The organism is Anabaena sp. WA102, assembly GCF_001277295.1.
Lineage (GTDB): Bacteria > Cyanobacteriota > Cyanobacteriia > Cyanobacteriales > Nostocaceae > Dolichospermum > Dolichospermum heterosporum.
Genome location: NZ_CP011456.1, coordinates 4,003,701 through 4,061,371, shown reverse-complemented (window position 1 = coordinate 4,061,371; position 57,671 = coordinate 4,003,701). Strand labels below are relative to the sequence as shown.

51 protein-coding genes, 1 tRNA gene and 2 pseudogenes (1 of these 54 only partly in view) are annotated in these 57,671 nt (G+C 36.4%); 35 read left to right on the top strand and 19 right to left on the bottom strand.

Annotated elements, in window-relative coordinates; translation table 11 throughout:
• The 13 genes from AA650_RS17695 to AA650_RS17635 all read left to right on the top strand — a co-directional run.
• A protein-coding gene (locus AA650_RS17695; protein ID WP_053540013.1) for a Uma2 family endonuclease crosses the window boundary here: on the top strand, positions 1–626 show its 3' portion. 142 nt of this gene lie to the left of the window's left edge; the window shows 626 of its 768 coding nt (coding positions 143–768); the start codon falls outside the window, past its left edge; the stop codon is at positions 624–626.
• A 397-nt stretch (positions 627–1,023) separates the two neighbouring features.
• Positions 1,024–1,869 (top strand): ABC transporter permease, encoded by an 846-nt coding sequence (locus tag AA650_RS17690; RefSeq protein ID WP_053540012.1) that lies wholly within the window; start codon positions 1,024–1,026, stop codon positions 1,867–1,869.
• A gap of 58 nt (positions 1,870–1,927) precedes the next feature.
• Positions 1,928–3,301, top strand: a complete 1,374-nt coding sequence (locus AA650_RS17685; protein WP_053540011.1) for an ABC transporter ATP-binding protein — start codon at positions 1,928–1,930, stop codon at positions 3,299–3,301.
• Between the two features lie 8 nt (positions 3,302–3,309).
• Complete coding sequence (locus AA650_RS17680) at positions 3,310–4,290, top strand: class I SAM-dependent methyltransferase (RefSeq protein WP_053540010.1); 981 nt, start codon at positions 3,310–3,312, stop codon at positions 4,288–4,290.
• Between the two features lie 65 nt (positions 4,291–4,355).
• On the top strand, positions 4,356–6,590 hold the full coding sequence (locus tag AA650_RS17675) for a glycosyltransferase (RefSeq protein WP_199924286.1): 2,235 nt from the start codon (positions 4,356–4,358) through the stop codon (positions 6,588–6,590).
• A 24-nt stretch (positions 6,591–6,614) separates the two neighbouring features.
• Complete coding sequence (locus tag AA650_RS17670) at positions 6,615–7,457, top strand: class I SAM-dependent methyltransferase (RefSeq protein WP_053540009.1); 843 nt, start codon at positions 6,615–6,617, stop codon at positions 7,455–7,457.
• Positions 7,458–7,793: 336 nt separating this feature from the next.
• Complete coding sequence (locus tag AA650_RS17665; protein WP_053540008.1) at positions 7,794–8,642, top strand: glycosyltransferase; 849 nt, start codon at positions 7,794–7,796, stop codon at positions 8,640–8,642.
• Between the two features lie 146 nt (positions 8,643–8,788).
• Positions 8,789–9,205 carry a XisH family protein gene (locus AA650_RS17660; RefSeq protein ID WP_053540007.1) on the top strand — a complete coding sequence of 139 codons (417 nt, stop codon included), beginning with the start codon at positions 8,789–8,791 and terminating at the stop codon, positions 9,203–9,205.
• Positions 9,193–9,528, top strand: coding sequence for a XisI protein (locus AA650_RS17655; RefSeq protein WP_039201223.1), 336 nt, complete (start codon positions 9,193–9,195; stop codon positions 9,526–9,528). Before AA650_RS17660 ends, AA650_RS17655 begins: the two co-directional genes overlap by 13 nt.
• A 24-nt stretch (positions 9,529–9,552) precedes the next feature.
• Positions 9,553–9,816, top strand: a complete 264-nt coding sequence (locus tag AA650_RS17650; protein ID WP_039201225.1) for a hypothetical protein — start codon at positions 9,553–9,555, stop codon at positions 9,814–9,816.
• Positions 9,813–10,160, top strand: a complete 348-nt coding sequence (locus AA650_RS17645) for a hypothetical protein (protein WP_039201226.1) — start codon at positions 9,813–9,815, stop codon at positions 10,158–10,160. The genes AA650_RS17650 and AA650_RS17645 overlap by 4 nt, the downstream gene beginning before the upstream one ends.
• On the top strand, positions 10,153–10,692 hold the full coding sequence (locus tag AA650_RS17640) for a PIN domain-containing protein (RefSeq protein ID WP_053540006.1): 540 nt from the start codon (positions 10,153–10,155) through the stop codon (positions 10,690–10,692). Before AA650_RS17645 ends, AA650_RS17640 begins: the two co-directional genes overlap by 8 nt.
• A 102-nt stretch (positions 10,693–10,794) precedes the next feature.
• Positions 10,795–11,868 carry a glycosyltransferase family 4 protein gene (locus tag AA650_RS17635; protein WP_053540005.1) on the top strand — a complete coding sequence of 358 codons (1,074 nt, stop codon included), beginning with the start codon at positions 10,795–10,797 and terminating at the stop codon, positions 11,866–11,868.
• A gap of 100 nt (positions 11,869–11,968) precedes the next feature.
• Here the strand turns inward: AA650_RS17635 and AA650_RS17630 are convergent.
• A tRNA-Lys gene (locus AA650_RS17630) sits at positions 11,969–12,040 on the bottom strand.
• Between the two features lie 339 nt (positions 12,041–12,379).
• Positions 12,380–13,768, bottom strand: a complete 1,389-nt coding sequence (locus tag AA650_RS17625) for a GAF domain-containing sensor histidine kinase (protein ID WP_053540004.1) — start codon at positions 13,766–13,768, stop codon at positions 12,380–12,382.
• Between the two features lie 408 nt (positions 13,769–14,176).
• Between AA650_RS17625 and AA650_RS17620 the strand changes: the two genes are divergently transcribed.
• Together AA650_RS17620 and AA650_RS17615 are read left to right on the top strand one after the other, a co-directional pair.
• Positions 14,177–15,382 carry an MFS transporter gene (locus AA650_RS17620; RefSeq protein ID WP_053540003.1) on the top strand — a complete coding sequence of 402 codons (1,206 nt, stop codon included), beginning with the start codon at positions 14,177–14,179 and terminating at the stop codon, positions 15,380–15,382.
• 181 nt (positions 15,383–15,563) lie between these two features.
• On the top strand, positions 15,564–16,973 hold the full coding sequence (locus AA650_RS17615) for an aspartate ammonia-lyase (RefSeq protein WP_053540002.1): 1,410 nt from the start codon (positions 15,564–15,566) through the stop codon (positions 16,971–16,973).
• Between the two features lie 55 nt (positions 16,974–17,028).
• Here AA650_RS17615 and AA650_RS17610 read toward each other — a convergent pair whose 3' ends face one another.
• Both AA650_RS17610 and AA650_RS17605 read right to left on the bottom strand, forming a co-directional pair.
• The gene (locus AA650_RS17610) at positions 17,029–17,445 is read right to left on the bottom strand and encodes a type II toxin-antitoxin system VapC family toxin (RefSeq protein ID WP_053540001.1); all 417 of its coding nucleotides are present in this window, start codon (positions 17,443–17,445) and stop codon (positions 17,029–17,031) included.
• 2 nt (positions 17,446–17,447) lie between these two features.
• The gene (locus AA650_RS17605; RefSeq protein ID WP_053540000.1) at positions 17,448–17,735 is read right to left on the bottom strand and encodes a hypothetical protein; all 288 of its coding nucleotides are present in this window, start codon (positions 17,733–17,735) and stop codon (positions 17,448–17,450) included.
• A gap of 601 nt (positions 17,736–18,336) precedes the next feature.
• On the opposite strand from AA650_RS17605, the gene AA650_RS17600 reads away from it, so the two are divergent.
• From AA650_RS17600 to AA650_RS17550, 11 genes are all read left to right on the top strand, one after another.
• Positions 18,337–19,722 (top strand): nicotinate phosphoribosyltransferase, encoded by a 1,386-nt coding sequence (locus AA650_RS17600; RefSeq protein ID WP_053539999.1) that lies wholly within the window; start codon positions 18,337–18,339, stop codon positions 19,720–19,722.
• An 82-nt stretch (positions 19,723–19,804) separates the two neighbouring features.
• Positions 19,805–20,395 carry a nicotinate-nucleotide adenylyltransferase gene (locus tag AA650_RS17595; protein WP_053539998.1) on the top strand — a complete coding sequence of 197 codons (591 nt, stop codon included), beginning with the start codon at positions 19,805–19,807 and terminating at the stop codon, positions 20,393–20,395.
• Positions 20,365–21,111: an NUDIX hydrolase gene (locus tag AA650_RS17590; protein WP_053539997.1), complete on the top strand. Its 747-nt coding sequence runs from the start codon at positions 20,365–20,367 to the stop codon at positions 21,109–21,111. The genes AA650_RS17595 and AA650_RS17590 overlap by 31 nt, the downstream gene beginning before the upstream one ends.
• A gap of 235 nt (positions 21,112–21,346) precedes the next feature.
• On the top strand, positions 21,347–21,709 hold the full coding sequence (locus tag AA650_RS17585) for a four helix bundle protein (RefSeq protein ID WP_039200180.1): 363 nt from the start codon (positions 21,347–21,349) through the stop codon (positions 21,707–21,709).
• 44 nt (positions 21,710–21,753) lie between these two features.
• Complete coding sequence (locus AA650_RS17580) at positions 21,754–23,436, top strand: NAD+ synthase (protein ID WP_053539996.1); 1,683 nt, start codon at positions 21,754–21,756, stop codon at positions 23,434–23,436.
• 1,068 nt (positions 23,437–24,504) lie between these two features.
• Positions 24,505–24,945, top strand: a complete 441-nt coding sequence (locus AA650_RS17575) for a hypothetical protein (protein WP_053539995.1) — start codon at positions 24,505–24,507, stop codon at positions 24,943–24,945.
• A 114-nt stretch (positions 24,946–25,059) separates the two neighbouring features.
• Complete coding sequence (locus tag AA650_RS17570) at positions 25,060–27,660, top strand: tetratricopeptide repeat protein (protein ID WP_234413219.1); 2,601 nt, start codon at positions 25,060–25,062, stop codon at positions 27,658–27,660.
• 562 nt (positions 27,661–28,222) lie between these two features.
• Complete coding sequence (locus tag AA650_RS17565; RefSeq protein WP_190383779.1) at positions 28,223–28,633, top strand: hypothetical protein; 411 nt, start codon at positions 28,223–28,225, stop codon at positions 28,631–28,633.
• Entirely contained in the window at positions 28,630–28,944 is a 315-nt protein-coding gene (locus tag AA650_RS17560) for a hypothetical protein (RefSeq protein WP_053539993.1), read from the top strand. Before AA650_RS17565 ends, AA650_RS17560 begins: the two co-directional genes overlap by 4 nt.
• Positions 28,945–28,960: 16 nt before the next feature.
• Positions 28,961–29,614 (top strand): phosphoribosyltransferase, encoded by a 654-nt coding sequence (locus tag AA650_RS17555; RefSeq protein WP_053539992.1) that lies wholly within the window; start codon positions 28,961–28,963, stop codon positions 29,612–29,614.
• 152 nt (positions 29,615–29,766) lie between these two features.
• Positions 29,767–30,435 (top strand): dienelactone hydrolase family protein, encoded by a 669-nt coding sequence (locus tag AA650_RS17550; protein WP_053539991.1) that lies wholly within the window; start codon positions 29,767–29,769, stop codon positions 30,433–30,435.
• A gap of 876 nt (positions 30,436–31,311) precedes the next feature.
• Here AA650_RS17550 and AA650_RS17540 read toward each other — a convergent pair.
• The 3 genes from AA650_RS17540 to AA650_RS17525 form a co-directional block, all read right to left on the bottom strand.
• Positions 31,312–32,586, bottom strand: a complete 1,275-nt coding sequence (locus tag AA650_RS17540) for an ABC transporter ATP-binding protein (protein ID WP_039200873.1) — start codon at positions 32,584–32,586, stop codon at positions 31,312–31,314.
• 117 nt (positions 32,587–32,703) lie between these two features.
• Entirely contained in the window at positions 32,704–33,855 is a 1,152-nt protein-coding gene (locus tag AA650_RS17535) for a glycosyltransferase family 4 protein (RefSeq protein WP_053539989.1), read from the bottom strand.
• Positions 33,856–34,180: 325 nt separating this feature from the next.
• Positions 34,181–35,335 (bottom strand): glycosyltransferase family 4 protein, encoded by a 1,155-nt coding sequence (locus AA650_RS17525; RefSeq protein WP_234413218.1) that lies wholly within the window; start codon positions 35,333–35,335, stop codon positions 34,181–34,183.
• 628 nt (positions 35,336–35,963) lie between these two features.
• On the opposite strand from AA650_RS17525, the gene AA650_RS17520 reads away from it, so the two are divergent.
• Entirely contained in the window at positions 35,964–38,180 is a 2,217-nt protein-coding gene (locus AA650_RS17520) for a hypothetical protein (RefSeq protein ID WP_053539986.1), read from the top strand.
• Between the two features lie 65 nt (positions 38,181–38,245).
• On the opposite strand, the gene AA650_RS17515 is transcribed toward AA650_RS17520, so the two are convergent.
• From AA650_RS17515 to AA650_RS17495, 6 genes are all read right to left on the bottom strand, one after another.
• Positions 38,246–40,117 (bottom strand): AIPR family protein, encoded by a 1,872-nt coding sequence (locus AA650_RS17515; protein ID WP_053539985.1) that lies wholly within the window; start codon positions 40,115–40,117, stop codon positions 38,246–38,248.
• 391 nt (positions 40,118–40,508) lie between these two features.
• Positions 40,509–40,940: a hypothetical protein gene (locus tag AA650_RS17510; RefSeq protein WP_199924285.1), complete on the bottom strand. Its 432-nt coding sequence runs from the start codon at positions 40,938–40,940 to the stop codon at positions 40,509–40,511.
• Positions 40,941–40,962: 22 nt separating this feature from the next.
• Positions 40,963–41,235: a hypothetical protein gene (locus tag AA650_RS17505; protein WP_039200884.1), complete on the bottom strand. Its 273-nt coding sequence runs from the start codon at positions 41,233–41,235 to the stop codon at positions 40,963–40,965.
• Between the two features lie 67 nt (positions 41,236–41,302).
• Positions 41,303–42,349: an ABC transporter permease gene (locus AA650_RS17500; RefSeq protein ID WP_053539983.1), complete on the bottom strand. Its 1,047-nt coding sequence runs from the start codon at positions 42,347–42,349 to the stop codon at positions 41,303–41,305.
• On the bottom strand, positions 42,285–42,464 hold the full coding sequence (locus tag AA650_RS28125; protein ID WP_190383830.1) for a hypothetical protein: 180 nt from the start codon (positions 42,462–42,464) through the stop codon (positions 42,285–42,287). The genes AA650_RS17500 and AA650_RS28125 overlap by 65 nt, the downstream gene beginning before the upstream one ends.
• Positions 42,465–42,484: 20 nt before the next feature.
• On the bottom strand, positions 42,485–43,003 hold the full coding sequence (locus AA650_RS17495) for an adenine phosphoribosyltransferase (RefSeq protein ID WP_027404117.1): 519 nt from the start codon (positions 43,001–43,003) through the stop codon (positions 42,485–42,487).
• A 631-nt stretch (positions 43,004–43,634) separates the two neighbouring features.
• Here AA650_RS17495 and AA650_RS17490 point away from each other — a divergent pair.
• The 7 genes and pseudogenes from AA650_RS17490 to AA650_RS28755 form a co-directional block, all read left to right on the top strand.
• On the top strand, positions 43,635–44,261 hold the full coding sequence (locus AA650_RS17490; protein WP_053539982.1) for a DUF3038 domain-containing protein: 627 nt from the start codon (positions 43,635–43,637) through the stop codon (positions 44,259–44,261).
• 160 nt (positions 44,262–44,421) lie between these two features.
• Positions 44,422–45,852: a DUF4335 domain-containing protein gene (locus tag AA650_RS17485; protein WP_053539981.1), complete on the top strand. Its 1,431-nt coding sequence runs from the start codon at positions 44,422–44,424 to the stop codon at positions 45,850–45,852.
• A gap of 112 nt (positions 45,853–45,964) precedes the next feature.
• Positions 45,965–46,240: a lipopolysaccharide assembly protein LapA domain-containing protein gene (locus AA650_RS17480; RefSeq protein ID WP_053539980.1), complete on the top strand. Its 276-nt coding sequence runs from the start codon at positions 45,965–45,967 to the stop codon at positions 46,238–46,240.
• A 144-nt stretch (positions 46,241–46,384) separates the two neighbouring features.
• Positions 46,385–46,600: pseudogene (locus tag AA650_RS28120) on the top strand (hypothetical protein); the annotation flags it as partial.
• Positions 46,601–46,642: 42 nt separating this feature from the next.
• On the top strand, positions 46,643–46,936 hold the full coding sequence (locus AA650_RS17475) for a type II toxin-antitoxin system HigB family toxin (protein ID WP_053541325.1): 294 nt from the start codon (positions 46,643–46,645) through the stop codon (positions 46,934–46,936).
• Positions 46,937–46,950: 14 nt separating this feature from the next.
• Entirely contained in the window at positions 46,951–47,247 is a 297-nt protein-coding gene (locus AA650_RS17470) for a helix-turn-helix domain-containing protein (protein WP_053539979.1), read from the top strand.
• 22 nt (positions 47,248–47,269) lie between these two features.
• A pseudogene (locus AA650_RS28755) lies at positions 47,270–47,383 on the top strand (DUF29 family protein); the annotation flags it as partial.
• Positions 47,384–47,526: 143 nt separating this feature from the next.
• Here AA650_RS28755 and AA650_RS17465 read toward each other — a convergent pair.
• The 3 genes from AA650_RS17465 to aat all read right to left on the bottom strand — a co-directional run bounded on the left by AA650_RS17465 (position 47,527) and on the right by aat (position 50,812).
• A complete protein-coding gene (locus tag AA650_RS17465) occupies positions 47,527–48,573 on the bottom strand; it encodes a cyanophycinase (RefSeq protein WP_190383816.1) in 1,047 nt (348 codons plus the stop codon).
• Between the two features lie 125 nt (positions 48,574–48,698).
• A complete protein-coding gene (locus AA650_RS17460) occupies positions 48,699–49,886 on the bottom strand; it encodes a glycosyltransferase family 4 protein (RefSeq protein ID WP_053539977.1) in 1,188 nt (395 codons plus the stop codon).
• 350 nt (positions 49,887–50,236) lie between these two features.
• Entirely contained in the window at positions 50,237–50,812 is a 576-nt protein-coding gene (gene aat, locus AA650_RS17455) for a leucyl/phenylalanyl-tRNA--protein transferase (RefSeq protein ID WP_053539976.1), read from the bottom strand.
• Between the two features lie 53 nt (positions 50,813–50,865).
• Here aat and AA650_RS17450 point away from each other — a divergent pair, with 53 nt between their 5' ends.
• On the top strand, positions 50,866–51,195 hold the full coding sequence (locus AA650_RS17450; RefSeq protein ID WP_053539975.1) for a hypothetical protein: 330 nt from the start codon (positions 50,866–50,868) through the stop codon (positions 51,193–51,195).
• 227 nt (positions 51,196–51,422) lie between these two features.
• Here the strand turns inward: AA650_RS17450 and rpsN are convergent, their stop codons facing one another.
• The 3 genes from rpsN to ppsA form a co-directional block, all read right to left on the bottom strand.
• Positions 51,423–51,725, bottom strand: a complete 303-nt coding sequence (gene rpsN, locus AA650_RS17445) for a 30S ribosomal protein S14 (protein ID WP_027404105.1) — start codon at positions 51,723–51,725, stop codon at positions 51,423–51,425.
• Between the two features lie 446 nt (positions 51,726–52,171).
• Positions 52,172–53,680 carry a pyruvate kinase gene (locus AA650_RS17440; protein ID WP_053539974.1) on the bottom strand — a complete coding sequence of 503 codons (1,509 nt, stop codon included), beginning with the start codon at positions 53,678–53,680 and terminating at the stop codon, positions 52,172–52,174.
• Between the two features lie 270 nt (positions 53,681–53,950).
• Positions 53,951–57,568 carry a phosphoenolpyruvate synthase gene (ppsA, locus tag AA650_RS17435; RefSeq protein WP_053539973.1) on the bottom strand — a complete coding sequence of 1,206 codons (3,618 nt, stop codon included), beginning with the start codon at positions 57,566–57,568 and terminating at the stop codon, positions 53,951–53,953.
• Between the last annotated feature and the right edge of the window lie 103 nt (positions 57,569–57,671).

The following is a 57,671-nucleotide window of genomic DNA, read 5'->3' as shown; positions in this document are numbered from 1 at the left end:
GAGAAGATTTTTTTATTGGTGCAAATCTTAGCGTTTACTATAGCCGACAACAGTTAAAAAATCGAGACTTTAGAGGACCAGACTTTTTTTTAGTTAAAGATACGGAAAAACGTCCACGTCTTTCTTGGGTAATATGGGAAGAAGATGGTAAATATCCCAATGTAATAATTGAATTACTTTCTGATTCTACAGCGAAGGTAGATAAGGGATTGAAAAAACAGTTGTATCAAAATCAATTCCGCACCCCTGAGTATTTTTGGTTTTCCCCGAATACCTTAGAATTGGTAGGATGGCGATTAACAGACAGTGAGTATAAAACTATTCCAGCATCAGAAAATGCCTGGTATTGGAGTCAGGAGTTAGGTTTATATCTAGGGGTTTGGGAAGATAAGTTAAGATATTTTACTGTTGAAGGAAAATTAGTCCCTACACCAGAAGAAGCTAATTTAGAAGAGATTAAAAAAGCTGAATTTGAACATCAAAGGGCTGAACTTGAACGTCAAAGGGCTGAATCTGAACATCAAAGGGCTGAATCTGAACGTCAAAGGGCTGATGACGCAGAGAATAAAGCAGCTATTCTAGCGCAAAAATTAAGGGAGTTAGGTATTGAAGCCGATATTTTATAACTAATGATCTTTATGATATATTTCAGGACTTACGCACTGTACAAATTTACAATGACGTGAATGAACGAAAATCAGTCGTTTCAGGCTTTTGGCGATTAACTTCCGATTGATAGCGATAGCTTCGCTTGCCGGAGGCATCACTAAAAATCGTGTAGGAACGCCCGAAAACTATAGACCATATTTGGTACTTTCTATCAATGCGTAAGTCCTAAAATTATCAGCTAAATAGGAGATGGTAAAAATGATTACAGCAAAAGAAGCAGTACGTTTGCGATAGCGCAAGCACTGACTTGTCAGTTCGCTCGGTGTAGATCCTGATAGTATAAATTAGGAAAAAACGAATTAGGAAAAAACGAGGTGTATACTAATCACAAGGAATTAAAAATTGTTATCAACTGTGGAGATTATACGTAAGATAGTCAAACTAAGACGGATTCTACCGATAGATGGAAAATGGTGGGGGAAATTCGACTTACTGAGAACTTTAGTCCGTCGGGATTTGGAAGCAAGGTATAAAGGTTCTGTATTAGGTAATTTGTGGCCTTTACTTAATCAGTTATCACAATTACTAATTTACACCTATGTATTTTCCGTAGTGCTGAAGGTGAAACTGCACACTTTAAAGGGTTTACCAGAAAATAATTTTACCTTTGGCTTGTGGCTGTTTGCGGGGTTATTACCCTGGATTGCTTTTACAGGTGGACTTATGCAGTCTGCTGGTTCAGTAATAGGACAGCCGAATTTAGTTAAGAAGGTGGTATTTCCTCTGGCGTTGTTACCTCTAGTGCCAATTTTATCAACGTTTATTGAAAGTTCCTTTGGTTTAATGGCATTGATATTTTTCGTAGCTATCACGACTCATACTTTACATACTACCTTGGCTCTGTTACCCTTAGTTTGGCTGACACAGTTATTATTAACTGCTGGGTTGGGTTATTTGACAGCGGGGCTAACAGTGTTTTTGAGAGATATTCCACAAACAATGGGAGTATTATTAAATGTGTGGATGTACTTGACACCGATTATCTATCCGGCTTCAGCAATTCCTGAAGCCTTCCGAAAATGGGTGTTTTGGTTAAATCCCATGGCAGCTATAGCAGAAGTTTATCGGGATATAGTTTTAGTGGGGGAGGTACAGCATTGGAGTGAGTGGGGTGTAGCTTCGGCGATATCAGTTATGATATTTTATTGTGGGTTTACAGTTTATAAGCGATTGCGTCCAGCATTTGCTGATGTATTGTGAACATTAAGAATGGCACTGTGGTTATTGTTTTTAATTTGTGAGGATTAACAGTAAAAGCATGGGAGAAGAAATTGCAATTTCCCTAAAAAATGTATCAAAGTGCTTTAAGCGTTATGCTCGTCCTGTAGATAGGCTTAAAGAATTGTTGTTACCTGGAAAATCCTATGCACAGGAGTTTTGGGCTTTAAGAGATATTAACTTAGATATTTGTAAAGGCGAAACTTTTGGGATTATCGGACAAAATGGATCTGGTAAAAGTACACTTCTACAAATTATTGCGGGGACACTAACACCAACTACAGGACAAGTATTAGTTAATGGCAGAGTTTCGGCTTTATTAGAATTAGGAAGTGGTTTTAATCCTGAGTTTACTGGGAGGCAAAATGTATTCTTTAATGGACGTATTCTAGGTTTAACTCAGGAAGAGATAGAAAATAAGTTTGATGATATAGCTGCTTTTGCCGATATTGGGGATTTTATCGATCAGCCAGTAAAAAGTTATTCTAGTGGTATGTTTGTTCGTTTAGCATTTGCAGTAGCGGTAAATGTTGAACCAAATATTTTAATTGTTGATGAGGCTTTAGCAGTTGGTGACGGAATTTTTGTACATAAATGTATGGCAAAAATTAAAGATTTTCAAGATTTAGGCGGAACAATTCTATTTGTTTCCCATGATAGTGGTTCAGTTTCAAGACTTTGCTCACAAGCAATCTGGATAAATGAAGGTAAATTTGTAGAAAAGGGAAAACCAGCAGAGGTTTGTAAGCACTATCAGGCTTGGATATATGAAGAAATAAATAACCGTCAAAAGTTACTCATCACAGAAAAAATTCCTATTCATAAATCACATAATCAAAACTTAAATGATGAAGTAAACTCGGAATTTTTAATGAAAAAAATAAACAATCCTTACACAGAAAACCCGTATTACAAATTTCAAACTATTGAACGATTTGGCACAGGAAGGGCGGAGATAATCAACATCGAATTGTTAGACTGTAATAGCCAAACTATAAACTTTATTTATCCAGGAGAAGAAATTTATTTAAAAGTTACTATAATTACTCATGATGAAATTGAAAAACTCATTATAGGTTGTTCACTTTACGATAGATTACGTACACCACTCACAGCTTGGAATACTTACCAATTGGGTACAAAATTGAGTAAGATAAATCAGGGTAGTATTGTTACTACTACATTTAATTTTAAATGGCCAGAAATTAACGGAGGCAGCTATATCATTGAACCAGCGGTGGCTGACGGTACGCAGGATAACCATGAAATGCTAGATTGGCTACAGTGTGGATATGTAATTAATTCTTCGGTAACAGAAATTACGTTTGGTATATTCAAAATACCTAATATAAATACATCTATTAATTATAGGCAAATAACAGAGTTAGAAATCTTAAATTCAATTAGTAGTTGAGTAAAAATATGGAATTTACGGGTGAAAGATACATTCCCTCTGTTGATGGACAAATCAAATATGAGCATCTACATCGGTATGCTTTATGTTTTGAATTTGTAGTTGGTAAAACTGTCTTAGATATTGCTTCAGGTGAAGGATATGGTTCTGCTTTATTGGCTAAATTAGCAAAGTCTGTAGTTGGAGTAGATATTAGTGTTGATACTGTTGAGTACGCATCTAAAGCATATCAAACCTATGAAAACCTTAAGTTTATGGTCGGTTCATGCGAATCTATACCATTACCAGAAAACTCTATTGATGTAGTAGTATCTTTTGAAACTATTGAGCATCATGATCAACATGAAAAGATGATGCAAGAGATTAAAAGGGTTTTAAGACCAGGTGGGATATTAATTATTTCTTCCCCCAATCGTCTAACTTATTCAGATGAAACAAATTATTCAAATCCCTTTCATGTCAAAGAACTTTATTATGATGAATTAGTTAATTTAATAGGTAACCATTTTCAATATAGTAAAATATATGGTCAAAGATTGGGGATAGGGTCTTTTATTTTTCCCTTGGAGGATACGGAAGCAAAAAATATTAAAGCTTATACAGGGGATATAAATAATTTAAGTCAAAAAATTTGCAGTTTGAATTCTCCTCTCTATTTTGTCGCTATATGTTCTGACAAATTAGAGAAAATACAACCTCCTGTGGAATCTTTATATATTTATGAATCTGATGATTTACTCAAAGTATTTGAAATAAATTTACATAAGACGCAAGAAATGCTACAGTATTCGCAGTCTCAAACCTACCAAACTCAGATAGAATTAGAGCGAGCCTATCAGGAATGGCAGAAAACTCAAAGACTTCTCCAACAAGCTCAAACTGAATGGCAAGAAGCTCAAAATATTATTCAAGCAATGGAATCTAGCAAATTTTGGAAAATTCGTCAATTTTGGTTTAAACTGAAACAAATATTTATAACTCGACATTAATGAATGTTAGTTGATTTTCACTTTATTCTTTTCACTTTATTCAATTAAAGGAGCTTATTAAATTCATGAATCAAGAGTATTTGCAAAAATTACTAGGAAAACAAGAAGAATTGAAACAAAGTCAAACTTTACTATTACAAATTCAGCTTGAATTGAAGCAGAAATTTATGGCTCTTGAAATTAAGAAAGTTAGTAAAATTCACAGAGCATGGATGATTTTCAAAGAAGAGGGTATAAGAAGCTTTCTTAAAAAACTAACTAATAAAATTAAACAGAGTTTTAACTTATCAAAATATGGAGCTATTAATGATTTAGAAAAAATAATAAAATATACAGCGCTTGATACTCCTGAAAAAATAAAATTTAACTTTCCTGATTCTCCATATCCCCAAGTATCCATTATTATACCCGTTTACAATAAATTTCTTTATACTTTTAATGCTTTAAAATCTTTACAAAATCAATCATCAAACTTAGTTAGCTTTGAGGTTATTGTCATTGATGATAATTCAACTGACGAAACTAAAGAGTATTTAAGTTATTCGTCAAATATTCAGCTTATAGTTAATGAGCAGAATCTTGGTTTTATTCGTTCTTGTAATCGTGGTGCTGCAACAGCAAAAGGTGAGTTTTTATGTTTTTTAAATAATGATACTCAGGTGTTGCCTGGATGGTTAGAAAATTTAGTTGCAGTAATCACACAAGATCATGAAGTAGGTGCTGTTGGTTCAAAGTTAATTTATGCAAATGGTAGACTTCAAGAAGCGGGAGGAATTATTTGGCAAGATGCCTCTGGCTGGAATTATGGGAGATTAGAATATCCTGATCAGCCTGAGTATAATTATGTAAGACAGGTTGATTATTGTTCAGGGGCAAGTTTACTAGTTAGAGCCGAAATCTTCAACAATTTGGGTGGTTTCTCGGAGGAGTTTCTACCTGCATATTATGAAGATACTGATTTATGTTTTGCTATTCGAGAATTGGGATACAAGGTTATATACCAGCCGAAATCCCAATTAATTCATTATGAAGGAATTACTTCTGGTACTAGCTTAGAAAGTGGTATTAAGAGCTATCAAAAAGCTAATCGTTATAAATTTTTGCTTAAATGGCAAGATCAATTACAGCATTATCTTACTCCTGAAGCAGAAAACGCGGAGTTGGCAGCTAGAAGATTACAAGGAAACAAAACTATTTTGATAATAGATAGTTATGTCCCTTTGCATGATCAAGAGTCGGGTTCTTACAGACTATTTAATATAATTCAAATTCTTATCAACCTTGGATATTTTGTAATTTTTCTCCCAGATAATGGCTTTGCTCAAGAACCCTACACATCGGAACTACAAAATCTCGGTGTTGAAGTGTTATATGCTACGCATCAACAACCTAATTTAGAAGATCAGTTGATTAAACGACTAAAACTAATTGACATTGCTTGGATATGCCGACCTGAGTTATGTAGTAAGTATATAAATATAATCAGAAGAAAGTCGAAAATAAATATCATTTATGATACAGTAGATTTACATTTTTTACGGATAAAACGAGAACAAGAGTTAATACCTCAGAGCGATAGGAATTCTAGCTTACCATCTTGGGAAGAATTGCGAGACATGGAATTAAATATGGCTAGGATAGCTAATTCAACAGTTGTTGTTACAGATGTTGAGAAAAAGATTTTAGAGGATTTCTGTATCAGTAATGTTTTCGTTGTACCGAATATACACCACCAATATCAAGGAAAGTTACCAGATTTTGAGCAGAGAAATGGTTTATTATTTATTGGTGGCTACAGGCATCCACCCAATGTAGATGCAGTAATTTGGATGTGCAGGGAAATTATGCCTTTAATTTGGCAGAAACAACCTAATATCAAGATTACTTTATTAGGCAGTAATCCACCAACAAAAATAAAAAATTTAGCAAGGGATGAGCGAATCGAAGTTCCTGGATATATTCAAGATGTAGAACCATATTTTCTGAAGAGTCGCGTTTTCGTTGCACCTTTAAGATATGGTGCTGGTATGAAAGGTAAAATTGGTCAAAGTCTTTCCTATGGTTTACCAACAGTCACAACATCTATTGGTGCAGAGGGAATGGGATTAACTCATGATTTCGATGTTTTAATAGCTGATGAAGTTAAAGATTTTGTTCAATTCGTTTTAATGGTTTATAATAACTATGAACTTTGGTCTTTACTCTCTCGTAATTCTTTAAAGCTAATTAATCAATATAGCCCACAAGCGATGAAATCAGTTTTAAGGCAATTACTTGAATTTATGGATAGTGATAATTAATAAAAACAAAGGTATAATTTAGTCATGAATAGTTTATTAAATGAATTTCAGATTTATCCTTTAGTCCAAACTAAAAATAGTTGGGTTGATAAGTTTGCTTTAAAATATACCTACACTTTAGGTTTTTGTCCAATATGCGGTCAACTAACTATATTCCTAGTATTTAATGATAATTTAAGGGAATCGGGAAGATGTATAGTTTGTCATTCTACAAATCGAAATCGACAAATGGCAGTGATACTTTTGGGTGCAATTGAAGAAGTTAAAGGACTTAAATTTAGAAGCATCAAGGATTTTGTTGCAAAAGCCCATCGCCTAGAACAACTAGCTGATTTTAAAATTTATAATACAGAAACTACAGGGTGTTTACATAATCTCTTAAAGGAATTACCTAATTATACAGCAAGTGAATATTTAAGTATGGAATACACAAGCGGAGAAGTAATTAATGGTATCCTGCATCAAGATTTAACAAAAACTTCTTTTCCTGATAATTCATTTGATGTAGTGCTGAGTAGTGATGTATTTGAACATATTCCCAAGCCCTATGAAGGTTTTCAGGAAATTTACCGTATCCTCAAATGTGGAGGTAGGCATATTTTTACAGTACCTTTTTATAGTGATCGGTATCAAGATGAAGTTAGATGTAAATTGCAAGAAGATGGTTCCATAAATCATATTTTACCGCCTGTTTATCATGGTGATCCTATACGAACAGAAGGCATTTTAGTTTATGTCATTTTTTCCCTAGAGATGCTGGTTAAGTTAAGTAATTTTGGATACAATTCTAGAATGTATAATGTTAAAAATTATTGGTATGGTATTTTGGGGTATAGTGCTATAGTTTTTGATACGGTCAAAATATAATTTAATTAAAATTTGAAGAAAAATCCGACTGATTGACTTACTTTCAGTAATTGATAAAAATGCAAACAACTGAAAAAATTGCTATTTTTTAGCTACCTACAATCCTAATTTAGGATATTTCCAAAAAAAGATACAATCAATAAAAAATCAAACTTATCAAAATTATATTTGTCACATTGTTGATGACTATCTCAAATGAAGTATCAAATAGCTATTCAAAAAATTATTGGGGAAGACACACGATTTATTTGCCATTTTCATAATCAAAATTTTAATCATTACTATAACTTTGAAAGTTTTATTTGATATTCATAAATTGAAAAATTTCTTATTTCTATGATCTATTTTTTAACAGTTAACTATTATTCTACATATCTTATCAAGAAATTAATAAATTCTGTAAGATCTTCTCAAGATAATAACTACCAAATTATTATCATTAATAACTCTCCTGACGATAATTCAATTTATCAACTAAAAAATCAATCAACAATAATTATTGAAGCAGAAAATAATCTTGGTTTTGGTGGAGGTTGTAATTTAGGTTTACAATGGATTTACAATCAAGATAAACAAGGAATAGTTTGGATAATTAATCCAGATGCTTACTTACCAGAAAATACTTTAGAAAAAGCTCAACTCTTTTTTAATTCATATCAACAATTATCAATTTTAGGTACAATTGTTTATAATCCTGAACAGAAAATTTGGTTTGCTGGTGGTCGCTTTATTCCTGAAAATGGCGCAATTTTAGAAGTAGATTTATTAACTAATAACGACACAGATTATATTAATTGTGATTGGGTTTCCGGTTGTAGTATAATAATTAATCTAAATAAATTTTCTGAATGTCCTTTATTTGATCATGCTTATTTTTTATATTATGAAGATTTTGATTTTTGCAGACGTTATGCTAATCAAGGACATTTAATAGCCATTACTAAACAATTAAGTGTCATACATCAACCTTCATCAATTACTAATAGAAACATTTTTAAAAAGATTAGATATAGTACCTATAGTTATTTATTTACAATTAACAGGTATACAAATAAATCAATTTTTACTATGAAACTTATTCTGCAAATCATCAAAGCAACAATGGGATTAATTATAAAACCACAAGCTGCATTAGGAAAAATTTATGGTATATGTGATTATATGAGAAATCAGCAACATCATTAACAGTAAGTTTAAAAGGACATTGTTTGGATGGGAGACTTGTGTAAAAATATCCGTAAATGATATAATCAAATTATGATGAACTAGGAGAAGAAAGAAAACTAAATCTTGAAATACAGATAATTTTAACTCATATTCACACAAAAACAATGGCAAAAGATGTTTTCCATCAACAGGTAAAAAATGCTTTAATAAAAGAAGGATGGAATATTACCCATGACCCCTTAACCATTCGCATTAGTGAAGCAATTAAACTCCAAATTGATTTAGCCGCAGAAACCACCATAGCCGCAGAAAGGGACTCAGAAAAAATTGCTGTAGAAATTAAAAGCTTTATTGGAGATTCAGATATCAGTAGTTTCCATACAGCATTAGGTCAATATCTTAACTATAGCCAAGCACTTGAAGAACAAGAACCAAACCGAATTGTTTACTTAGCCATCCCTTTTGAGACTTATTATGACTTTTTTCAACTTCCATTTATTCAACGAATGCTACAGCGATATCAAGTCAAGCTGATGATTTATGATCCTAAACAGGAGGAAGTTCGACAATGGATAAAATAGAAAAGTATAGACAATTTATCACACAAATTTTAACAGAACACGCCCAGATTTGTACCACAAATGATCCAGTCAAAGCACAACTAATATTTGATAGTGAACATGACCATTACCAACTCAATTATATCGGATGGCAAGGCGATAAACGAGTGTTTGGACCAGTGATGCACTTTGACATTGAAGACGGCAAAATTTGGATTCAGTACAACGGAACCGAAGAATCTATAGCTGAAAGATTAGTGCAAATGGGTGTACCAAATTCAGATATTGTCCTTGGTTTTCATTCTGCTTTTAAACGGCAATTTACACCTTATGCAGTACAGTAATATCCTACTCGTTAAAAATGAGAAATGCAATTACTCACTAATCTTTTATTCTTACTTGCCAAACCCACAGGTACAACTATTTACGCTCTGAATCTTTTACCTCATTTACAAAAACTTGAGCCGATACTTTTAACTTCCCAATCTTTCCCTGATTATAACTGCTATCAAACTCCTCCTAACTTAACATCAGAACAAGGATTGAAAGGACATTTAAACCGCTTATTATGGACACAATTCCAATTAAAAGTTATAATCTTTATAGAACTCATGAGAAAAATAGAGCAATGACAGAAAAAACCATCTCAGCAGACCTAGACGTAGAAACAGCAGAGCGAATTAGTGTATTATCAAAAATGGAAAATCGCTCAATATCCCAAATAGCCAGTGCTTCAATCAAGCTAGGAGCTATGTTACCTCATGATGCTTGGTCAGCACTCTTACAGTTAAATGGGGTTGCTTCTGAAGCACAGTGGCAAGAAATTAGTCAAGAAATTACAAGAGTTTTATTGCACCATCAATACAAACTCGCTCAACAAAGAATTGCCCAAAATATAGATAAAAATTGGTTAAATTCTTTAGAAACTGAAGATGATTTACTCTGTGCTTCAGTTGAGTTAACTCGTGATGTCTAATCATTTACGCTTATGTCTTGATCTCAATATTTGGTGTGCGGCATTATTAGCTGATATCAAAGAAAATCAAAATATGGCTACACCACGCAAGCTATCAGCTTGTCAAAGTATAGTTGATACAGTTCGTTATGGTCGCTGTTATATGGGAAAAGTAGAACTTGTGATTTCTTGGGGAATGTTAAATCGTTTAGAAGAAGTTTTATTAAGATTAACTCCCTTGGCTGAGGATGCGTCTTTTTATGTAGATGTTATCCGCAGTTATGCTCAAATTCAGCCTCAATTAACATTAGGAGGATCAGGTGTTATTCCTATTAGTGATATAGAAGATCAGCACGTTTTAGAAACAGCTTTAGCTGGTCGAGCTAATCTATTAGTGACAGCTAATTTTAAAGATTTTTTAAATAAAGATATTGAACTTATCATTCCTGAAAGACATAGTATTTATAATTCTCCTATCCATGAATTTCACATTGTTCATCCTTATTTAATGATTAATTGGCTAAATCAAGGTAATATTCCTGAAATTCTGTAATCTTTATAATAAAAAAAAGAAAATAAAAATTATATGGGCTTATTTAAAACTGAATTTGTATGAATAAAAAATATTAATAACTGAACTAACTAAAAATTAAAAATGCAATTACTCACTAATCTTTCATTCTTACTTACCAAACCTACAGGTACAACTACCTACGCTCTTAATCTTTTACCTCATTTACAAAAACTTGAGCCAATACTTTTAACTTCCCAATCTTTCCCTAACTATAACTGCTATCAAACTCCTACTAACCTAACCTCAGAACAAGGTTTGAAAGGACATTTACGCCGTTTATTGTGGACACAATTCCAATTACCAAAAATCTATCAAAACCTCAAATCCCAACTTTTATTTTCCCCTATTTCCGAAGCACCTTTATATACTAATTGTCGGTTTGTTGTTACAGCATTTGATATGATACCACTGCGGTTTCCTAAACGCTTTTCACCATTGACGACATACCATAAATACTATACTCCTGAAGTTTTTAAACAAGCAGAACATATTATTTGTATATCAGAATCAACAGCCAATGATATCACCCAATTTTACCAAATTCCTAGTAATAAAATTACACCAATTCTCTTGGCGGGAGATAACTCACATTTCCAATTCCTGAACCTTCCTACCCGCAATTACTTCCTATATATTGGTCGTCAAGACCCTTACAAAAACCTCCAAAGACTAATTACCGCTTTTTCCGCATTACCTCACAAAAATGATTATGAACTATGGTTAGCCGGACCCTATGATCAACGTTACTCTCCATTATTAGAAGCACAAACTCAAGAATTAGGAATAAGTCATCTTGTTAAATTCCTTAACTATGTTTCCTATGACGAATTACCAATAATTATTAATCAAGCATTAGCACTTGTTTTCCCTACTCTGTGGGAAGGATTTGGTTTACCGGTTTTAGAAGCAATGGCTTGTGGTACACCAGTTATTACTTCTAATATTTCCTCACTTCCAGAAGTTGCGGGAGATGCTGCTATTTTAATTAATCCCTATAATGCGAGGGAGATTACAGCAGCAATGCAAGCAGTTATTAATGATTCAGAACTGAGAAAACAACTTTCAGAAAAAGGTCTGAAAAGAGCAAATCAATTTAGTTGGGAAAAAACTGGAAAAGCTACAGTTGAGGTTTTAAAAGAATATCTTCGATCGTAGCAGAGTAGCAGATCCCCGACTTCTTAAAGAAGTCGGGGATCTTCTTGTTCTTCAAATATCCTTTATTTGATCATGCTTATTTCTTTAACATCTTATTTAATGGGTGAGGAGGGAATCGAACCCGCAACCAATTGATTAAGAGTCAACTGCTCTACCGTTGAGCTACTCACCCGCTTATTAGATCATGATATCAGACTTTTGACTTTTGCGCTAGTGTTGCATGGTTTAAAAATCGTTAATTTTCCTGGGGTTTGATTAATAGGTAGTGAGACAGAATTAATTACACAATTTCATTGCGTAAGCGTTGCGTGGCGTTAGCCATATGGAACGACGTGAAATGAAGCAATTCCAAGGGTTGTGATTGCTTCCCTTCGCTTGCAATGACTGTAAATATTTTTGTCCAATTACTTATTCCTTTTCCCTCTCCTCTTAGGAGAGGGTTAGGGAGAGGTGCCTTTATTAATTGTTGAATCACGAAATTTATCAACAGATTGCTGAAGACACTAAACAACTACAACAGTGGGAATTGCATGATAAAAGTAATGCGATTGTTCATGCTCATAACTTGAATAAATCCACCTAAACGCTGTACTATTGTTTTTACTAATGCCAATTCTAAGCCGGTGTTCTGTGCTTGCCAGGGGGAATGTTTGGGAATGCGGTAAAATGGCTGAAAAACTTGTGACAGTTTATGGTGAGGCATCTCTACACCAGAAATAATGATTTTTAATTCTACCGTGTTTGCATTCATATCGGCGGTAACTGTAATTGATTCACCTGCGGGAGCGCATTGACAAGCTTGGTTGAGTAGCAGGGTAATAATTTTTTCTAACTCGGTGATATCTGTGGATAAAGGAGGAATTTCTCTGGGGATATCTAGGTGTAATTGTTGTTGCTGGCAATTGGTAACATCTCGAAAAGATTCGACAATGGAAAATAACCAATTTGAAAAATCAATAGTAATTAAATTAGGAGGTTCAGGATCGATTTTCAGATATGTCAAGGTAAGAAGATCGGTAAGCAATTTATCTTCTCGTCCACATTCATGATGGAGAATTTGTAATAGTTGGCATACTATTTCTATATCTATAATCCCCGGCGGTGTCATGAGACTTTCTAGGGTTTGCACAGCAAGATTAATATTAGTAATCGGTGTGCGTAATTCTTGGGCAAGATGTCTGATAAATTCGTTGTAATGATGTTCTCGGGTTGCAATTTCTTGAACTTGGGCTTTGGTTTTGGTGTAGAGTTGAGATTGACAGATGGCGATCGCACATTGATTAGCTATTTGCTGTAAAAAAGATATTTCTAATTCTCCAAATTTTGCCTCTGTATGCCGAATTAGCCAAATATTGCCCAAAACACCTTGATGATCAAAAATCGGACAAGCCAATTGACTCATCATTTGTAAGCCAGAATTATGTCCGGGAACAATTTCTATAGATTGCCAGATTTGTTTTTGCAATAGAGATTGATAAATTCGGGGGAAATCAGCAACTTTTGTGGTTAAACCTTGAAAATGGGGTAAACTCGCACTATATTCGTAGGTAACTGTAGCAGCAGTCAAACAGGGATTATAAAGTTCAATTTGACAGCGATTAAGTTGTAATAAATCAACTAATTCTTGAGTAATAATTGTTAATATTTTGCGATCATCTAGACTATCGCGGATGTGTTCAGTAATATATTGTAGCAATCCTTGGAATTTCTGAATTTGCTGTATCTTTTGAATATTTTCCTGTCTTTCTAACTCTAATTGGATTTGTAAATATTCTACCTGCTGTTGTAATTGGGCAACGGATGTATCTCCACCCAATTGCATAGATACTTCTGAACAAAATATGGGTGGAGATGGTAATTGTGTCCATTTGGGGATGGATTTAACTCGATTTAGATTCATGCAATAGTTTAGGAAAGAAATAATGGATAATTGATCATCGGGGAAGAGGTAAGTGGAAAGAATACTTACTCATGACTAATTTTTCCATCTGCCTATTACCTATTCCTTAAGGAAGAAATGACATGAGTATGAGTGAGCATACCAAATATTGTGTATTGCTGATAACAACCCTTGTGACGGTTTGTAAACAGGTACGTTAAGTTACAGCTAATCCCATAATGCTATTTTACTGCATTGTTAAAAATTAATACTAATCTTTTATAAATTTGCATACAAAAAGCTTATACTGCAATTATTTACAAAATCATACAGCAAAAGTCACTGAGTCGGGAATGAATTATTTTGTAAATTTTCTACCTCATCTCCCCGGAACGTGCCGTAATTTTGCACTTTTTCCCATATAATTTTATGAATATCTCAAAATCCCAACCCAGAATTTTATGGGTGCAAGTTTTGGCTTTAGCTGGATTACAAGCAGCAATTACCCTGACTTGGTTAGTTTATAATCTATATTTGCCTAAACTGTTAACTCAATTTGGATTTCCTGCATCCTTAGCAGTTGGTTTATTGGTGTTAGAAACTGCCTTGGGTCTGATATTAGAACCAGTTATGGGGGGACTTTCAGATCAAGCTGTTCGCTGGGTAGGGAGTCGCTTTCCCTTGATTTCCGCCGGTGTAATTTTAGCAGCAAGCTTGTTTATTGCCATACCTTGCGTTGTGACTTTTATTCCCCCAACAGAAGTAATTAAAGGAATTTTACCTTTAGTTTTGATTGCTTGGGCATTAGCAATGACAATATTTCGTTCTCCGGCAATTTCTTTATTAGGAAAATATGCTACCCCAAAAGATTTACCATTGGCAGCGAGTTTTTTAGGTTTAGCTGGGGGTATAGTTGGTTCTTTTCGGGATATTGGTAATACATTTATTTTAGGTTTGGGTCCGATTTTTGCTTTTTCCATAGCTTCTTTTGTGCTTTTGCTGGCAGTGTTTACTGTCCGGTTTTTTGCACCTCCAGAAACGCCAGTTAATCGGGAGATTTTCAACATCCCCAAAATCCCTAAAATGTCGCAAATACCTATTACCAAATTAGGCTTAATTTTCGTCACAGGTTTGAGTATGGCTTGGGGTTCTCGATTACTGATGAGTGCTATCAGCAAAACTCTGAAAACTCAACTAAATACAGATAATATCACCACAATCATGGTAGTAATTAGCTTAACTTTGGCTTTTATTGCCTTACCTGCGGGATTTTTGGCTACTGAAATTGGTAATCGTCAAGCCATGTTGGCGGGTATCTGTACTACTATTTTATCAATAATATTAATGCTAAGTTTAGGCGCACATTTCCTGATTATATTGTTGGCTTTGGCTGGATTTAGTTTAATTACTAATGGGGTGATTCCATTTATTTTAGGATTAATGACCCAACGATGGGCAGGTTTAGGAATTGGGATGTATTTTGGGGAATTTTCCTTAGCTATGAGTATTTTTGGTTTTGTATTTCCAGCCACAATAACATCTGTATTTGCTGGATTTTGCAGTGCCTTGGCGTTTTTAATCACGGGTGTGTGTATTATGATAAGTGGGAAATATAGCAATCCTCAATTGAGTTAGGACTTACGCAAGTGTCACACCAAAAATCTGTTGTCGGGTGCGTCAGATATCAACAATCTGTTTATTTGCAAGATTTATGCAGTCTGACGCACCCTACCAATGTGCCAGTTGCGTAAGTTCTATGAGTTAAAAATAAGTTTTTTGCCTGTTCCCTGTTCTTCTGTTCCCATTCTCCATTTATATGACTAACAATTCAGATTTTCGCATTGAAAAAGACTCAATGGGCGATCGCCAAATTGCCAATAACGTATATTATGGGATTCAAACCCAAAGGGCGATCGAAAATTTCCCCATTAGCGGGATTAAACCTTTATCCACTTATATAGATGCTGGTTTATATATTAAAAAAGCCGCCGCTATTGTCAATGGAGAATTGGATTGTATTCCCGCAGATATCAGCAAGGCTATTATTCAAGCTACTGATGAAATTTTAGCAGGTGCATTACGAGGTCAATTTGTCGTTGATGTTTATCAAGCTGGTGCGGGAACTTCTCACCACATGAATATTAACGAAGTTTTGGCAAATCGCGCTTTAGAAATTCTGGGAGATCAAAAAGGTAATTATAAACTCGTTAGCCCCAATGATCATGTAAATTACGGACAGTCTACCAATGATGTCATCCCTACAGCTATTCGGATTGGTGGCTTACTGGCACTTTCTCGCACTTTACAACCAGCTTTAGAACAGGCAATTTCGGCTTTAGAAGCCAAAGCTACAGAATTTCAAGATATCGTCAAATCGGGGAGAACTCACCTCCAAGACGCTGTACCCGTGCGATTAGGGGATAATTTTCGGGCTTGGGCGCAAATTCTCTCAGAACACCAAAACCGTCTTTACATTGCTTCTGGGGATTTAATGGTGTTGGGTTTAGGTGGTAGTGCGGCGGGAACAGGTATGAATACTCACCCAGAATATCGGCAAAGAGTTGTGGATATCCTGTCGCAATTATTGGAATTTCCCCTAGAACCAGCACCCCATTTAATGGCTGCTATGCAAAGTATGGGGGCTTTTGTGAATGTTTCTGGGGCGTTGCGGAATTTAGCCCAGGATTTGGTGAAAATATCCCACGATTTACGGTTAATGGATTCTGGTCCCAAAACCGGATTTAAGGAAATTCAACTTCCTCCAGTCCAACCTGGTTCTTCAATTATGCCCGGAAAATATAATCCTGTGATGGCAGAGATGACATCAATGGTATGTTTTCAGGTAATGGGATATGATAATGCGATCGCTTTTGCCGCCCAAGCTGGACAATTAGAATTAAACGTAATGATGCCCCTCATTGCCTATAATTTAATTCACAGCATTGAGATTTTAGGTAACACAATTTCGGCTTTAACCACAAGCTGTATTCAAGGAATTACTGCTAACAAAGAACGTTGTTTAGCCTATGCTGAAGGCAGTTTAGCATTAGTCACCGCCTTAAATACCCACATCGGTTATTTGAATGCTGCGGCTGTAGCTAAGGAATCTTTAGAAACAGGTAAATCTCTCCGGCAAATAGTTCTCGAAAAAGGTTTAATGACAGAAACAGAATTAGCAACAGTCCTGGATTTAGACCAAATGAGTGCAATTGTTCCTTTAAAATAAGTACAAAATACAAGATCCCCGACTTCTTTAAGAAGTCAGGGATCTGATTGATAGCCTATTCAGGAAATATCTCAAAACCAGCACAATGTAGTGGACTAATAATACTAAAAATAGGTTTATTTAAAGTAAAAATCTTAGTAATATTCATCCTTTCCGCAATAGCAACAATCGTTGCATCCACAAAGTTTAACTTACTATCAGTATATTGGTCTAGAATCTCCATCACCCTTTTTAAATCAGTTTTATCAATCCCTTCAATAATGACATTACTATTAGCTAATTCAGTTAAAACCTGTCTTGTTGTCGGATATCCTAACCGAGAAGCAAGCAAATGACAAACTTCAGGTAAAACTGTTGTTGGTAAAACCAATACTTCCTTTGAATCAACTATAACATCAAGGATACGCCCATAATTTTCGTCCTTAATATCAACAATTGCCACTAAGAAACTTATATCTAAAATAGCCGTCATAATTATTTATTTACCTCATGATTAAATTCCTTGATACCTCTAGTTGGAACAATTTCCAGTTCTCCGTTTTCTGTATCTCTGTCTGATAAATTGGATTCACTAGACTCTCCTATACCAGCAATACTTAATAAAAAATTACTCTCCCCTGGTTCATTATTAATAGCCGCAGGAGTTAAATTAAGCTTAAAAAGTAAAGATTCAATAAAATCAGCTAATTCAGGAAGTGCTGCCAGTGGAAGTTCATTAATAGCTTGAGATAATTGTTCGTGGGTGAGACTTACAGAATCCATAATTGATATCATCCTTCTATCGAAATAACTTTTATCTGTTTTCAAAGAAATTGGTATTAATTTCTTCTTGGTTTTCCTATTCTTATATAAATTTAGTTTCTATTGTTATATAGTAACGCAATTATTCCCCATGCAAACACAAAAACCATTTGTTAGTCTAATTCGGGTTAAACCCTTAAACCAATTAAGTAGAACGGCTTGAATAATTCAAAGTTTGTAGTGAGGAATTTATTCGTCATTTGAGGGCTGAAGCCCTCACTACGAAATCATCTCCAGATTTTTTACATTACTTAATCTACTTTGATTTATTTTCGTCTACTTACTTAGATGTAAAGTTGCACAGAATCATAAAATTCATTAATTAATTCATCCATTTTTATCTGCGTTTATCTGCGGTCAATTATTCTTAAAATCTTATCCAACTCCTGGATATTGACTGGCTGTACTATTAAGAAATATAAATTAATTGTAAAAAATATCCTAACTCCCTTGTAAATATAGGCTTTTGAGGAATTTGTCATTATTTATTAGCCAAGGCTTGACATTATTTATGGTAAATACTACCATAAATAAAGAGACATTCTTGGTAGGGGCATCTCAGATGACAACTTTCCTAGATATAGACTATGAAAGGAAAAATCCCGAATTAAATCTCAGTTGTGAGGATTATAGCTTACTAACAGACCTTTATCAGCTAACAATGACAGCTTGTTATGTTGGTGAAGGTATAGAACAGAAGCAAGCGAGTTTTGAATTGTTTGTCAGACGCTTACCTGATGGTTTTGGCTATTTAATAGCTATGGGTTTAGCCCAAGCTTTGGAATATTTGACTAAATTCCGGTTTAATGACAGTCAAATTGCTGATTTGCAGTCAACGGGAATTTTTACCCACGCAAATGAGCGTTTTTGGCAGCTTTTGCGGGAAGGTTGCTTTACTGGAGATGTGTGGGCAGTTGCGGAAGGAACAGCGATATTTGCAAATGAACCTATACTGCGAATAGAAGCACCCTTATGGCAAGCGCAAATAGTAGAAACATATCTTTTAAATACTCTGAATTATCAAACTCTAATTGCCACCAAAGCCGCAAGATTAAGGGATATAGCGGGAGAAAAAGCCACACTTTTAGAATTTGGTACACGCAGGGCTTTTAGTCCCCAAGCCTCTTTATGGGCAGCGCGGGCGGCTTTGGCAGGTGGTTTAGATGGTACTTCCAATGTGTTAGCGGCGCTACAACTAGGACAAAAACCAAGTGGGACAATGGCACACGCTTTAGTTATGGCTTTATCAGCGTTAGAAGGGAGTGAAGAACAGGCTTTTACGGCATTTCATCAATATTTTCCCGGTGCGTCATTACTAATTGATACGTATGATACCGTTGCTGCCGCGGAGAAATTAGCAGAAAAAGTCAATTCTGGAAAATTAGAATTATCTGGAGTCAGGTTAGATTCTGGGGATTTAGTTAGTTTATCAAAACAAGTGCGATCGCTCTTACCGAATATCTCAATATTCGCCAGTGGTGATTTAGACGAATGGGAAATTAGCCGACTTAAACAAGAAGGAGCAGAAATTGATAGTTATGGATTAGGCACAAAATTAGTTACAGGTTCACCAGTCAATGGAGTTTATAAACTTGTAGACATTGAAGGAATTCCCGTCATGAAAGAATCAAGTGGTAAATTCACTTATCCAGGTAAAAAACAAATTTTTCGATCCTTCTTAGATGGTAAAATACATAAAGATAGATTAGGCTTAACAGAAGAAAAATCTGACCATGAAAAATCTTTATTACAGTTAGTAATCAAAGCAGGTAAACAATTACAAACACCAGAAACTTTAACAATCATTCGTCAACGAACTGCGGCATCAGTTGCTAGTTTACCAGCAGAAACAAGAAGAATAGAAAATCCCACTTCCGTCAAAATTGAAATATCAGAACCATTACAGAAATTGACAAATAAAACGAAAAAAAGAGATAAATTAATATAATTTCTCTTACCTCTGCGTCCTCTGCGTCTCTGTGGTTCGTTTAAATTACTCTAAAAATTGCAAAAAAGCAGAATCAAAAATCATGAAAATAGCCTTATTTGGTACAAGTGCTGATCCGCCAACTGCTGGGCATTTAATAATTCTCAAGTGGCTATCTAAACATTATGATTGGGTGGCTGTATGGGCGGCGGATAATCCTCTAAAATCCCAACAAACGCCTTTACCGCACAGGGCAGCAATGTTAGAACTGTTAATTAAAGATATCAATGTTGCTAACCAAAATATTGCCTTAGAACAAGATTTGAGTAGTTGGAAAACTCTAGAAACTGTAGGTAAAGCAAAATTAAAATGGGGAGAAGATATTGAATATACTTTAGTAATTGGGGCTGATTTAGTCAATCAATTGCCGCGCTGGTATCATGTTGAAGATTTATTACAACAAGTGCAATTACTGGTAATTCCCAGACCAGGATATATAATAGATGATTCTAGTTTAGAAAAAGTTAAACAAATCGGAGGAAAAATTAAAATTGCAAATTTAATTGGTTTAGATGTTTCCTCTACCGCCTTTCGTGAACAAGGAGATATTAATACTCTCACACCTCCCGTCATTGCCTATATTCATCAACAGCATTTGTACGAATGCCAATACGTAACCAAAAAAAGATTCTAAACTCCATAAATCAACAACCTTTAGCTGACTTTAAAGTTGGTGTTGATAATGTGATTTTTTCTGTAGATACTGCTCAAAATCGGTTGTTAGTTCTCTTGGTTATGCGACAGCAAGAACCATTCTTAAATGATTGGAGTCTTCCTGGTACTTTAGTCCGTCAAGGAGAATCTTTAGAAGATGCTGCTTATCGGATTATGGCTGAGAAAATAAAGGTAAATAATCTTTATTTAGAACAACTTTATACTTTTGGTGGTCCAAACCGTGACCCCAGGGAAAAAATTGATAGCTATGGAGTCCGTTATTTATCAGTTAGTTACTTTGCTTTAGTCAGATTTGAAGAAGCAGAATTAATTGCCGATAAAGTGGCGGGTATTGCTTGGTATCCTGTCAAACAATTACCACAATTAGCATTTGACCATAATGAGATTATTACCTATGGACATAGAAGATTAAAAAACAAATTAGAATATAGTCCTATAGCTTTTGAAGTCTTACCAGAAACTTTTACTTTAAACGATTTGTATCAACTATACACTACAGTTTTAGGAGAATGTTTTGCCGATTATTCTAATTTTCGAGCGCGGTTACTCAAATTGGGCTTTTTATCCGATACTGGCATTAAAGTATCACGAGGTGCCGGTCGTCCTGCAAGTTTGTATAGGTTTGATAAAGAGGCTTTTGCACCATTTAAAGATAAACCTTTGGTGTTTATTTGAAGAAGGCAAGAGGCAAGAGGCAAGAGGCAAGAAGGCAAGAGGCAAGAGGCAATAAGTAAGAAGGCAAGAGGCAATAAGTAAGAAGGCAAGAAGGCAAGAGGCAAGAGGCAATAAGTAAGAAGGCAAGAGGCAATAAGTAAGAAGGCAAGAAGGCAAGAGGCAATAAGTAAGAAGACAAGAGGCAAGAGGTAAGAGGAATTTAAGATATTATATTAGGTTGAAAGAGGAAGTTAAAATGGCGGAAATAAATGATTTTAAAGATTTACTTATTTGGCAGAAAGGTATGGATATAGCTGAAAAATGCTATTTTTTAACTAAAAACTTTCCTAAAGAAGAAATTTATGGCATGGTTCAACAAATTAGAAGATCATCTGTTTCTATTCCTGCTAATATTGCAGAGGGTTATGGAAGAAGATCGTCTAGAGATTACGCGAGATTTTTAAATATAAGTCAAGGTTCAATTAATGAGTTGGAAACGCATCTTATTGTATCAGAAAGAATCGGATTATGTACTTTGAATGAAATTGATTTGATTATTAAATTGCTTCACGAAGAAACTCGAATGATTATTGCTCTTATCAAAAAATTAGAGTTATAAACGATTGTACCACGCACCTCTTGCCTATTCCCTTTTTTATGATCATGAAAATCGCTATCGCTCAAATTAATCCTATTATTGGTGATTTACTAGGAAATACTCAAAAAATCCTGGAAATGTCACAACAAGCAGCATCAGAAAATGTTCGTTTATTATTAACACCTGAATTATCTATTTGTGGGTATCCACCAAGGGATTTATTATTAAATCCTAGTTTTGTGGAATCAATAGATAAAACATTGCAAAAATTAGCTGAAGATTTACCTGCAAATTTAGCTGTATTGGTGGGAACTGTGGTTAAAAATTCCCAAGCGCACATTTCTGGAGGGAAAAATTTATTTAATAGTATGGCTTTATTAGAAAATGGCAAAATCCAGCAATTTTTCCATAAAAGGCTATTACCAACTTACGATGTTTTTGATGAAAAACGCTATTTTGAACCAGGACTACAAGCCAATTCTTTTAAATTAGATAATCTTCATATTGGTGTGACAATTTGCGAAGATTTATGGAATGATGAGGAATTTTGGGGTAAGCGGAGTTACGCAGTTAATCCCATTGCTGATTTAGCAAATTTAGGAGTTGATTTAATTGTTAATTTATCTGCTTCACCCTACACTGTTGGTAAACAACATCTGCGAGAAGCGATGTTAAAACATAGTGCAGTTAATTTTCAACAACCAATTATTTATACAAACCAAGTTGGCGGAAATGATGATTTGATTTTTGATGGACGCAGTTTTGCTTTAAATAAACAAGGTGAAATTGTTTGTCGTGCTAAAGGTTTTGTATCTGATTTTTTGACCGTTGAATTTAATTCTGATAAACAGGATTTACAATTAGGTCATATTTCCCCCATTGATGAATCTGAAGATGAGGAAATTTGGAATGCTTTGGTTTTGGGAGTTAAAGATTATGTGGGTAAATGTCGCTTTTCTAAAGTATTGTTAGGTTTAAGTGGGGGAGTTGATTCTGCTTTAGTAGCTGCCATTGCGACTGCGGCATTAGGAAAAGAAAATGTGATTGGTGTGTTAATGCCTTCTCCCTATAGTTCAGAACATTCTATTAGTGATGCTTTAGCATTAGCAGCAAATTTAGATATTCAAACCCAGATTTTACCTATTGGGGAATTAATGCAAAGTTTTGATAAATCTCTTGGTGAGTTATTTGCTGGAACAGAATTTGGGATTGCGGAAGAAAATCTCCAATCTCGAATTCGTGGTAATTTATTAATGGCAATTTCTAATAAGTTCGGTTATCTGCTTTTATCTACTGGCAATAAATCGGAAGTTGCTGTTGGTTATTGCACTCTTTATGGTGATATGAATGGCGGTTTATCGGTGATTGCTGATGTTCCTAAAACCCGCGTTTATTCCCTCTGTAAATGGTTAAATTCCCATCAACAAAAAGAAGTTATTCCCGAAAATATTCTCACCAAAGCACCCAGCGCGGAACTTAAACCGGGTCAAGTTGACCAAGATTCCCTACCACCTTATGAAATTTTAGATGATATTCTCGACCGTTTGATTCATCAACATCAATCAGCAGCAGAAATTATTACCGCAGGTCATGAACCGGCAATTGTAGATAGGGTATTACAATTATTATCCCGTGCGGAGTTTAAACGCCGACAAGCTGCACCGGGATTAAAAATCACTGACCGTGCTTTTGGGACTGGTTGGAGAATGCCTATTGCTAGTAGTTGGTCTGTGTTGCGGAATATATAGGACTTTATTTTTACTGGAGTTTTTTAACGAACCACAGAGGCACAGAGTTCACAGAGGAAGAAAAAGGAGGATAAGTATATATTTATGGGGTGGTTGTATTTGATTTAGGAAAGGTGACAATCTTTGTTTTAGCTACTATTTACCTAAAAAAGAATTTTTTTGTTTAGGTATAGCTATAAAATACTAAAAGTTGGTATGATTTACATCTTTTGATAATTCAATAGTTAAAGTTAGAAAATTTAATTTAATAAATAATTTAACTAATCACTCTATTATCAACGCAAATAAACAAATTTATTTGAGGTTGTTAGTTTTTCCTGAAGCTAGAATTGGTATGTTACAGATTTTCATTGCTGTGTGTGATGCAGATAAACGGCGGGAAAATATTATAGCTAACACAGCTACTAATTAAATAGACTACTATCTTTAATTTTTGTTTCTTTTAACATTAAGATTGTATTGCTATACAAAATTAATGTATAACTATACAAAAGCAATGTATAGTTTTACAGTTTTATTGGATTAAATAACAGATTTATAATTTTATTTAACAAAAATTATGTATGGTAAGCTTTAGAGATGTGATGTACTACGGGTTAGAGTGGAACGCAGATGAACGCAGATGAACGCAGATAATTTTGTATCTCATTAGACTTTTTTGGTAAAGATTGTAGAGACGTTCCATGGAACGTCTCTACACCTTATGGAACGTTTTTACCCATATTCCGCACTTCACAATGTAGTATCCATCTTTTCAAGAATTATTCCTAACAAGGGTTAAATTGTTCAATATTAATACCTAAAATGATGGATAAAATATGTGTTTTATTAAATGATAAAAAATAAAATTATGGAAATATTTGCGTATTACAAAATGAAGTGCGGAAGGTGGGTTTTTATAAAGGTTTCAATGACTTAAACTCTTGTAAGGACAACTTATGAATTGTCTCTACATTCTTTTTTGAAGATATCTATTTAAAAATTAAAATTTATTTTTGTAAAGCAGAATTACCAGGTCGTGTATAAATGCTATACTATCTCAAAATGATACTTTAACCAATATTACAAATGGAACCATTAACAACTGGTGGTATTGCTGTTGCGACGGTACTTGCTACTAAAGCATTGGAAAAAGTTGGCGAAAACATTGGAGACACTTTATCTCACAAAACTCAGCAGTTTTTGGAAGTGTTGAAACAGCGACTACCTGGAACTTTCGCAGCTATTGAACAAGCACCAGAACAACTCCTTAATTATAATCAAGCTGTAATGGAAATAGAAACCGCAGCGAAAGCAGACCCTAATATTAGTCAAGTTATTCAGGAATTAACCCAGTTAGCAGAAACTAACCCACCTAAAGATTTAGAAAAATTTCTCAAAGAGATTCAAGCAGCTTTTGCAAATTCTCAACAACCCCAAGGGACAATTTTTAATCAAAACTTCCAAAAAGCTATGAACGTAGCGCAAAATCAAACAATTGACCAAAGCGGAAGCACGTTTAATATTTGACTGGACTCGTCCGACGGGAAACGGACAAAGTTAACTCCCACTAAAGATATACCCTATCGTGGTTCTGTTCATTTTGTCGGACGAGAAACAGAACTGACAACTATCCATGAAGATTTGCGACGGGGAAATTATGTAGCAATAACCGGAATGGGTGGTTTGGGTAAAACTGAATTAGTTACTCAATACGCTAGACAATATCAAGATCATTATGATGGCATAATTTGGTTTAATGCTAGACAACGTATTCTCGCAGCAGAAGTATTTGAACTTTTTACATTAAAATTCGGTCTAGAAATTCCCCAAACTCAGGGAGAAAAGCCGCTAACTCTCAAACAACAGGTAGATTGGTGTTGGTTACAATATCCAAAAACACAAAAACCTGTTTTAATTGTCGTTGATGATTTAACTGATTTAACACAGTTACGAGAAGTTGTTCCCAAAGAAAAACGCTTTCGGGTTTTGATAACTACTCGACAACAACATTTAGACCCTAATTATATTCAAGAACTACCTTTAGAGGTTCTATCACAAGAAGCAGCATTAAAACTTTTACAAAAGCAATTGGGAAAAAATCATCAGCGATTTGACGATGAACTAGAAACCGCTACAGAAATATGTGAGTTTTTGGGAAATTTACCTTTGGGGATAATTTTAGTCGGAAGTTATTTAACAAAAGATTTGGGACTTTCTCTAGCTCAAATGTTAGAACGATTGCAAAAACGTAAGTTAGCGGAAACAGCTTTACAAAAGAGAGAAACTATCAATAAAAATCAATTAGGAATTAAAGCCGCTTTTAATTTAACTTGGGAAACACTGGATACTCAAACTCAATATCTGGGAGCATTTTTAAGTTTATTTTCTCCTCAGTTTATTCTTTGGGATTTGGTAGTTTGGGTGATTGAGTTTGAAGTAAAGAATGAGGAAAAACAACTAATTTGGACAGAAGAAGAATTAACTACCTCTAAAAAAAGACTTTATCAAGTTAACTTTTTACAAACAGGACAAGAATCACCAGAAGCTTATACAATTCATAATTTAGTGCGGTTGTTTTTGCAAGAACAGTTAGCAGAAGTTGGAGAAAAGCAGCCAATTCTCGAAAGAACTTTTATTACTCCTATGATAGCCTTTGCTAAAGGACTTCCTCAATCACCCACTTCTCAAGATATTGAAATTTTCCAGTTAGTTGTTGTTCATTGGGAAGATTTAGGAAAACGGTTAATAGATGAAATTAACCAAGAAACAGTAGCAGAGAATAATTTACCAGTATCTATGGTTGCTGATGAAATCTGTTGGGTATTTGAAGGGTTAGGAAGATTTTATCAAGGACAAGGATTATATCAAGTAGCAGAATTTTGGTATCAGCAATTAGTAAAAGTTTGTCAAATTGTATTTACAAATGATCATCCTTATGTTGCTACTAGCTTAAACAATTTAGCAGGTCTTTACCGTAATCAAGGAAAATACAGTGAAGCTGAACCTCTCTACCTTGATGGTTTAGAAATGACAAAGCGGCTATTTACAGGGGATCATCCTTATGTTGCTACTAGCTTAAACAATTTAGCAAGTCTTTACTATAGCCAAGGAAAATACAGTGAAGCTGAACCTCTCTACCTTAATGGTTTAGAAATGACAAAGCGGCTATTTACAGAGGATCATCCTTATGTTGCTACTAGCTTCAACAATTTAGCACTTTTTTACCATAACCAAGGAAAATACAGTGAAGCAGAACCTCTCTACCTTGATGCTTTAGAAATGAGAAAGCGGCTATTTACAGGCGATCATCCTGATGTTGCTAATAGCTTAAACAATTTAGCAAATTTTTACTGTAATCAAGGAAAATACAGTGAAGCTGAACCTCTCTATCTTGATGCTTTAGAAATGACAAAGCGGCTATTTACAGGCGATCATCCTGATGTTGCTTCTAGCTTAAACAATTTAGCAAATTTTTACTGTAATCAAGGAAAATACAGTGAAGCTGAACCTCTCTATCTTGATGCTTTAGAAATGACAAAGCGGCTATTTACAGGCGATCATCCTGATGTTGCTTCTAGCTTAAACAATTTAGCAAATCTTTACCATAACCAAGGAAGATACAGTGAAGCAGAACCTCTCTTCCTTGAAGCTTTAGAAATGAGAAGGCGGCTATTTACAGGCGATCATCCTGATGTTGCTTCTAGCTTAAACAATTTAGCAAATCTTTACCATAACCAAGGAAGATACAGTGAAGCAGAACCTCTCTTCCTTGAAGCTTTAGAAATGAGAAAGCGGCTATTTAAAAGCGACCATTCTGATGTTGCTGCTAGTTTAAACAATTTAGCAAATCTTTACGATAAACAAGGAAGATACAGTGAAGCAGAACCTCTCTACCTTGATGCTTTAGAAATGATAAAGCGGCTATTTACAGGCGACCATCCTTATGTTGCTACTAGCTTAAACAATTTAGCATTTTTTTACAATAGCCAAGGAAGATACAGTGAAGCAGAACCTCTCTACCTTGAAGCTTTAGCTATGTCTGAACGAGTGCTAGAAACTAATCACCCCACTACAATAACCGTTCGGAACAATTTGCAAATTTTACAACAGCAACTCATACCTCGTTTCTTTTATAAACGTTTGTTGAATAATCTATTAGCCGTGTTAACTTTACTATTGCATCGTTTACGGCTACTAATTAAACGTATCATTATCTTTTCCTGGCGTTTGTTTCGACGTTAACAACAGCTTACTAAACTTTAATAAAGTATCACTATACAGTTTTATTGTATTGCATTACAAAGATAAATTTTTATTTAACAGTTAAATTTCCCATATTCCGCACTTCATTTTGTAATATGCGAATATTTCACATCTTTTTCTTGACTGAGCTTTGAACTCAGTAACTTTTGTTTCTTATCTGTCCCCTGTTCCCTTTTTTTGTAATTAAGGAATGTTAAGTAATTGGACAAAAATATTTACAGTCATTGCGAGCGAAGAGAAGCAATCACAACCGTTGCGATTGCTTCATTTCACTTCGTTCCATATGGCTAACGCCACGCTACGCTAACGCAATGACATTGTGTAATTAATTCTGTCTCACTACTTATTGCTTAATAACTAAGTTTGTTCTCCTGGGATTAATTCCTTCTACATTTTTTCTACAAATTGATGGAACAATTTCTCCGATTTTCTTGCTACCCTCAAAGTAGAGTTCAAGTTCCAAACAACAAGGTGGCAAAAGATCAGCCGCTGTGTTGTATTAATCAAACTCCTCAGAAATAGGGAGTATGGGAGGGGAAATATGCTCAATGTTGTGCGTCGTAGTCAAATTATCGGTTCAATAGCCATAGATAGCTCGACATCTGCTCGTTTTGCTGAGTTAGAAGAAGTCTGGCTGGATGATTCCGGGCGTATTGCCTATTTTTCGGGTGAGGAAGCTTATTTACCAGTACAGGGAATTGCTGGAATAGGTATGGGTGCGGTGTCAATTTATTATCATCCAGTGCCAGACATTCCAGACAATCTTCACCGCTTGCATCAAATTACGGTTGAATCTGCGCTGGGTGAAACTCAAGGTTGGGTGGAAGATTTTTTATTTGGAGACTTCCAAATAAAAAAATGTCCCAAAACTGATGCAGAAATTCTCTCTCTGTGTACTCTGTGCCTCTGTGGTTCGTTTCTTAGGATAATTTATTTCTTGGAAGTCTCTTGATTGGCAAACTGGAGAAATCGCCGCTTATATTGTCGCTGGAGAACGGCACCCTTGCTAGGAGTATTGAAGCACTACTCACAGCCCAGGCCCGTCCAGAAATAATTATTGCTGCTACTCACGGGCTATTTGTCCAGGATGTACGGGCTAAATTAAGTCATCCCAGCATCAAGGCTGTTTTTGTCACCGACACTGTAACACCAAAAGAAACCGACTGGCAGCAATTAAAAATTGTCTCAGTTGCGCCTTTAATTGCTACTGCTATTCAACGATTTACGATCAAATCTCCGGCCTCCATTAGTGATTTATTTTAATAAAGAGGTATAAAATATGTTGCAAAGATTTCGTAATCGGACGCAAGCCGGTAAACTGTTAGCTGCCCAGTTAACAGAGTATGCCAATCGTGCAGATGTTTTAGTATTGGGGCTTCCTCGTGGCGGTGTGCCTGTGGCTTATGAGGTGGCAAAGGAACTTGATGCCCCATTAGATGTCTGCTTGGTGCGGAAACTCGGTGTACCTGGACACAAAGAACTTGCCATGGGTGCGATCGCCACCGGAGGGGTGCGTGTAATTAATGAGAATGTCGTTGATTGGTTGCGGATTTCCCCAGAAACTATTAATCAAGTAGCAGCTATCGAAATGCGGGAATTAGACCGCCGTAGCCATACCTATCGGGGTAATCGCCCCCTACTGAAAGTCAAAAATCATACTATTATTCTAGTTGATGATGGCATTGCTACGGGTGCTACTATCCGAGCAGCGATCGCTACATTGAAAAAGCAACAGCCCGGTAAACTGGTGGTTGCAGTTCCAGTTGCAGCAGCATCTACCTGTGAAGAACTGCAAGCAGAAGTAGATCAGGTTGTGTGCGTAATGATGCCAGAAGATTTGTGTGCCATCGGTATTTGGTACGAAGATTTTCAGCAAACAACCGACACAGAGGTATGTGAACTGTTGACAAGGCAAAAATTACTAAGTAGGTGAGCGTTGAAAATTGTCGTTATGGCAAGGCAAGAGGCAAGAGGCAAGAGGCAAGAGTGAAGAGGGTTTGGGCGATTTTACATTTCTTTACACAGTTTGGTTTTATTGTGTTCACCTACTTAGTAGCTAATAATTCGTAAATGGAGGTTGAGGTGATGGATAGAACATTAACACAGCACCCCCAAGAACATCTGGTGTCAGTGACAGCAGGTAAGGTTAACTTAGAGGGGAATTTGATGATTCCAAATGGTGCTATGGGTGTAGTATTGTTTGCTCATGGCAGTGGTAGCAGCCGGCACAGCCCTCGTAATCGCTATGTTGCCGGAGTCTTACAACAGGCGGGACTAGCAACTTTATTAATTGATTTGCTCACTGCTGAAGAAGAAGAAATTGATTTGCGAACCAGACACTTACGCTTTGATATTGGGTTGTTAGCATCGCGGTTAGTTGGGGCTACGGATTGGTTACAACAGAACCCAGATACTTGTAACCTCAAAGTAGGTTACTTTGGTGCTAGTACAGGAGCAGGTGCAGCCCTGGTTGCTGCCGCAGAATGTCCAGAGGCAGTACAAGCTATTGTTTCCCGTGGTGGACGACCTGATTTAGCGGGTTCAGCATTATCTCATGTCAAAGCACCAACACTGCTCATTGTTGGCGGTTACGATACGCCCGTCATAGCAATGAATGAGGATGCACTGGCACAGTTGCACTCAGTAAAACGGCTGGAGATTATTCCTAGAGCCACCCATTTATTTGAAGAACCAGGTAAATTAGCAGCAGTAGCACAACTGGCGAGTGAATGGTTTACGCACTACCTCAGGTAAAAGATTAAATCCTCTATTAACGTAAGTTGCTATACTATACTCAAAACGGCTTGATTGTTTGATTCTAAACGTAGGGGTAAAGCAAGAGCTTCATTGGTGTCAACTTAACGTAAAACCCATAGCCCGCCTGGGAATGAATTCCCAGTCTAAGTAGGTGAGCGTTGAAAATTGTCGTTATGGCAAGGCAAAAGGCAAGAGGCAAGAGGCAAGAGTGAAGAGGGTTTGGGCGATTTTACATTTCTTTACACAGTTTGGTTTTATTGTGTTCACCTACTTAATAGCAGAAGTTGTCTTTTGATGACTAAATAACCCAGAAATTTTTGAGTAAACTTTAGTTTACTTTCGCTATTAGCCCGGAAATTCATTTCTGGGTGGGTGTGGAAGCCAACAAATAAGCCATCTGTAGCCTAAGTTGACACCAATGAAGCTCTTGCTTTACCCCTACAAATCTAGGTTTTTCGTGATTTTACAAAATTCCAGGTTCCAACCGTTTTGAGTATAAACACGGGTGGGATATAAACTTTTACAAAATGACAAATAAGAGTAAGCCACAAAATAAACAATACCTTGTCCATTTCCTGTAGGTTGGGTTAAGCAACAGCGCAACCCAACGCTCATGTTGGGTTTCATGCTAGTTGCTCTGCGTTCACGCAGTGTCCCGCAGGGATACGTTCACGTTCCACAACCCAACCTTGTATCTTAGAGGTATGTTAGAGGAAGTGGTAGACCGTCCCAAACTGCGTAGAGAAACGTAAAATCGCTGAAAACTTCTTTACTCTTGCCTCTGGTTACTGAGCGAAGTCGAAGTATTGCCTCTTGCCTTGCTATAACAACAATTTTCAACGCCAACCTACTTAATGCGATCGCTGTTTCTCCCTATTTTGGAAATATTGCTAATTCGGTTTTGGGGTCAAAAAAATGCAGTTTCTCAGGAGTTAAAGATAGCCAAAGTTGCTCACCTATGGTGATGAATCTATCAGGTGGAATTCTTGCTTGTAAAGTTTGTCCGTCTAGATTTTGTAAATCAGGATCAGCAATTTTTACAGATAGAAAAGTGTCATTTCCTAAGTTTTCTACTGAGTCTACTTTGACTGGCAAATTTTTCGTAGCAGGTACACCCAAACTCAGGTGTTCTGGACGAATACCCAACATTAAAGTTTGTCCGTCATAAGATTGCAGTGCATTTCCCCAAACAGATGAAAGCGTGAAGCGGAAATTAGCATGAGTAATTAATAAAGGTGCATGAAATTCCACCGGGATAAAATTCATGGGTGGAGAACCAATAAATTCAGCCACAAAACGATTCGCAGGACGGTTATACAGTTCTAAGGGTGCTGCAACTTGCTGTATTTTACCTTCTGACATAATCGCAATGCGATCGCCCATAGTCATAGCTTCAGTTTGATCATGGGTGACATAGATCGTCGTTGTTCCCAACTGATGTTGCAATTTGACAATTTGGCTGCGGGTTTCAGCCCGTAACTTAGCATCCAAATTAGATAATGGTTCATCCATTAAGAATACCTGGGGATTACGAGCGATCGCCCTTCCTAATGCTACCCGTTGTCTTTGTCCCCCAGAAAGTTGTTTCGGTAAACGATTTAACAAAGTTTCAATTTGTAACAAACCTGCAACTTTTTGCACCTGTTGATCAACAATTCTTTCTTTTGGAGAAATATAGCGCAATCCCACAGGTAACTTTTTTGTCAATCCTACCAGTAGATTTTCCCCCCATTGAGTCAGTCTTTTTTTCCCAGCTTCCTCATCTGGAAACTGACGACGTAAGCCAAAAGCGATATTGTCATATACAGTCATGTGGGGATAGAGTGCATAACTTTGAAACACCATAGCGATGTCTCTGGCTTTGGGGGGTAAGTCATTAATCAAGCGAAGCCCTGGAGGCGCACTAGCGCTATCGCCTACCCAAATATTACCACCAGTCATCACCTCCAAGCCAGCAATTAACCTCAGCAGCGTACTTTTACCGCAGCCGGAGGGTCCCACCAGCACCATAAACTCACCATCAGCAATGGTTAAATTAATCCGTCGCAAGACACTTACACCATCTGTGCCGTCTTGTTGCGCTTTTGCCCCTTCCCCACCGCGACTGGGAAAACTTTTATAAACGTTTTCTAATACAACTTGTGCCACGAGAATTCACTTTAAAATTTATTAATTTATAGAAGCGGAAAATTTCCACCCATACACTACCATATTATACGTTGTTTCCCAAGACCAAGATCCCCGACTTCCAGATCCCCGACTTCTTCAAGAAGTTGGGGATATGATTGATTTTAGCAATTCTTGAATTTGTTGATTAATAATCCTGACATCAAAACGTTCACTAGCACTAATTCTGGCATTATTGGCAATATTCGCAGTTTTTACAGATTCTTGCCGACAATTATGAATCACCTGGGCTAATTTTTGAGGTTCTCCAGGTGTGACTAAAAAGCCATTAATTCCATCTTCCACTAATTCCATAGCACCACCAGCTTCAGCCGCAATCACAGGTTTACCGCACAGCATAGCCTCAACAATAACCCTACCAAAAGGTTCAGCCGCAATAGAAGTATGGGTAATTAAATCACACATTGTCATTAATTGGGGAATATCCGCGCGAAAACCTAAAAAATTGACTCGATTTTCCAGTCCCAATCCAGCAACCTTTTGGTGTAAATCCTTGACATATTCCTGTTCACCAAATAAAGCATCACCAACTAAAATTACTACCACATCTTGTGGACATTGGGAAAGGGCATCAATTAAAATATGCTGTCCCTTCCAAGGAGAAAGACGGCTAAAATGTCCAATTACAAACTTGCCTTCCAACCTGAGATGTTCTCTTAAATTTCTAACTTCTAATTCATCAACTTCATAATTTTTCGCCGCAAAGCCATTATAAACAACCCGAACTAGATCTGATTTTCCTCCAGCTTCTAAAAATGCCATCTTACTAGCTTGAGAATTAGCAATCACCAAAGCAGCACAACGATTAATTAAATTAACAGCAACTCGCAAATTAGTTTTACTAAAATGTTCTAAAGAAAGAATATCATGTAAATGATAAACCAAAGGACGACGAGCCAAGAAACTAGCTACCGCCCCCACGACTAAAGCCTTTTGAGTATTAGCATAAATTAAATCATATTTCCTTGCTCGTTGCACAACCTGATTAATTAAAGGAACTATTTGCCCTAAACTACCTAATGCTTGAAATAAACCACTTTGTTTACCAACTTTAATGGCTTGAGTTGTCAAAACCTCCACCGGGACTTGATTTTCTGCAAGTAGCTTTCTAAAATCACCATCTGCAAATAAACCAACCAGAGCATTTTCACCATAAGGTTTAGCAATATCAACTAAACACAACTCAGCACCACCGGGTTTACCACTTTGGTCTAAAAATAGAACTTTCATACAATTTTTATCATCAATTTAAGAGGGTGTTTGAAAAGTTATGGTTGATGTATCAAATATTTTTTACCCCTCCCTAACCCTCCCCTTGTAAAGGGGAGGGAACTGGATTTTTATTGTTTCCCCCCTTTACAAGGGGAAAGAGGGGTAGCAATGTGATGAAAATTACGGAATACCACTTTTAAAATATCCTCTAAGTAGGTGAACACAATAAAACCAAACTGTGTAAAGAAACGTAAAATAGCCCAAACCCTCTTCAATCTTGCCTCTTGCCTCTTGCCTCTTGCCTTTTGCCTTGCCATAACGACAATTTTCAACGCCAACCTACTTAAGCTAAAATAACTTGCCGTACCTGTTGGGCAATATTTGTCCAATCATAATTTTTAATCGTGTAATGACGACATTCTTCCCTAGCAGGTAAAGGCAGTTTTCCTAGCAAAACTTGTGCTAATTTATCAGCAATACTTTCCACAGTAATCGCCTCAGTAATTAAATCTGGGGAAAATTTCTCTAAGATTTCTGGCATTCCCCCCACAGGAGTACATAAAACAGGAGTACCACAGGCTAAAGACTCCACAATAGCTAATCCAAACCCTTCAAAAGATTGACTCGGCATCACAGTTAAATCCGCCGCTTGATAAGCCACAGGTAAATCATTTTCTGGTAAAAAACCTAAAAATTGCACATTGTTTTCTAAACCCAATTCTCTAGCTTGTTGTTGTAGTAAAGCTTGAATATGTCCCCGACCAGCGATCGCTAACCAAACATCAGGAATGCCAGATTTAATCATAGCTACAGCTTGCAATAACTTATCAATTCCCATGCGATGAACTAAGCGCCGGGAAGTAAATAATATGGGACGATTAGTTGGCCACCCTAGTTTGATTCTAGCCTCTTGACGTGAGAGATTATTCTGAAAATGATTAATATCAACTCCACCGGGAATGATATGAATTTTATCCCAGGGAATTTGGTATTTTTGATGGAGAATCTGACCAAAAGCTTTACTAAGAACAATAAAGCGATCGCACCGATTATAAGTGCTTTGTTCTATTATTTGTTCCTTTAACCAAACACTGAATTTCTGATTAACTACTTCTTCCTGACTTTCCGAAGCCCAAGGTCCATGAAAATTAAAAGTAACCGGTACTCCTTTAGGCAAAATATCTAAAATCGGAAAACTATATAATGCAAAATGCAGATTAATTGCATCAGGTTTACCTAATCTTGTTTTCTGAAAATTATTACGAATTGACCATAACCTAGCACCAATCTTACTATCTGGACAAGCTAAATTAGTTAACTTAATTTGTGTATTTTTAGCATCTATAGGTAAACCCACACCACATAATTCTACCTGGTCTTGAGATGCTGCTAATTTATGGGTTAGTTCATAAATATACCTTTCCAACCCTCCAGGATGGCTAGGAAACCAACCCGTACCCAAAGTTAGAATAGATGCTGACGCTGAACTTAATTTCATATCTTTACTTTTCACGTAATTATCTTCCTTGTGATAGATAAATTTAAATTAGTGATTTTGATTTACGCTTTTATTTATGTTACCGATGCCAAAATAATTTATTTTCAGCATGATCCTTTAATACGACGCTGAGAATCAAAACCAGTTTAAATATAAAAATTATTCCATTTCTATAAATAAAATATATCAAAAAAATATATTTGCATAACAAATTATAGATAGTTGTAAAAATATTAACCGAGAAATTATTTATGTATAGCAGTATCAATTTAGTGAGATATATTCAGAAAATCATCAAATCCGTAGGGGCGTGGTTTCCCCACCCTCAATTGTATTACTCCTGAATTTTTGCATTTTGAAAATATATTTAATTAATAAAGTTTTGATGAAATTAAATGCAAGATAAAATTTCCTTATAATTTATGAGTAAGAATTTAAAAGCCTATCCCACAGGGATAAATTAAAAATTCAAAAAGCATATTAAGTAGGTGAACACAATAAAACCAAACTGTGTAAAGAAACGTAAAATCGCCCAAACCCTCTTCACTCTTGCCTCTTGCCTCTTGCCTTTTGCCTTGCCATAACGACAATTTTCAACGCCAACCTACTTACAGCAACCGAATTATTTATGCAGATTAGTAAAACTTGCTACAAACTTTATCAATATCTTCATAACTTATTTTCGAGGGGATATTGGCGAAAAAAAATAACTTTCAATATTTTATTGGGTTTAACCTGTGGACTACTCGTAACATTTGTCGGTATGACAATGGATTTAGCCACAACTAAAAAATCCAAAGCAGTCAGAACTCCTGAAATTACATATATTACTTCTTGGTTAGGAAATACCATTGGTAATGGTAAATTGCGAGTACAAAATAATATAGAAGGAATGTATGTCAAAGATGATGGAACAATTTATACAAATAGTGCTTGGGATGAAGCTGGTAGTGAAGCAGGAATATATAAAGATGGTAAACCAATTTTTATCCTCGAAGATACACATGGTTGGAATCGTTTAGGGGGTAAAGCAATAACAGTAAATAGCAAATATATTTATATTTCTATGATTCAAGGTGGAGTAGATCAAACAAAAGAAGATTATCCTCCCCAAGGACAAACTTGGTATTGCGTCAGACGTTATGACTTAACAGGAAAACCTGCACCTTTTGAGAAAGGGAATGGCTGGGATAAAAGTATGTTAATTACCAGCAAAAGTCATGAAGTCACAGGAATAGCAACAATAAATAATCACCTATTTGTTAGCAATGCTGGGGAGAATATTGTTCGGGTTTATAACACCGAAACAATGGCAGAAATAAACAAATTTACCGTTAATAGTCCCGAAAAAATTACCATTGATAAAAAAGGTAGTTTGTGGATTATTCAAAATCAAAAAGGTGCTAAATTTGGAAAAATTGTCAATTATTCTCCAGCCGGAAAGAAATTACCTAAAGAAATTACAGATGTTGATAAACCATCAGCATTAGCCATTGATAATCTCGGTAGACTGTTAGTAGCAGAAAATGGGATTAATCAACAATTGGTAATTTACAATATTAATAATCAGCCAGTTCGGGTGGATACTTTTGGGGATAAAAAAGGTGTTTTTGGTGGTGTACCTGGAGAAGTAAAAACATCCAAACTCTACGGCATTACTGGAGTTGGTACAGATGCCAAAGGCAATATTTATGTAAATAATAATGGCTTTAATGCATCGGGAACAGATTTAAGAAAATTTTCGCCATCAGGAAAAATAGTATGGCAATTACTAGGATTAATATTTGTAGATAATGCAGATACAGATCCAAAAACAGATGGTGTAAATATATTCACCAAACAAGAAAAATATGTCATGGATTATAGCAAGTCTGCTGGTAAACAGTGGACTTATAAAGCCTACACACTTAATCCTTTTAAATACGCTCAAGATCCACGTCTACATACATCACCAGATGGAACTTTTGTGCGGCGGATTCAAGGTAAACCTTTTGTATTCCTGACAGATATGTACAATAGCTTTTTGCAAATTTATCGGTTTCAACCGAATACAGATGGTGAAATTGCAATTCCTGCTGGGATGTTTGTTGGTACTAATGATCAGAATAAACAATCTATTGGTGGCAATTGGCCACCCAATCAACCTGCAAACGGAGAATGGATTTGGCGCGATAGTAATGGCAATGGTGCATTTGAAAAAAATGAATATGATAGCAGTAAAGACTATCCCTATATCGGAGGTTGGTGGGTAGATAGCAAAGGAGATGTTTGGAAAACTTTGCGAACTGAAGATGGCATTCGTCATTATCCTTTACAGGGATTAGATAGTAAAGGAAATCCCATTTACACCTATAGTTCGATGAAAAAACTCAAAACTCCTAGCACCTTCAAAGACTTGCGACGGATTGAGTATTTTCCCGAAACAGATACTATGTATTTATCCGGTTTTACGATTGAACATCCGGCATTTGCTGATGATGCCAAAGTCATAGGATCAGAAATTGCTCGCTTTGATAATTGGAGTAAAGGAAATCGCACTCCCAAATGGCGCACTGTCGTTCCCTACGACACTACAGGTAAAGGATTAGTTGCTACCGCAGCTATGAGTGTAGCTGGTGATTATGTGTTTGCAGTGGGTGTAAAAACCGCAGAGGTATATGTTTACAAAACTGCTACGGGAGAACTCGTGAAAAAAATGACTCCAGGTGCAGAAGTTGGTAAAGAAAGTGGTTGGGTTGATATTCCCTATGGTATCCGTGCTTTCCGTCGTGCTAATGATGAATATCTTGTATTTGTAGAGGAAAATTGGCAAGGCAAGGTGCTTATCTATCAGTTTCCTATTTGATACAGCAATTCTCGTTCTCATAAAATACAATGGAGGCGGGGAAACCCCGCCCCTACTATTGTGTATCAATCATTGTTTTCGCTATTATTTTCTGCGTTGGTTTCTCTCTCAATAAGTTGTTCGTTATCTTCAATAATCACATTTTCAATATCCTCGACGGAAAGTTCTAAATTTTCCAAGGCTTCTTTGATTTTCTCATAGTGAGCCGGTTCAAATAAGAACTTGAATATTCTTTCTGCTGTTTTTTCCTCATTGTCGCTTACTTCAACTTGGTGCCTAACAAACTGATCAATAAAGTTAAAAGTTTGAATCATAATTTTTTTGTCATCTTGTTCATAAATTTTGATGATATATTTGTTTGCATTTATTCTATCATCAAATTTTGCTTTTAAATATTTTGTAAAGCCTACTTTAAACAAAGCCAATAAATGATATAAACCAACGTTAAAAGTCTCCTCATAAGGAAGGGGTACAGCAGCATAAATTACGCCAAAAACATACAATCCACATAGCATATTTTCAAATGTTGTTTCATCATTGAATATTTTTTCATAAAGACCATCTTTATGTTCTTTATGAGAGATAAAATTCAAGTTTTTACTCGTTTGTTTTTGTTGATTGTAGTTCTTTAAAACACTAGAAGGATCTTGCAAATGGTAAGCTAAATAGGTATTTGCAAACACAGAATTTGAAACTGTTTCTATATTTTCTGGAGTTTCTCTAAATTCATCACGTCGTTTTTCATACCAAAAATTAGTTTGATAGGATGCGTTTTGCAGCATTATCTGTATATCGTCATTAGCACAGAAATCTCTATCATCTACGGGATTTTGGGAATTAGTATACCTAGTAACATTCAAATCAAAATCTTTTCCGCCTGATTTTAATAAGCGCAAAGTCACCAAAGATTCACTATCCATCTGCTTGCGCTTCGTTGGTGAGGCATCTTTGTAAGCTCGATAAATGGCATAAACAGTTTGTGCGCCATTAATAATTTGCAATCCTGTTAATTCTATTTTTTCAGCTTTTCTACCAATACTAGGTAAGAAATAAGTAATTGCTGTAATACCATTATTGTAGTACCAAAAATAGGCAGGATTGTCCACCGCAGTTCTTTCTATATCTTCATTGAATTGTGATTGAAGGAGAGGATTTCTGACGTTTTTATAAAAAAGAGCAAATCCATATTTTTCAAATAAATCATAGATACTTTTGGGGCGAAGTAAAAACATATATGCCTCAAAAGGCTTCTCTATTTTAACAACTCCATTTTTTTGAACTATTTCTAGAGTAACAGGATTTTCTTCTGGATTTTGATAACTTTCTAGAGGATTTAAAGGTTCTATTTTTTTATATATTCTGTCAATATAATCTACTTTTATGCGATTTATATCAATTACTTCAAATTTAGTTTTTTCATCATTTTTTCTAAAAACACTAATGTTTTCATCCGCTCCTCCTTTATATTGAGAAAGTGTCAAAAATATAAATTTAACCTCTCCATTAGCTTTGAGGTGATTATCCAAATCCTCTAATTTTGCTTTGATTTTTTCATTAACATTTTGTTTTTCTCCTCGTAAAATAGTGTCAAAATCATTAAGTGCTTTCAGTATTTCATCCTTATCAGTTTCTTTTTCTGAATTATCAGCATTGTTCCATTTTGACTGAACGACATAAAAAATTTTATCTCCTTGATTGTTTGTGTTATCAAAAACAATGTCGCAAGAACTATCTTTGTCACCATCCGTAATAAAATCTTTGTAGTTAGATTTTCTACCGTAAAATTCGAGAAACCAAATTAAGAGGGCATAAGATTTTTGATTGTTTATAGCACCTTTATGTTTTTTATGTTTTTTTATGAATTCATCATCTTGATATTTTTCTAAAAGTATATTAAGGTTGCTATCAATTACGTTGTAAAATTCTTTCGTAAGCATATAAGTAGGTGAGCGTTGAAAATTGTCGTTATGGCAAGGCAAAAGGCAAGAGGCAAGAGGCAAGAGTGAAGAGGGTTTGGGCGATTTTACATTTCTTTACACAGTTTGGTTTTATTGTGTTCACCTACTTATCTTAATAAAAGTAAATTCTTTTTGAGTATTCAATTAAAGGTCATTAAATTGACAAGCCTAACTATTTATTATACCTTCATTTTCCGTCTATTCCATTCCTATACAACAAAAAGGTAAAAGTTCCTGTATATTTTCCCTGTAGATAATAATATCCAGAAACCGAGATTAACACCATCACCAATAGCGGTAAATTCCCTGCCTTTACTAGAGCCGATATTACCATATTGTAAGATTTATGTTAAATATAAGCTCCTTTACACTACAATAAACTAACTTGTCCATTATTGCGAATATAAAGAGAGCGATAGCCTGGATAATCTCGACTATTAGGACGAATTTCTAAAACCAATGTCCCAAAATTCGGTTTAGACACCACACCTTTTACATATCTTCCCCCATCATCCCAAAACATCAGAGAAAATTCGGTAAGTTCGTCCCCTCGTAGGTCAAATTGTAATTTTTGTCCCGGCTTTAAGGTTGTTTGTCTTATTTCTGGTAACTGTTCTAATTTCACAGATCCATAACTGTGATTCACAACTTTCACCCGAATATATTGTCCTGGCGTAAAATGTAGGGGTGCAGAACCACAACGAGAAGCACAAGTCCCTGCTAATGTTAGCCTATAGTTAATTGGCATTAACAGCAAGGCTATCGTCAATAATGTAGTATAAATCGCTAATTTCATGTTCATACTTTTACTGCTTTGTTGATATTTAAATATGCTGTAAAAATTCAATTTCAGGTAATAAGGGATCGTTGACAATTCCCACACCTGCAAAACCCCAACGTTTGAGCAAACTACCTATTTGGTTACTAGCAAGAGGTTCGACTGTCAAGCGGTTTGCTAAATCGGCAGCATGAGTATTTAGATAACTCATTGCCTCGAAATCTTCTTTAAACAATAATAAATATCCTGATGTATCATCATCAACGCGGGCTGTGAGATATTTACCATCACTTCTAGAACGAATAATATAATAAATCATTGGTGATTGGTGATTGGTAATTGGTGATTGGTGGAGTTAAGGGCGCAGGCCCTGCGCCCCTACTTTCTTAATTTAAGTCTTCTAATTTAATTCTCGGATCTGCTGCTTTTAAAATTAAGTCAGCGATTAAATTACCAATAATTAATAATACTGCACTCATTACCAAGCTGGCCATGACTAAATATTGGTCTTTGGCTAAAACAGCTTGTAGAGTTAATTTCCCTAAACCTGGCCAGTTGAAGAAATTTTCTGTAATAAATGCACCACCTAACAAACCTGCTAATTCAAAACCCAATAAAGTAATTAATGGGTTAATAGCATTTCGCAAAGCATGAACATAAATAACTCGGTTTTCTGGAAGTCCTTTAGCGCGAGCAGTTTGAATATAATCTTGGCGTAAAACATCCAATAATTGACCACGCATAATCCGTTGTAAACCAGCAAAACTGGTAATACTTAAAGCAATTAATGGTAAAATTGAATGCCAAGCGATATCCAGTATTTTACCTAACCATGTCAGGTCGGCATGATTAATACTGGTCATATTACCCACTGGAAAAAGTGGCGTAGTCAGTTGAGCAAAAAATAGCAAAAATAAGACAGTGATAAAACTGGGAATACCTTGACCAGCATAACTAATTATCTGTAAAACCTGGTCAGTGCGGCGATTTTGTTTCACAGCCGCGAGAATCCCCAAAGGAATAGCGATCGCCCATGTGATAATTAAAGAAGCGATCGCTAATAACAACGTGGCTGGAACTCTTTCCCATAACAGCGACGACACAGAACGTTGATAAACAAAACTTGTGCCAAAATCACCTTTAGTGACGATTTGCTGCAACCAAAATCCAAACTGTTCTGGCCAAGATTTATCTAAACCAAATTGCTGTCTAATTTCTTCAATCCGTTCTGGGGAAATTTTCGGATTTTGTCGCAGGGTATCTACATAATCCCCTGGAGAAAACTTCATAATAAAAAATGACAAAGCCGACGCTAAAAAAATCGTCAATAGCGCCTGTAAAAGCCGTTTCATCACATAAATAAAAGTTTCATTCGTAACTGACCTTATCAGCCAGTCTCGACTTGTCTCCAAGGAAATTTTTGTATTTGTCATTTATGATTGGTAATCGGTAATTGGTAATTGAATAATTTTCTTTCTTCTTTCTTCTCCTGAATGGGCGCAGGCCCTGCGCCCCTACTTCCTGATAGCGAAGCGTGGCGTTAGCCATACTCCTGAACTCCTGACTGACTAATATTCAACCAGTGAGATAATAGGGACATCAGGTAAATGTTTCCGTCCTTGCAAATCTTGTAGTTCGATGATAAACCCAAACCCCACAAGTTCACAGTCAATCTTTTGTACTAACTTTGCTGTTGCACTAGCAGTACCACCAGTAGCAATCAAATCATCCACAATTAAAACTTTGCAACCTGGGTTTAAAGCATCCTGATGTACTTCTAATGTATCCGTACCATATTCTAGTTGATATTCAATAGAGTGAACCGCTGCTGGTAATTTCCCTTTTTTGCGAACAGGAATAAACCCCGCACCTAATTTATAAGCCACAGGCGCACCAAAAATGAACCCCCGCGACTCCATGCCGATAATATAATCCACCTGAAGTTCAATTTCTGAACATTTTTGTGCTAAAAGGTCAATAGTATATCGCAATCCCGCTGGGTCGCTTAATAGAGTAGTGACATCTCGAAATAAAATTCCCGGCTTAGGAAAATCTGGTATATCACGAATCAGAGATTTTAAATCCATATTTGTGAGTAGTTAGTGGTCAATCAAGAAACAAAGGGTAAGAGGCGAAAAATTTCCCCAATCCCTGCCAAATCCTACCCTATAATGTCATAACCTAGAGACTAACGCCGCTTTCTCGGAAGTCAAAAGTCAAACCGAATACGGTACAGGCTTTCGGGATATTTATCATGGTTGGTTTATTTACGCCTTTGTGTACTAAGTAGGTGAGCGTTGAAAATTGTCGTTATGGCAAGGCAAAAGGCAAGAGGCAAGAGGCAAGAGTGAAGAGGGTTTGGGCGATTTTACATTTCTTTACACAGTTTGGTTTTATTGTGTTCACCTACTTAGTAGTCTGTCAAGAACTAATTGACGGGTAAATAAATTTTTCCTCTTCCTTCTTCCTATCCCTAACGGGACGCTTCGCTAACTCGCTCTTTGCGTCCTTCGTGGTTCATTTCTTCTTTATCCGTCAAAATTTATTTGACAGACTACTAGTACCGCAAAGTGCAAGTCAAAAGTCGAAAATTAAAAGTCAAAAGTCAAAAATCATAGGTCGTAATGTATATAATTGAACTGCCATATCGCGCCAGCGATTAGCCATAAGAGGTTAATATCAATCACTTTATTGGAAACGCATAAGGTATTTTTTAGAATGAATGTCTCCGCTAGTATCCCATCTTTAAACAGCCCAAACGCCCAGGGAACGCCGATGATTTTGGATACTCTACCAGATCCAGCGATCGCAGGCCAAGTATGTCCAGCCAGAACTAGATTGCAAATAGATTTAATGTTACTAGCCATTGAAGCCTTAGAACTAGGCGGTTCTGAAGCCATTTTATCCTTTGCGGAAGAATTAGACCTCCAAGGAATCATCAAAAATCGGGTAAACCTTTGGCGAATGCGAGCCTCTAACCCCATGAGGAGAGCGCATAGTCGCCGTCCCTTAGATATTTTAGAAGCCAAAGCTCTAGTAGTCATTGCTTGTTACATCGCTCGGCGGTTAACAGTCGTTATTCGGCAATTACTAACCATATATCAACAATTAGCCCAAAAACAGATTCCCCCAGAACAAAATTTAAGATTAGCTAATTACCTAGAAAGGTTTAGAACCCACTTTAAAAGTCGGATGAATTCCCGGCGTTCCGGTGTACTAGCATTAACTTCTGATGAAAAATTAGATGAACTAGCTATAGACTTATTAGGAAAATTACTATTCTGCACAGGTACGGCGGGAATGCAGCGGTACTGGATTTCTCTTTTTGACGGTGAAGTAGATTGATTACCTTTCCTGTTACAAATAGTGTAACACCATAAGTCACTGGGGGATAAATCTCCTCTTGTAGCTTTCATCCCCGGCTTAAAAGACATTAAAGCCTAAAAATTTTTAGGTTTTTTAGGTTTTAATTCCGGGGCTTTCAGCCCATTTTCTTGCAAATAAAATGAATATCCAACGTAAATATAGTTTACCTAATTGCACCCTGCTCCTAGAAGGGTTGAGTGACATGACACGGACAGCTAACTTTCAAGAACTACGTCCCGAACTATCCATATTAGTGAATGCAGAATGCCATTTATCTAATTATGATCAACCTATAAGTGGAGGTAGGGAATTTTTTGAAAGCTTAGTTAGAGCCGTTAGTGCTTACGCTCAAGAAGTTTTAAGCAATATACCCAATCCCCAAGGCAAAAAATTTGAACATCAAAATTCAGAGTTAGTTGAATTACAAAAAATTGACAGCAACAGACACAAATTAATTGTTCACTCCGAAATCACAGCAGACAATCAAGGGGGAAACAACAACCCCGGACAACCGCTGCAAATCGTCCTCAACACAGTCCAATTATTTGATTTAGTTGAAGCCGTAGATCAGTTTTTTGCTGATAGCCAGACTTTACCAGAATTATCCCTAGAACTACACCCAGTTCATCGCAGTTATGGTGGTTCTAGTCAAACCTTGCTTAAACAGGCAATCCCCGCTACCGTCGGCGTATCCAGCCTCGCCGTAGCCGCCGTAGCCTTTAGTTTAATTCCTGCACCCCAACTCCGTCCACCTCAAGTCAAACCAGAAATACAGTCCAGCACTTCCACTTCCACACCCACAGCATCAGTATCACCCTCAATTACACCCACAGCAGCAGCCACCCCTACAACCACACCCACAGCATCAGAAACCCCCGTTACCAAGGATTTGGAAGCACTTTTAAAGATAGTTCCAGAAATAACAGATCCATCTCAATTACGGGCATTAAATCGCCAAGTTTACAATCAAATTCATCCAGCTTGGACAAATCGCTCAGGATTACCAGAGGATTTAGTGTATCGTTTAGGTGTCGCTGCCGATGGTAGTGTCGTTGGTTATAAAGCAGTAAATCAGAAAGCTAGTGACGCAATCGAGAAAACACCACTGCCTAAACTACTTTATAATCCTGCTAATCGCGTCCCTAATGAACCTATTGCTCAATTCAAAGTCGTATTTACCCAAAAAGGGTTTCTAGAAATTAGTCCCTGGTTAGGATACGCTAAAACACCAGAAGTAACTGGCGAAAAAATTACTGATACCAGTAAAATTAAGGATTTAAATCAAAAGCTGTATAGTACAATTCGTCAAAATTGGAGTGTTACTCCTACCTTTGCTAAGGATTTAAAATATCGAGTAGCGGTGAATAAAGAAGGCGTAATAGCTGACTATGAACCACTTAATCAAGTTGCTTTTGATCATTTCCGGGAAACTCCTCTACCTCAGATGTTTCAATCAGTTTATGGCTCAAATGTAGCTGCACCTGATAATAAACAACCTCTAGCTCATTTTCAGGTAGTATTTACACCCAAGGGAGAATTAAAAGTTATGTATTGGAAGGGATACAAATAATTGTCAGTTGTCAGTTGTTTGGGGAAAAATTTTTTTCTTCTTCCTCCTGACTCCTGACTCCTAACCCATGACTTACGTTACGCTGCGCTATCACGGAAAGATTTTTCCAGTTATGATATTCAAAATTTTGGCAAATTTTTTCATATTAGTAATTATAGCTGTTTGGGTAGTGGCGATCGCTCTAATTTCTGTCCAAAATGCTACTCCTGTATCTTTACGGTTTTTGGTCTTTCAATCCATACAAATTCCCTTTGGGTTAATGTTAGCTTTTAGTGTGGCTGTCGGTTTATTAGGTACAGCAGTTTTGCAGCCTCTCTGGGGGTTGGGAGAGTCTCAATCTAGAATAGATGAAGATGCAGAGTTTTTTGTTGATGATGAGGATTTTTAGAGTTTTCTCACGCAGAGGCGCAGAGACGCAAAGAGGAAGAGATAATTATTAGTCGGTTAAAACCGACTTTTGCTTTTAGACAGGGAATTTATTCCCTGGCTGTCTCATATCTACTACAATAGATAATGATTAACAGTAAAAACTATGACTCAATTACTAGAAAAAGCCATTGCACAAATAAAGCAACTTCCTGAAACCGAACAAGATAGAATTGCTTTACTCATCCTCGAAGAAATAGAAGATGAAACTCGTTGGGATCAAGCATTTGCTAAATCTCATGATGTACTTGCCAAACTTGCAACAGCAGCATTAGCAGAAGATCAAGCAGGTAAAACTCAAGAATTAGATCCTGAAAACCTGTCAAGTCTAAAACAACAATTCAGTTTAATAAAAATTATAACAATGAGAATTATTGCTCGGAGTACCCTAAGAGAATATTGGCAAAAACATCCTGATATAGAACAGCCTTTAAAAGCATGGTTTGATGATGCTTCCCGTGCAAATTGGCAAATTCCATCAGATATTAAAGAAGTTTATGCTAATGTCAGTATTATTGCCAATAACCGAGTAGTTTTTAATATTAAAGGTAATAATTATCGTTTAATTATCCATATTCGTTATGAAATTGGCATTATTTTTATTCGCTTTATTGGTACTCATCAAGAATATGACAAAATAGATGCTACTATTGTTTAAGGAGGTTTGATATTATGAACTTAAAACCCATTAGAACAGAATCAGATTATCAACAGGCATTAAAAGAAATCGAACAAATTTTTAACGCTGAACCTGATACACCAGAATATGAAAAATTAGATATTTTAACGACTTTAGTAGAAGTTTATGAACAACAAAATTATCCTATTGATCCTCCATCTCCTATCGCAGCCATATTATATTATTTAGAAAGTCGTAATCAAGGAGTTTCTACTTTTATTGAAAATTTAAAACATCATGGAGTTAGTGAAGAAATAATTAATATAGCTTTAAATGAAATGACTCACTGATTATTGATTATCAGAAAGCTATGAAAAAGCCCGTCGTCAAGCAGCTAAACAAACAGGATTGATAATTTCTACATTTCCCGAAGAATATGTTTATGCTTTAGAATTAATTTTAGATGAAAATTGGTTGCCACAATAGCAAATACACTAGAAATTATGACACACCAATAATTACAAAGCCAAAGTTTGTAGTGAGGACTTTAGTCCAAATTTGAGGGCTGAAGCCCTCACTACGAACTACATGAGTGGGCTTATGAGGTAGATTTGTGTAGAGAAATGGTATTAATAAGGATCGGAATCAAACCTTCCCCGCTTCACACTTCTGAGATAATAACCCCGTGAGGGTAATTTATTTAAGTCGAAAGTATCACCTCTAGGAACTCGCCAGATTTTGTAGTCGTGATAGGTGAGAGGAGTCCCCTTTTCACAAATTTCTGGGAGATGATCTCCTAAGACAAAATAGGCTGAACCTTTACCCACAACTTTAGCAATACCATATTTATCAACTAGTAAAGATGTTTGTTCACTAATTGCTATCCCTAACGCTTTTGAAGATACACCATCTTGAATTTGTCGGGCAATAAAAACCATAATTCTTCCCATTCTTTTGCGTTCATCAAAGTGGGTATCAATGATAGTTCCGCGCAAATATTTCCACTGGAAAAAATTATAGGTAAAGGTAATATTCCCGTAAGGATCATCAAGGGCTTCATGAGTTTCAATACTATCTTCACAAGCACAGGAATCATAAACATATTCACTTTGAATCATCGCCCCGGCACTTGTACCCCCAATCGCACCGCCTTTATCGTAAACTGACTTGATAGCAACTTCTAATTTAGTGTTTTTCCAGTGGCGAATATATTCACATTGATCACCACCCGCAAAGAAAATTACGCCAGCATTTCTGACTTTATCAAAAATATCGGTTCTGTTCGCTTCTTGACGATTACGAATGATGAGAGTTTCTACATATTTGACACCTCTCATGGGATAAATTAACTGATTGTAATCATCATTACCAGCAGCCCGAATGACTAAAACATTAACTTTATTGTCGCTGTAACTACCACCCCTGACTTGATTAATCATCCATTGGATAGCGTCATCAACATCAGGACCACCTCCACCTAAGTTATGAACAGGACCAGCTAATTTAGGGAGTTTATAAGCTGGTTTGGCGGTGGGAGTCTGACTATCGGCGATGATATCCTCAAAGAACCGTTTTAACTTGGCTGTTAAACGATCTAGGATACGATTTATCATCTTCAATAAGCTGTTTTTTGCATTATGCAAACGCTTGGATGTATTTAGGAATGCCTTTATCATATTAAAATCTTGTCAAGCAAACAGCAATCATTTCTAACTTTCGCATTGTCCAAGGCTAAATTCCTAGCGTACAGGGTTTGTAGTGTTTTTTTATGGCAAATTATCAGCGTAATCTTTGATTCTCGTTACCAGACAATTTCTGCTCGTTCTTGCACTACTCTTTTATAAACCATTTCTGTTTGCTTACCTAATTTTGTCCAGCTAAATCTTTTTTCTAAATCTGCATAAGCGTTATTTACCAACCATTGACAATAATCTGGGTTTTTCAAAACTTCTAATATTCCCCAAGCTACAGAGTCCGAGTTATTTACCCAAGTGGTAATTCCCGTTTTTGCGTGTTGAACTACTTCCGGTAAACCACCAGTATCGGAAACTATGACTGGTACGCGAGAGGCAAAACTTTCTAAGGCAACTATACCAAAGGGTTCATAAAGACTGGGAAAAACTGCACAGTCGGCAATTGTTTGAAATTTATCTAAGTATTCATCAGTCAGAAACCCAGTAAAGTAACACTTATGCCAAATTCCCAAATCCCAAGCTTGACGTTTAAGATGGTCAGTATTACCACCACCGACGATAACAAATTTAACATTACCTTCCATTTCCCATAGTACCTTGGGGGCGGCATTAAGTAATATGGGTACGCCTTTTTCATAGGTCATGCGACCAAGATAATACACAATTTTTTCATAATCTGCGGCAAATCGTCGCCGAAAATCTTGAGCATGAAAATCTTGATGATGTATTTTCTTTTCTGGACGGATGCCATTATAGATTACGTCAATTTTATCATTAGTAATATGTAGTGTTTGGATCATTTGCTGACGCATATATTCACTACAAACAATGACTCGCCAAGCATTGTGAGCTAGTGCATATTCTTTATCATGAATATAGCGTTGGGTATCATTATGAATGCCGTTATAGCGTCCATGTTCGGTGGCGTGAATTGTGGCAATGAGGGGAATTTTAAAGGTATGCTTGAGAGCGATCGCTGCATCTCCAACTAACCAATCATGGGCATGAATCAGATCAAATGGACCTTTGTCGGTCAACAACTGACCACCATGTTTTCCCATGCTCTCATTTAAGTTTACCACCCAGTGGAAAAAATCGTTACTAGCAGGTACTGGGACACGATGGATATGAATTCCTTCAACCACCTCATACAAGGATGCTGGACCGAATTCTGGCGTGATTAGGTGGATATCATGACCTAGCTTGATTAGTTCCGGGTACAACTCAGCAACGTGACGAGCAATTCCCCCAACTATCCTCGGTGGAAATTCCCAACTCAGCACTAATATCTTCATTTGACTCCCCGATGATTGACAAAAATCTCAAAAGTTTAAAAACTATAATTATCTCAAAAAAAAAGGGAACAGGGAACAGGGAACAGGGAACAGAGAATATTTTGCCATAATATTCAAAAATATAGAACTCATATTTGATTCTTGAAAAAAATTAGGTATTGTAGGGTGCGTCAGACTGCATAAATTGTATCAATAAACAGATTTGTAATATCTGACGCACCCTACGTATCTTTTCATAAATCAAATATTATTGCTATATGTTTCATTTCTTATACATAGCAATCCTTATGAATTTTTTTTGTTCAAACTCCTGACTGGGCGCAGGCCCTGCGCCCCTACCTCCTGACTCCTTAAATTAAGTTACAAGAACTTGATACAGCTTGTTTAAGTAAAACTGCATATTCTTCACTACTAATATGATAAGCGCCAAATCTAGCTAAATGAGGATTCATCATTTGTGCGTCAAATATTCTAAATTTCCGTTGACGCAATCTTTCCACTAACTTCACCATTGCTACTTTAGAACCTTCGGAAATGTTGAAAAACATGGATTCACCAATAAAAGCACCACCAATGACAATTCCCAAAATTCCCCCAGCTAATTTATCATCAAACCAAGTTTCAAAACTATAAGCGTAACCATTTTGGTAAAGTAACTCATAAATCTTGACTAATTCTAGAGAAATCCAAGTTGTGTCCCGGTTAGCACAGCCAGCAACCACTCCTAAAAAGTCCCGGTTAATGGCGACTGTAAACCTTTCTTGGTTAATGACGCGCTGTAATGACTTAGGATAGCGAAAGCGTTCATCCAAAGGGATTAGAGTCCGTTCCTTACTTCCATACCATCCCAGGTTATTACTTTCATCAGACATGAGAAAATAACCTTGAGCATAACCCCGAACAATAGCAGCAACATCATATTCCATTATCTTCTTCTAAGATTACCCTAGCAAACAAATTCTATATAAAATATACAAAAATGACTTCAGTAGTTCCATCTATTACCTTACCTCCTTCGGAAAATCCCCAGCAAGAAGGTGAATGGTTACAACAAAACCTGTTACATTGGCTTGATGAAGAGTTTATTCCTGAAGCAATCAATCAAAATATTGCCCAGCGGGCATCACAGATTTTTGTGAGACAACGCATGGAGGGAGAAAATGATTTAGGTTCTCTGGTAATTGCCATTGTTACAGAGATGCAATCATTTGATTTTTCTAAAAGTTTTTTTGGAGAGTTTGCGATCGCCAACGCCGTTAGCGATCTACTCTTAGATAGCCTGGGAATTGATTATTGTTGTGGACAATAATAACTTGGTCATTGGTCATTGGTCATTGGTCATTGGTCATTGGTCATTGGTAATAGGGAACAGGGAACAGGGAACAGGGAACAGGGAACAGGGAACAGGGGGATATTGATATTTCTCTTGCCTCTTGCCTCTTGCCTCTTGCCTCTTGCCTCTTGCCTCTTGCCTCTTGCCTCTTGCCTCTTGCCTCTTGCCTCCTTCTACTGACCACTGACCATTGACAACTAACTCTACCAGCTAGACTTAACAACACCAGGTAAAAGACCTTCGTGGGCCCATTCCCGGAGTACGTTCCGAGACAAGCCGAAATCACGGTAAACGCCTCTAGGACGACCAGTTAACCAGCAACGGTTGTGCTTACGAGTAGGCGCACTGTTACGGGGTAGTTGTTGAATTTTACGGTGAACTTCTAACTTCAGCAACGGAGATTCTGCTGTTCTAAACTCTTCTAATAGTGCTTCTCGCTTTTCAGCATACTTAGCTACCATTTTGGCGCGTTTCTTCTCGCGCTCAATCATACTCTTCTTCGCCATGAATTCCCTAATCTAATGAAAGACAGCATTCTCTATTCTACACCTTTATTGGCGATTATAGAAAAAATGGTAATAAAGTAAGTAGGGTTTGCTGAAAAAGTTGTCTGTGAGGGCTAGGAGTCAGGAGTCAGGAGTCAGAATACACAATAAAATCAAACTGTGTAAAAAAACGTAAAATCGCTGAAAACTTCTTTACTCTTGCCTCTTGCCTCTTGCCTCTTGCCTCTTGCCTCTTGCCTCTTGCCTCTGCCTCTTGCCTCTTGCCTCTTGCCTCTTGCCTCTTGCCTCTTGCCATAACCACAATTTTCAACGCCAACCTACTTAGGGACTTCCAAGAAATAAATTATCCTGATTAACGAACCACAGAGGCGCAGAGGACACAGAGGAATAAGGGTTTGAGAGATTTTTGCGTTAGGTGGTTGAGTATTTTTTTATTTGGAAGTCCCTTACCAAGAATGTAAAGCCCGTAACTGAGGTGTTTTTTTGACTTGATGGGCTTGCATTCTCGTGAGGACATCATCTAAGATGCCTACGGCTTCAATAATATAATCACCCTTATTGAGCATGACACATTCTGCCCGTTCTGACATGGCAGCATCAGTAATTTCTGCCCGTGACGGCATTCCGTGTTTAACAAGATTTTCTAAGACCTGAGTTGCCCAAATTACCGGGATATGGGCAGCTTCACATAACCATAGTATTTCTTCTTGAATTTCTGCCAGCCGTTGATAACCAATTTCCAGCGCCAAATCTCCTCTGGCAATCATAATTCCAAAGGGTTGTTTCCCGGCGGCTTGAATAATTAATTCTGGCAAATTACTCACTGCTAAGGGTGTTTCTATTTTGGCAACTATGGCAGGTGTGGGAGAATTTTCTGGTAATCTTGTCGCTAATTCTTGTTGCAAAAGTTGAATATCTGCGGGTGTTTGCACATAGGAATAACCGATAATATCAACTTGATTGGCATGGGTGGTGATAAAATCTAAATCTTGTTGATCTTTTGTTGTTAAAGAACTCAAATGTAAGTCAGTGTCAGGAAAATTGATGCCTTTTTCTGGTAATAGTTTTTCACCTTTGAGACGGGCATGGGTGATTTTTAACCATACTCCCTCGGATGTAATTGACTCGACATAAGCACCAATGCGCCCATCATCAATCCAAACTAATGTGCCAATTTTCAGTTCTGTTAATACTTCGGGAATTGTGCAAGTAACTTGAAAAAATTCAGAATTAATAGTCGTGGGTAACTCATGGGTAAGGAGAAGAGATTCACCTTTAAATATTCGTTGTTTGGGACTGGGGGTAAGGACAAATTTAATTCTAGTTTTTGGACCACTTAAATCCATGAGAATTTTACAGGCAGATCCTAATTCTAATTCTGCTTGTTTGACATTGTTAATCATTGCTAACCATTCAACGGGGGTATCATGGGCGCAATTAATTCTCACACAGTTTGTCCCTTGCCCAATGATATCCCGCAGGAATTCGTAATTGGTAGCGGCTGCATTGGGTAACGTTACCATGATTCTGACGCGACGGTTATCAAGGGTGTTACCAAATAAATCTTCGGTATTTTGTTGAAGTAGGCGATCGCCTTCAAAAAATGCGTCCAAAGGTGGATGTATAATCATAGAATCCTTATCTGTGCCACAAACTGCCTGTAATGTGGCAATCACCGCATCTAAAGTCGGTAAAACCTTAGCTTCTATCCTCCCCAATGAGGACAAACCCCAAGGCATTAAAGCCGCTTGCAGTTCGCGTAAATCGTGTCTTCTTAGTGCCAAATAATAGGCAAGATTGAGACTACTATTAATAAAAGATTGTCGGTGAATTTGCTTTTTCCATCTTTGAAATATTTCTTTTCCTTCCTCATCAACAGATTGACGAAGTTCTTGTAATGTGGTAAGCAAAATACAAGGATCAGATAAATCCAACTCTATATTAGTAGACCGCATATTAATAAATTCAACTCCACTAATTTAAAAATCTTTTTTTAACGAACCACTTCAGGCACAGAGGTCACAGAGAGAAGAAAAATTCTTGACTGAATTGTATTGGACTATAACGGACATTTAAATTCACTTTTTACCTACTGTTAACTAATCCTTTCAAAAAAGTAAAAATCTTGAAAAATTCTCTCCTAACCTCTTTCCTCCAGAGGAATAAGGGTTTGAGAGATTTTTGCGTTAGGTGGTTGAGTATTTTTTTATTTGGAAGTCCCTTAGTTATTCCCCTGTTTCTGCTTTCGCAATTTCTAACATTGTCTTAATCACAGAATCAGGGTTGAGACTAATAGAATCTATACCTTGTTCAACTAAAAAACGAGCAAATTCTGGATAATCGCTGGGTGCTTGTCCACAAATACCAATTTTGCGACCATTTTGTTTAACAGTAGTTATGGCTTTGGCAATTATTCTTTTAACAGCTTCGTTGCGTTCATCAAATAAATGTGCCACTAATTCAGAATCTCGATCTAATCCTAATGTTAATTGGGTTAAATCATTAGAACCAATGGAGAAACCATCAAAGACTTGGCTAAATTCATCAGCTAATAAAACGTTACTTGGTAACTCGCACATAACGTAAACTTCTAAGCCATTTTCGCCTTTAACTAAGCCATTTTTTGCCATTTCTGCTAATACTCGTTTTCCTTCTTCGGGAGTGCGACAAAAGGGAACCATGAGAATCATATTGGTTAAACCCATTTCTTCTCTTACCCGTTTCATAGCTTGACATTCTAATGCAAAACCTTCACGATAACGGGGATCATAATAACGAGAAGCACCACGCCAACCAAGCATGGGATTTTCTTCTTTGGGTTCAAATTGTCTACCACCTAAAAGGTTTGCATATTCGTTACTTTTGAAATCTGATAATCGGACAATTACAGGTTTGGGATAAAATGCTGCGGCTATTGTACCTATACCTTGCGCCAATTTAGCAATAAAGAATTCGGCTTTATCTTCATATTGGGCTGTTAATTCAGTAATTTTATATTTGGCAAGTTCATCTTCTAATTCGTCAAAATGTAATAATGCTAAAGGATGGGCTTTAATATGATTAGCAATGATAAATTCCATTCTCGCTAAACCAACACCATCATTAGGAATTGCGGTTAAACCTAAAGCTTCTTCAGGATTACCCACATTCATCATTATTTTGGTGCGGGTTCGCGGTAAGTTATCTAATGGTAATTCTTGAATTTCAAAGTTTAACAAACCTGAGTAAACTTGACCTGTTTCCCCTTCTGCACAACTAACAGTAATCTCTTGTCCTGTTTGTAATATTTCTGTTGCATTTCCACAACCAACTAATGCAGGAATACCCATTTCTCTGGCAATAATTGCTGCGTGACAGTTACAAACAACTACAGGAGTATATTTATCCGTAAAAACCAGATAATTATGATGATCCGCAACAGTTATATTATAAACTTCAGCGTCTACTGCATCTGCAACTTTAATAACTCGTTGCATCCGAATATTACCTTGCAGAAGTTGTTCAAATTGACCTATTTCACGGAGTTGTTTATCAGAAATTAGGAGATTTTTATCTTCTCTAAGTTTGATTTGTCCTGTAACATTGTCACCAAATAGTTGATTAGTAGCAAAGAAACGAGTTTGAATAGTTCTTCGATAAACATCTCCTTTGACTCGTTGAGTATATTCTAAAATTCGCTCTAATTTTTCTACAATTTGGACATTGTAGATATGACGATTTCTGGTAACTTGAGGAACAGTATTGATTTTCAAACAAGCAATAATGACAGCTTGTAGTAAGTTCTCTTCAGAGATATAGATGTTAATGCGATTATTAGCATAGCAACCATCACCATCAATCACACCTCCTAAAAAGTGATAAGCAACTTCTGAAGTGTTTTCCAGGAGAATTTGAGTAATTTGTTGTTCTTTTTGTTTTAAGTCATAAGCTATAGCTTTAGAATAAATACGATAAGCTGTAGCTTGTCCTTTTACCTGTTTTCCTCGGATGTAACCTGAAGATACTGCTTTCTCACAAGGAGTAAAAGATTTACCATAAACAGCATTCATTTTGTCATTCATAGTAGCTATGAATGCTTGTTTTTCTGGTAAACATTTTTGAATAAACTGGACTTCCCCATGAGTTCGACTAGTGTAAATTGAACCGTCTGTGATGATTCCCCCAATCAGATAAGCTAAATCAGCTTCTTGATTTTTGTTGTCACCTAATGTGGGAATATTCTGAGATACAAGCACCATTTCCTGAGTATCTAACATTTCTTGAATCTCAGTTTTGATATATTCACCATTCCGCAGGTTGACCATTTTATGATCAGGAGTTAATCGCAGGATATTATCTGTGACTCTCCCACTTTGAGATACACTCACACCAATTGTTTTAGATGTCCGTTTCATGGCATCTGTAATGGGTTTCCATTCCATTTGATGGGTTGTGGTGTTGAGGGCTAAAGTTGATAATTCTTGATATCCTTGTTCATAAATTTGCTGAATGGTCATAAAACCTTGATTGGTGAGAATTTTTGTCTCTCCATCAAAACAAGTCCTCCCACCAGAGTTAGTGACAATAGCACTAGCTTTTTTCATAATCGGTTCCCAGTCGGGGTCTGTGCGGTTAGTAACTAACACTTCTCCGGCTTGAAAGAGATTAATATCAGGAACATCTAAAATTACTCTAGCTTGTCCTTGACCAATCATTTCGCCAACGCTGCGACCTGTTAATAAAACTTGACTTTTTTCTTGGAGTTGATAACTTCTGAGAACGGTTTTTGATTTTTGTGATTGAACTGTTTCTGGTCTAGCTTGGACGATAAATAACTCACCAGTTATGCCATCTTTTGCCCATTCAATATCCATTGGGGTGGATATTCCCCGAATTTGGGAATAATGATCTTCAATGATACAAGTCCATTCCGCTAGTTGGAGAATTTCTTGATCATTTAGGGCAAATTGATGACGTTCAAGTTGAGGAACGGAAATATTTTTGGTTAATTTTGATCCGCCTAGATCATAAACCATTTTAATTTCTTTTGTTCCCAACCGCTTTTGGAGAATGGGTTTATATCCTTTTTTTAAAGTTGGTTTAAATACTAAATATTCATCTGGGTTAACTGCACCTTGAACGATGTTTTCACCCAAACCATAAGCAGCGGTAATTAAAGCGGCATTTTGAAACCCTGTTTCTGTGTCAATGGAAAACATGACTCCAGAAGATGCTAAATCAGAACGTACCATTTTTTGGACACCGACTGATAAGGCTACTTCAAAATGATCGAAACCTCTTATTTGTCTGTAGGAAATTGCCCTGTCTGTGAAAATAGAGGCAAAGCATTTATGGCAAGATTCTAATACACCTTTGATGCCATGAACATTCAGGTAGGTTTCCTGTTGTCCCGCAAAACTAGCATCTGGTAAGTCTTCCGCTGTAGCACTAGACCGAACAGCTACATCAGTATTAATACCGTATTCTTCACAAAGATTTTGATAGGATTTAGCGATCGCTCCTTGTAATTCTAGCGGAAATGGGGTTTCCAACATCAATGATCTGGCTTTTTTCCCACATTCTTGCAAATTATCCATATCTTCGACATCTAAATCTGCAAAAATCTTCCTCAGTTTTGCCTCTAACCCAGCCGCAGTAATGAAGTATCTATAAGCATAAGCCGTAGTCGCAAATCCCGTGGGAACTTTTACCCCTTGAGAACTGAGTTGTTGAATCATTTCCCCTAAAGAGGCATTTTTACCACCTACTAGGGGAATATCCGCAATTCCTACGGTATTAAAGGGTAATACTAAAGCTTCTTGTGTAATTTGGCTATTTTCTTGGTTGCGTTTAATTTCCAACATATTCTGAGATTCCTTAAATAGCTACTGTTATTTAATTCAGAACCCATTCTGTTTATGCACGGACAGTTTAAAGATGTTGCGAGGATATAGAGGAGGGGACGGG

Excerpts from the sequence above, each read along its gene's own strand:
- AA650_RS17685 (WP_053540011.1), top strand. The coding sequence starts at position 1,928 with ATGGGAGAAGAAATTGCAATTTCCCTAAAAAATGTATCAAAGTGCTTT.
- AA650_RS17680 (WP_053540010.1), top strand. The coding sequence starts at position 3,310 with ATGGAATTTACGGGTGAAAGATACATTCCCTCTGTTGATGGACAAATC.
- AA650_RS17675 (WP_199924286.1), top strand. The coding sequence starts at position 4,356 with ATGAATCAAGAGTATTTGCAAAAATTACTAGGAAAACAAGAAGAATTG.
- AA650_RS17670 (WP_053540009.1), top strand. The coding sequence starts at position 6,615 with ATGAATAGTTTATTAAATGAATTTCAGATTTATCCTTTAGTCCAAACT.
- AA650_RS17665 (WP_053540008.1), top strand. The coding sequence starts at position 7,794 with ATGATCTATTTTTTAACAGTTAACTATTATTCTACATATCTTATCAAG.
- AA650_RS17660 (WP_053540007.1), top strand. The coding sequence starts at position 8,789 with ATGGCAAAAGATGTTTTCCATCAACAGGTAAAAAATGCTTTAATAAAA.
- AA650_RS17655 (WP_039201223.1), top strand. The coding sequence starts at position 9,193 with ATGGATAAAATAGAAAAGTATAGACAATTTATCACACAAATTTTAACA.
- AA650_RS17650 (WP_039201225.1), top strand. The coding sequence starts at position 9,553 with ATGCAATTACTCACTAATCTTTTATTCTTACTTGCCAAACCCACAGGT.
- AA650_RS17645 (WP_039201226.1), top strand. The coding sequence starts at position 9,813 with ATGACAGAAAAAACCATCTCAGCAGACCTAGACGTAGAAACAGCAGAG.
- AA650_RS17640 (WP_053540006.1), top strand. The coding sequence starts at position 10,153 with ATGTCTAATCATTTACGCTTATGTCTTGATCTCAATATTTGGTGTGCG.
- AA650_RS17635 (WP_053540005.1), top strand. The coding sequence starts at position 10,795 with ATGCAATTACTCACTAATCTTTCATTCTTACTTACCAAACCTACAGGT.
- AA650_RS17625 (WP_053540004.1), bottom strand. The coding sequence starts at position 13,768 with ATGAATCTAAATCGAGTTAAATCCATCCCCAAATGGACACAATTACCA.
- AA650_RS17620 (WP_053540003.1), top strand. The coding sequence starts at position 14,177 with ATGAATATCTCAAAATCCCAACCCAGAATTTTATGGGTGCAAGTTTTG.
- AA650_RS17615 (WP_053540002.1), top strand. The coding sequence starts at position 15,564 with ATGACTAACAATTCAGATTTTCGCATTGAAAAAGACTCAATGGGCGAT.
- AA650_RS17610 (WP_053540001.1), bottom strand. The coding sequence starts at position 17,445 with ATGACGGCTATTTTAGATATAAGTTTCTTAGTGGCAATTGTTGATATT.
- AA650_RS17605 (WP_053540000.1), bottom strand. The coding sequence starts at position 17,735 with ATGGATTCTGTAAGTCTCACCCACGAACAATTATCTCAAGCTATTAAT.
- AA650_RS17600 (WP_053539999.1), top strand. The coding sequence starts at position 18,337 with ATGACAACTTTCCTAGATATAGACTATGAAAGGAAAAATCCCGAATTA.
- AA650_RS17595 (WP_053539998.1), top strand. The coding sequence starts at position 19,805 with ATGAAAATAGCCTTATTTGGTACAAGTGCTGATCCGCCAACTGCTGGG.
- AA650_RS17590 (WP_053539997.1), top strand. The coding sequence starts at position 20,365 with ATGCCAATACGTAACCAAAAAAAGATTCTAAACTCCATAAATCAACAA.
- AA650_RS17585 (WP_039200180.1), top strand. The coding sequence starts at position 21,347 with ATGGCGGAAATAAATGATTTTAAAGATTTACTTATTTGGCAGAAAGGT.
- AA650_RS17580 (WP_053539996.1), top strand. The coding sequence starts at position 21,754 with ATGAAAATCGCTATCGCTCAAATTAATCCTATTATTGGTGATTTACTA.
- AA650_RS17575 (WP_053539995.1), top strand. The coding sequence starts at position 24,505 with ATGGAACCATTAACAACTGGTGGTATTGCTGTTGCGACGGTACTTGCT.
- AA650_RS17565 (WP_190383779.1), top strand. The coding sequence starts at position 28,223 with ATGCTCAATGTTGTGCGTCGTAGTCAAATTATCGGTTCAATAGCCATA.
- AA650_RS17555 (WP_053539992.1), top strand. The coding sequence starts at position 28,961 with ATGTTGCAAAGATTTCGTAATCGGACGCAAGCCGGTAAACTGTTAGCT.
- AA650_RS17550 (WP_053539991.1), top strand. The coding sequence starts at position 29,767 with ATGGATAGAACATTAACACAGCACCCCCAAGAACATCTGGTGTCAGTG.
- AA650_RS17535 (WP_053539989.1), bottom strand. The coding sequence starts at position 33,855 with ATGAAAGTTCTATTTTTAGACCAAAGTGGTAAACCCGGTGGTGCTGAG.
- AA650_RS17525 (WP_234413218.1), bottom strand. The coding sequence starts at position 35,335 with ATGAAATTAAGTTCAGCGTCAGCATCTATTCTAACTTTGGGTACGGGT.
- AA650_RS17520 (WP_053539986.1), top strand. The coding sequence starts at position 35,964 with ATGCAGATTAGTAAAACTTGCTACAAACTTTATCAATATCTTCATAAC.
- AA650_RS17515 (WP_053539985.1), bottom strand. The coding sequence starts at position 40,117 with ATGCTTACGAAAGAATTTTACAACGTAATTGATAGCAACCTTAATATA.
- AA650_RS17510 (WP_199924285.1), bottom strand. The coding sequence starts at position 40,940 with ATGAACATGAAATTAGCGATTTATACTACATTATTGACGATAGCCTTG.
- AA650_RS17505 (WP_039200884.1), bottom strand. The coding sequence starts at position 41,235 with ATGATTTATTATATTATTCGTTCTAGAAGTGATGGTAAATATCTCACA.
- AA650_RS17500 (WP_053539983.1), bottom strand. The coding sequence starts at position 42,349 with ATGACAAATACAAAAATTTCCTTGGAGACAAGTCGAGACTGGCTGATA.
- AA650_RS28125 (WP_190383830.1), bottom strand. The coding sequence starts at position 42,464 with ATGGCTAACGCCACGCTTCGCTATCAGGAAGTAGGGGCGCAGGGCCTG.
- AA650_RS17495 (WP_027404117.1), bottom strand. The coding sequence starts at position 43,003 with ATGGATTTAAAATCTCTGATTCGTGATATACCAGATTTTCCTAAGCCG.
- AA650_RS17490 (WP_053539982.1), top strand. The coding sequence starts at position 43,635 with ATGAATGTCTCCGCTAGTATCCCATCTTTAAACAGCCCAAACGCCCAG.
- AA650_RS17485 (WP_053539981.1), top strand. The coding sequence starts at position 44,422 with ATGAATATCCAACGTAAATATAGTTTACCTAATTGCACCCTGCTCCTA.
- AA650_RS17480 (WP_053539980.1), top strand. The coding sequence starts at position 45,965 with ATGATATTCAAAATTTTGGCAAATTTTTTCATATTAGTAATTATAGCT.
- AA650_RS17475 (WP_053541325.1), top strand. The coding sequence starts at position 46,643 with ATGAGAATTATTGCTCGGAGTACCCTAAGAGAATATTGGCAAAAACAT.
- AA650_RS17470 (WP_053539979.1), top strand. The coding sequence starts at position 46,951 with ATGAACTTAAAACCCATTAGAACAGAATCAGATTATCAACAGGCATTA.
- AA650_RS17465 (WP_190383816.1), bottom strand. The coding sequence starts at position 48,573 with ATGATAAAGGCATTCCTAAATACATCCAAGCGTTTGCATAATGCAAAA.
- AA650_RS17460 (WP_053539977.1), bottom strand. The coding sequence starts at position 49,886 with ATGAAGATATTAGTGCTGAGTTGGGAATTTCCACCGAGGATAGTTGGG.
- aat (WP_053539976.1), bottom strand. The coding sequence starts at position 50,812 with ATGGAATATGATGTTGCTGCTATTGTTCGGGGTTATGCTCAAGGTTAT.
- AA650_RS17450 (WP_053539975.1), top strand. The coding sequence starts at position 50,866 with ATGACTTCAGTAGTTCCATCTATTACCTTACCTCCTTCGGAAAATCCC.
- rpsN (WP_027404105.1), bottom strand. The coding sequence starts at position 51,725 with ATGGCGAAGAAGAGTATGATTGAGCGCGAGAAGAAACGCGCCAAAATG.
- AA650_RS17440 (WP_053539974.1), bottom strand. The coding sequence starts at position 53,680 with ATGCGGTCTACTAATATAGAGTTGGATTTATCTGATCCTTGTATTTTG.
- ppsA (WP_053539973.1), bottom strand. The coding sequence starts at position 57,568 with ATGTTGGAAATTAAACGCAACCAAGAAAATAGCCAAATTACACAAGAA.